The organism is Pseudomonas sp. YNh (assembly GCF_037993085.1).
GTDB classification, from domain to species: domain Bacteria; phylum Pseudomonadota; class Gammaproteobacteria; order Pseudomonadales; family Pseudomonadaceae; genus Aquipseudomonas; species Aquipseudomonas putida.
Map to the genome: position 1 here is coordinate 1 of NZ_JBBMRJ010000009.1, position 55,822 is coordinate 55,822.

The 55,822-nt window shown below is 61.5% G+C and carries 53 protein-coding genes and 2 pseudogenes (1 of these 55 cut by a window edge); 23 read left to right on the forward strand and 32 right to left on the reverse strand.

Features of this window, described 5'->3' with window-relative positions; genetic code table 11:
- Window positions 1-568: IS256 family transposase (locus tag WF331_RS11420; RefSeq protein ID WP_340622926.1), on the forward strand; the 568-nt coding region annotated here is incomplete at its 5' end.
- 59 nt (window positions 569-627) lie between these two features.
- Window positions 628-894, forward strand: a pseudogene (locus WF331_RS11425) (MerR family DNA-binding protein); the annotation flags it as partial.
- 69 nt (window positions 895-963) lie between these two features.
- On the opposite strand, the gene WF331_RS11430 reads toward WF331_RS11425, so the two are convergent.
- From WF331_RS11430 to WF331_RS11490, 13 genes are all read right to left on the reverse strand, one after another.
- Window positions 964-3,573, reverse strand: a complete 2,610-nt coding sequence (locus tag WF331_RS11430; protein WP_284360106.1) for an efflux RND transporter permease subunit — start codon at window positions 3,571-3,573, stop codon at window positions 964-966.
- Between the two features lie 33 nt (window positions 3,574-3,606).
- Window positions 3,607-4,443, reverse strand: coding sequence for an outer membrane lipoprotein-sorting protein (locus WF331_RS11435; protein WP_284360105.1), 837 nt, complete (start codon window positions 4,441-4,443; stop codon window positions 3,607-3,609).
- Window positions 4,444-4,493: 50 nt separating this feature from the next.
- On the reverse strand, window positions 4,494-5,777 hold the full coding sequence (locus WF331_RS11440) for a DUF1302 family protein (protein WP_284360103.1): 1,284 nt from the start codon (window positions 5,775-5,777) through the stop codon (window positions 4,494-4,496).
- 2 nt (window positions 5,778-5,779) lie between these two features.
- Window positions 5,780-6,544 (reverse strand): SDR family NAD(P)-dependent oxidoreductase, encoded by a 765-nt coding sequence (locus WF331_RS11445; protein WP_284360102.1) that lies wholly within the window; start codon window positions 6,542-6,544, stop codon window positions 5,780-5,782.
- Window positions 6,541-7,278 carry an SDR family NAD(P)-dependent oxidoreductase gene (locus tag WF331_RS11450; protein ID WP_284360101.1) on the reverse strand — a complete coding sequence of 246 codons (738 nt, stop codon included), beginning with the start codon at window positions 7,276-7,278 and terminating at the stop codon, window positions 6,541-6,543. The genes WF331_RS11445 and WF331_RS11450 overlap by 4 nt, the downstream gene beginning before the upstream one ends.
- Window positions 7,279-7,287: 9 nt before the next feature.
- Window positions 7,288-10,158, reverse strand: a complete 2,871-nt coding sequence (locus WF331_RS11455) for an aminotransferase class III-fold pyridoxal phosphate-dependent enzyme (RefSeq protein ID WP_340622927.1) — start codon at window positions 10,156-10,158, stop codon at window positions 7,288-7,290.
- A 39-nt stretch (window positions 10,159-10,197) separates the two neighbouring features.
- Window positions 10,198-11,409, reverse strand: a complete 1,212-nt coding sequence (locus tag WF331_RS11460; protein WP_284360096.1) for a beta-ketoacyl synthase N-terminal-like domain-containing protein — start codon at window positions 11,407-11,409, stop codon at window positions 10,198-10,200.
- On the reverse strand, window positions 11,406-12,704 hold the full coding sequence (locus WF331_RS11465; protein WP_284360094.1) for a beta-ketoacyl-[acyl-carrier-protein] synthase family protein: 1,299 nt from the start codon (window positions 12,702-12,704) through the stop codon (window positions 11,406-11,408). The genes WF331_RS11460 and WF331_RS11465 overlap by 4 nt, the downstream gene beginning before the upstream one ends.
- Window positions 12,701-13,615 (reverse strand): beta-ketoacyl synthase, encoded by a 915-nt coding sequence (locus WF331_RS11470; protein WP_284360390.1) that lies wholly within the window; start codon window positions 13,613-13,615, stop codon window positions 12,701-12,703. Before WF331_RS11470 ends, WF331_RS11465 begins: the two co-directional genes overlap by 4 nt.
- Before the next feature lie 169 nt (window positions 13,616-13,784).
- A complete protein-coding gene (locus tag WF331_RS11475) occupies window positions 13,785-15,059 on the reverse strand; it encodes a beta-ketoacyl-[acyl-carrier-protein] synthase family protein (RefSeq protein WP_340622928.1) in 1,275 nt (424 codons plus the stop codon).
- Window positions 15,060-15,070: 11 nt separating this feature from the next.
- Window positions 15,071-15,640, reverse strand: a complete 570-nt coding sequence (locus tag WF331_RS11480; RefSeq protein WP_014756385.1) for an acyl carrier protein — start codon at window positions 15,638-15,640, stop codon at window positions 15,071-15,073.
- Window positions 15,641-15,756: 116 nt separating this feature from the next.
- Window positions 15,757-16,005: a hypothetical protein gene (locus tag WF331_RS11485; RefSeq protein WP_340622962.1), complete on the reverse strand. Its 249-nt coding sequence runs from the start codon at window positions 16,003-16,005 to the stop codon at window positions 15,757-15,759.
- Window positions 16,006-16,338: 333 nt separating this feature from the next.
- Window positions 16,339-17,091, reverse strand: a complete 753-nt coding sequence (locus tag WF331_RS11490; RefSeq protein WP_016500076.1) for an SDR family NAD(P)-dependent oxidoreductase — start codon at window positions 17,089-17,091, stop codon at window positions 16,339-16,341.
- Window positions 17,092-17,200: 109 nt separating this feature from the next.
- On the opposite strand from WF331_RS11490, the gene WF331_RS11495 reads away from it, so the two are divergent.
- The 4 genes and pseudogenes from WF331_RS11495 to WF331_RS11510 all read left to right on the forward strand — a co-directional run bounded on the left by WF331_RS11495 (window position 17,201) and on the right by WF331_RS11510 (window position 19,220).
- Window positions 17,201-18,118: a LysR family transcriptional regulator gene (locus WF331_RS11495; protein WP_016500077.1), complete on the forward strand. Its 918-nt coding sequence runs from the start codon at window positions 17,201-17,203 to the stop codon at window positions 18,116-18,118.
- Between the two features lie 6 nt (window positions 18,119-18,124).
- Window positions 18,125-18,247: pseudogene (locus WF331_RS11500) on the forward strand (peptidoglycan-binding domain-containing protein); the annotation flags it as partial.
- Window positions 18,248-18,441: 194 nt separating this feature from the next.
- The gene (locus WF331_RS11505; RefSeq protein WP_016500078.1) at window positions 18,442-18,759 is read left to right on the forward strand and encodes a type II toxin-antitoxin system PrlF family antitoxin; all 318 of its coding nucleotides are present in this window, start codon (window positions 18,442-18,444) and stop codon (window positions 18,757-18,759) included.
- Window positions 18,759-19,220, forward strand: a complete 462-nt coding sequence (locus tag WF331_RS11510; protein WP_016500079.1) for a type II toxin-antitoxin system YhaV family toxin — start codon at window positions 18,759-18,761, stop codon at window positions 19,218-19,220. The genes WF331_RS11505 and WF331_RS11510 overlap by 1 nt, the downstream gene beginning before the upstream one ends.
- A 514-nt stretch (window positions 19,221-19,734) precedes the next feature.
- Here the strand turns inward: WF331_RS11510 and WF331_RS11515 are convergent.
- The gene (locus WF331_RS11515; protein WP_041168057.1) at window positions 19,735-20,259 is read right to left on the reverse strand and encodes a cupin domain-containing protein; all 525 of its coding nucleotides are present in this window, start codon (window positions 20,257-20,259) and stop codon (window positions 19,735-19,737) included.
- Window positions 20,260-20,405: 146 nt separating this feature from the next.
- Between WF331_RS11515 and WF331_RS11520 the strand changes: the two genes are divergently transcribed.
- The 3 genes from WF331_RS11520 (at window position 20,406) to WF331_RS11530 (ending at window position 24,325) form a co-directional block, all read left to right on the forward strand.
- Window positions 20,406-22,193, forward strand: a complete 1,788-nt coding sequence (locus WF331_RS11520) for a thiamine pyrophosphate-requiring protein (RefSeq protein ID WP_016500082.1) — start codon at window positions 20,406-20,408, stop codon at window positions 22,191-22,193.
- A 145-nt stretch (window positions 22,194-22,338) separates the two neighbouring features.
- Window positions 22,339-23,154, forward strand: coding sequence for an alpha/beta fold hydrolase (locus WF331_RS11525; RefSeq protein ID WP_016500083.1), 816 nt, complete (start codon window positions 22,339-22,341; stop codon window positions 23,152-23,154).
- Window positions 23,144-24,325 (forward strand): PAS domain-containing sensor histidine kinase, encoded by a 1,182-nt coding sequence (locus WF331_RS11530; RefSeq protein WP_016500084.1) that lies wholly within the window; start codon window positions 23,144-23,146, stop codon window positions 24,323-24,325. Before WF331_RS11525 ends, WF331_RS11530 begins: the two co-directional genes overlap by 11 nt.
- A 127-nt stretch (window positions 24,326-24,452) precedes the next feature.
- Here WF331_RS11530 and WF331_RS11535 read toward each other — a convergent pair whose 3' ends face one another.
- From WF331_RS11535 to WF331_RS11545, 3 genes are read right to left on the reverse strand one after another with little or no spacing between them, the layout of a single operon-like run.
- Window positions 24,453-25,259, reverse strand: coding sequence for a DUF3618 domain-containing protein (locus WF331_RS11535; RefSeq protein ID WP_016500085.1), 807 nt, complete (start codon window positions 25,257-25,259; stop codon window positions 24,453-24,455).
- A complete protein-coding gene (locus WF331_RS11540) occupies window positions 25,256-25,684 on the reverse strand; it encodes a phage holin family protein (RefSeq protein WP_197897593.1) in 429 nt (142 codons plus the stop codon). The genes WF331_RS11535 and WF331_RS11540 overlap by 4 nt, the downstream gene beginning before the upstream one ends.
- Window positions 25,684-26,280, reverse strand: a complete 597-nt coding sequence (locus tag WF331_RS11545) for a hypothetical protein (protein WP_284360079.1) — start codon at window positions 26,278-26,280, stop codon at window positions 25,684-25,686. The genes WF331_RS11540 and WF331_RS11545 overlap by 1 nt, the downstream gene beginning before the upstream one ends.
- Before the next feature lie 306 nt (window positions 26,281-26,586).
- On the opposite strand from WF331_RS11545, the gene WF331_RS11550 reads away from it, so the two are divergent.
- The 5 genes from WF331_RS11550 to WF331_RS11570 all read left to right on the forward strand — a co-directional run bounded on the left by WF331_RS11550 (window position 26,587) and on the right by WF331_RS11570 (window position 32,347).
- Complete coding sequence (locus WF331_RS11550; protein ID WP_340622929.1) at window positions 26,587-27,117, forward strand: (2Fe-2S)-binding protein; 531 nt, start codon at window positions 26,587-26,589, stop codon at window positions 27,115-27,117.
- Entirely contained in the window at window positions 27,114-28,115 is a 1,002-nt protein-coding gene (locus tag WF331_RS11555; protein ID WP_340622930.1) for an FAD binding domain-containing protein, read from the forward strand. Before WF331_RS11550 ends, WF331_RS11555 begins: the two co-directional genes overlap by 4 nt.
- Entirely contained in the window at window positions 28,112-30,310 is a 2,199-nt protein-coding gene (locus WF331_RS11560; protein ID WP_284360077.1) for a xanthine dehydrogenase family protein molybdopterin-binding subunit, read from the forward strand. Before WF331_RS11555 ends, WF331_RS11560 begins: the two co-directional genes overlap by 4 nt.
- A 157-nt stretch (window positions 30,311-30,467) precedes the next feature.
- Window positions 30,468-31,670: a zinc-dependent alcohol dehydrogenase gene (locus WF331_RS11565; protein WP_016500091.1), complete on the forward strand. Its 1,203-nt coding sequence runs from the start codon at window positions 30,468-30,470 to the stop codon at window positions 31,668-31,670.
- A gap of 137 nt (window positions 31,671-31,807) precedes the next feature.
- Window positions 31,808-32,347, forward strand: a complete 540-nt coding sequence (locus tag WF331_RS11570; RefSeq protein WP_016500092.1) for a type 1 glutamine amidotransferase domain-containing protein — start codon at window positions 31,808-31,810, stop codon at window positions 32,345-32,347.
- 55 nt (window positions 32,348-32,402) lie between these two features.
- Here WF331_RS11570 and WF331_RS11575 read toward each other — a convergent pair whose 3' ends face one another.
- On the reverse strand, window positions 32,403-32,927 hold the full coding sequence (locus tag WF331_RS11575; RefSeq protein WP_016500093.1) for a hypothetical protein: 525 nt from the start codon (window positions 32,925-32,927) through the stop codon (window positions 32,403-32,405).
- A 196-nt stretch (window positions 32,928-33,123) separates the two neighbouring features.
- Here WF331_RS11575 and WF331_RS11580 point away from each other — a divergent pair, with 196 nt between their 5' ends.
- Window positions 33,124-33,981 carry a glucose 1-dehydrogenase gene (locus WF331_RS11580; protein WP_016500094.1) on the forward strand — a complete coding sequence of 286 codons (858 nt, stop codon included), beginning with the start codon at window positions 33,124-33,126 and terminating at the stop codon, window positions 33,979-33,981.
- A gap of 139 nt (window positions 33,982-34,120) precedes the next feature.
- On the forward strand, window positions 34,121-34,585 hold the full coding sequence (locus WF331_RS11585) for a hemerythrin domain-containing protein (RefSeq protein WP_174369406.1): 465 nt from the start codon (window positions 34,121-34,123) through the stop codon (window positions 34,583-34,585).
- 68 nt (window positions 34,586-34,653) lie between these two features.
- Here the strand turns inward: WF331_RS11585 and WF331_RS11590 are convergent, their stop codons facing one another.
- Window positions 34,654-34,926, reverse strand: a complete 273-nt coding sequence (locus tag WF331_RS11590) for a PepSY domain-containing protein (RefSeq protein ID WP_340622931.1) — start codon at window positions 34,924-34,926, stop codon at window positions 34,654-34,656.
- A 186-nt stretch (window positions 34,927-35,112) separates the two neighbouring features.
- On the opposite strand from WF331_RS11590, the gene WF331_RS11595 reads away from it, so the two are divergent.
- A complete protein-coding gene (locus WF331_RS11595; RefSeq protein ID WP_016500097.1) occupies window positions 35,113-35,349 on the forward strand; it encodes a hypothetical protein in 237 nt (78 codons plus the stop codon).
- Between the two features lie 37 nt (window positions 35,350-35,386).
- Here the strand turns inward: WF331_RS11595 and WF331_RS11600 are convergent, their stop codons facing one another.
- The 7 genes from WF331_RS11600 to WF331_RS11630 form a co-directional block, all read right to left on the reverse strand.
- A complete protein-coding gene (locus tag WF331_RS11600; protein ID WP_340622932.1) occupies window positions 35,387-36,730 on the reverse strand; it encodes a cation:proton antiporter in 1,344 nt (447 codons plus the stop codon).
- Window positions 36,731-36,880: 150 nt separating this feature from the next.
- Window positions 36,881-38,827 carry a response regulator gene (locus WF331_RS11605; RefSeq protein WP_284360067.1) on the reverse strand — a complete coding sequence of 649 codons (1,947 nt, stop codon included), beginning with the start codon at window positions 38,825-38,827 and terminating at the stop codon, window positions 36,881-36,883.
- The gene (locus WF331_RS11610; protein WP_016500100.1) at window positions 38,817-39,689 is read right to left on the reverse strand and encodes a sensor histidine kinase; all 873 of its coding nucleotides are present in this window, start codon (window positions 39,687-39,689) and stop codon (window positions 38,817-38,819) included. The genes WF331_RS11605 and WF331_RS11610 overlap by 11 nt, the downstream gene beginning before the upstream one ends.
- Entirely contained in the window at window positions 39,682-40,698 is a 1,017-nt protein-coding gene (locus WF331_RS11615; protein ID WP_340622933.1) for an ATP-binding protein, read from the reverse strand. Before WF331_RS11615 ends, WF331_RS11610 begins: the two co-directional genes overlap by 8 nt.
- Window positions 40,689-41,093 (reverse strand): anti-sigma regulatory factor, encoded by a 405-nt coding sequence (locus WF331_RS11620; RefSeq protein ID WP_016500102.1) that lies wholly within the window; start codon window positions 41,091-41,093, stop codon window positions 40,689-40,691. Before WF331_RS11620 ends, WF331_RS11615 begins: the two co-directional genes overlap by 10 nt.
- Window positions 41,090-41,452: an STAS domain-containing protein gene (locus tag WF331_RS11625; protein WP_016500103.1), complete on the reverse strand. Its 363-nt coding sequence runs from the start codon at window positions 41,450-41,452 to the stop codon at window positions 41,090-41,092. Before WF331_RS11625 ends, WF331_RS11620 begins: the two co-directional genes overlap by 4 nt.
- Before the next feature lie 4 nt (window positions 41,453-41,456).
- Complete coding sequence (locus tag WF331_RS11630; protein WP_016500104.1) at window positions 41,457-42,308, reverse strand: STAS domain-containing protein; 852 nt, start codon at window positions 42,306-42,308, stop codon at window positions 41,457-41,459.
- A 233-nt stretch (window positions 42,309-42,541) separates the two neighbouring features.
- Between WF331_RS11630 and WF331_RS11635 the strand changes: the two genes are divergently transcribed.
- The 4 genes from WF331_RS11635 to WF331_RS11650 all read left to right on the forward strand — a co-directional run bounded on the left by WF331_RS11635 (window position 42,542) and on the right by WF331_RS11650 (window position 46,090).
- A complete protein-coding gene (locus WF331_RS11635) occupies window positions 42,542-42,958 on the forward strand; it encodes a low affinity iron permease family protein (RefSeq protein ID WP_016500105.1) in 417 nt (138 codons plus the stop codon).
- A 200-nt stretch (window positions 42,959-43,158) separates the two neighbouring features.
- Window positions 43,159-43,932 carry an endonuclease/exonuclease/phosphatase family protein gene (locus WF331_RS11640; protein WP_016500106.1) on the forward strand — a complete coding sequence of 258 codons (774 nt, stop codon included), beginning with the start codon at window positions 43,159-43,161 and terminating at the stop codon, window positions 43,930-43,932.
- Window positions 43,929-45,131 carry a cardiolipin synthase ClsB gene (clsB, locus tag WF331_RS11645; protein ID WP_340622934.1) on the forward strand — a complete coding sequence of 401 codons (1,203 nt, stop codon included), beginning with the start codon at window positions 43,929-43,931 and terminating at the stop codon, window positions 45,129-45,131. Before WF331_RS11640 ends, clsB begins: the two co-directional genes overlap by 4 nt.
- A complete protein-coding gene (locus tag WF331_RS11650; protein ID WP_016500108.1) occupies window positions 45,131-46,090 on the forward strand; it encodes a lysylphosphatidylglycerol synthase domain-containing protein in 960 nt (319 codons plus the stop codon). Before clsB ends, WF331_RS11650 begins: the two co-directional genes overlap by 1 nt.
- A 72-nt stretch (window positions 46,091-46,162) precedes the next feature.
- On the opposite strand, the gene WF331_RS11655 is transcribed toward WF331_RS11650, so the two are convergent.
- The 6 genes from WF331_RS11655 to WF331_RS11680 all read right to left on the reverse strand — a co-directional run bounded on the left by WF331_RS11655 (window position 46,163) and on the right by WF331_RS11680 (window position 53,129).
- A complete protein-coding gene (locus WF331_RS11655) occupies window positions 46,163-46,624 on the reverse strand; it encodes a hypothetical protein (protein WP_016500109.1) in 462 nt (153 codons plus the stop codon).
- Window positions 46,625-46,749: 125 nt separating this feature from the next.
- Window positions 46,750-47,505: an energy transducer TonB gene (locus tag WF331_RS11660; RefSeq protein WP_041167761.1), complete on the reverse strand. Its 756-nt coding sequence runs from the start codon at window positions 47,503-47,505 to the stop codon at window positions 46,750-46,752.
- Window positions 47,506-47,507: 2 nt separating this feature from the next.
- Window positions 47,508-47,951: a protein TolR gene (gene tolR, locus WF331_RS11665; protein WP_016500111.1), complete on the reverse strand. Its 444-nt coding sequence runs from the start codon at window positions 47,949-47,951 to the stop codon at window positions 47,508-47,510.
- Between the two features lie 13 nt (window positions 47,952-47,964).
- The gene (gene tolQ, locus WF331_RS11670; protein ID WP_016500112.1) at window positions 47,965-48,675 is read right to left on the reverse strand and encodes a protein TolQ; all 711 of its coding nucleotides are present in this window, start codon (window positions 48,673-48,675) and stop codon (window positions 47,965-47,967) included.
- Window positions 48,676-48,742: 67 nt separating this feature from the next.
- Complete coding sequence (locus tag WF331_RS11675) at window positions 48,743-50,635, reverse strand: phytase (RefSeq protein ID WP_016500113.1); 1,893 nt, start codon at window positions 50,633-50,635, stop codon at window positions 48,743-48,745.
- A 28-nt stretch (window positions 50,636-50,663) separates the two neighbouring features.
- Complete coding sequence (locus WF331_RS11680) at window positions 50,664-53,129, reverse strand: TonB-dependent receptor (RefSeq protein WP_284360057.1); 2,466 nt, start codon at window positions 53,127-53,129, stop codon at window positions 50,664-50,666.
- Window positions 53,130-53,499: 370 nt separating this feature from the next.
- Between WF331_RS11680 and WF331_RS11685 the strand changes: the two genes are divergently transcribed.
- Both WF331_RS11685 and WF331_RS11690 read left to right on the forward strand, forming a co-directional pair.
- Window positions 53,500-54,900, forward strand: a complete 1,401-nt coding sequence (locus tag WF331_RS11685; protein WP_340622935.1) for a metallophosphoesterase family protein — start codon at window positions 53,500-53,502, stop codon at window positions 54,898-54,900.
- Between the two features lie 93 nt (window positions 54,901-54,993).
- On the forward strand, window positions 54,994-55,822 hold the 5' portion of the coding sequence (locus WF331_RS11690) for a GGDEF domain-containing protein (protein WP_061202316.1). Its footprint extends 101 nt past the window's final position; 829 of the gene's 930 nt are visible here — the first part of the coding sequence; the start codon lies at window positions 54,994-54,996; the stop codon falls past the right edge of the window.

Sequence of the window (55,822 nt, forward strand, 5' to 3'; positions counted from 1 at the left end):
GCGCAGCCTCATGCGACGTGGCTTGCGGGGCGTGAAGCTGGTCATCTCCGACGCCCACGAAGGCCTGAAAGCAGCTGTGTCCAAGGTCTTCAATGCGACCTGGCAGCGCTGTCGCGTGCACTTCATGCGCAACGCCATGGCCCATGTCGGCAAGGGCCAGCGCACCATGGTAGCGGCGCTGCTGCGCACGGTCTTCGCCCAGGACAGCCGTGCCGAATGCCATCAGCAATGGCGTTTGGTCGCAGATCAGCTACGCGAAAAATACCCCAAGATCGCGACACTCATGGACGGCTGCGAGGATGAAGTGCTGGCTCATATGGCGTTTCCAAAAGCGCACCGACAGCAATTACACAGCACCAATCCACTGGAGCGGCTTAACGCGGAGATCAAACGCCGCACCGACGTCGTAGGCATCTTTCCCAACGATCCTGCAATCACGCGGCTGGTAGGCGCGATGCTGCTGGAGCAGAACGACGAGTGGTGCCTGCAACGGCGTTACATGCAGTTGGAGGCCTTTGAGGCAGTCAGCGATAATCCACAGGCCAAGCTGTCGGCCGTGATCAACTAAACGGCAAACTCAGTGGCCAGAGCCATGATGAGTTACACCACTTCCTGGGACACGATCGCCAGCAAAGCGTAGAACTGCTGACCTTCATCAAATGCGCTCAGCAACTCGGTTTCAAGCTCAAGGAAATGCAGGCCATTCTGCAGGATCATCGCGGCCAGGAGTTGCCCTGGGATCTGGCCATGCAGGCTATAGATAACAAAAAGCAGGAATTGATGGGGCAAATCCAGGCCTTGCAGCAAGTGCATGACGGCTTGGTTGAGTTTGAGCTGAGCCTCAAAGATGCTCAGATGCAATGCCAGTTCGAACACCTGGAAAAAGCCCGCTGAATCCGCTCCTCCGCCCCTGAACGGCCATGGCGCCCCGTGCCGTTTTCAGCACGCAGGCGCCCCGGCGATTTAGCCTGGCACAGCCCCACCCCGCGGCTGCTCGCCCTCTTGCACTGCTGGCTGCGGCACAATCGAGGCAAAGAACCACGGCGAAATCAGCGTGACCAACAAAATGGTCATGAAGCCGCTGGATGACAGCGCCAGTATCACCAACACACCCAGGTCGATGACGGGTTTGTAGGCGGAGAACAGCAGCGCGACAAAGCCCATCGAGAAGATCACGACGTTGACCACCGTCGAGCGCCCGACGCCCTGCATGGCCGCCAGGATGGCCTCGTCGATCTCGATGCCCTTCTGCACCAGCATCTTGATCCGTGACAGCAGGTGAACGGCGTAATCCACGACGCCCACCACCAGGAACGTCACCAGTGTGGTACCGATGTTCAGCTCGATATCCAACAGGTACATGCTGCCGTACACCGTCACCGACGTGGTCAGCAACGTCAGCATGCCGAGGATGCCCAGGCGGACTGACTTGAGCCAGAACATCATCATCAAGGTCACGGCCAGCAACGCCAGCGAGAAGCTCAGCACCTGACCCTGGGTGATTTCCTGCAACACCCCAGTCCATATGTACGGCGTACCGGCATGGGTAACCTGCAGGTTGGCCGGTTTGTTGATGGCCAGCCAGGCGTCCAGTTTATCGAGCATCGCCTGGTAATCGCCCGCCACAGAGGAGGTCATGGTGAACAGCGTCACCGCCTTCGAGTAATCGGCATTGAGCACGTTCTGCAAGTCAGTGCCGCCACCGTTCTCGAACATCATGATGTGTTGTTCGATGAGCGAGTTGCCATCGACATCGAAGGTCTCCGGTTTGCCGTCATCATCGACCACCGTCACCTGCTCCACCGCCTGCGGCACCCGCAGGAAAGCAGGGTTCATGTCGTTGAGCACGAGGTTCATGCGCTTGATGTAGGTCGCCACCGAATAGGTGTAACTCACGTTCGGCTGGGCCTTGATGAACTGGTCAAGACGTTCGAGGAACTGCACGGTTTCAGTGGTCAGCGCGCCACGCGGAGTCTTGGTGTCGAACGCGATCCAGCCCGGCGATGTACCCGCGACTCCAGCCCGGTTGATGAACGCGTCGGACGTCCGCACCGGGCTGTCCTTCTTGAAGTAGGCAATGCCCGAGTCTTCGATATCGACCTTGAACGTGAACACCGTCATCATCGCCAACAACGGCAGGATCACCAGCAATACAGGCTTGCGCCAGCGAATCAGCCAGGCACAGAACACCACCAGATAGTGGGAGATCAGCGACGCTTTCAGTTGCACTTTGCGCGGAACGGCATCTTTGCCCCAGATCGAAATCCACGCCGGAATCAGTAGCAACGAGATGATCAGCGCCGCCGTCAGGCCGATGGACATGAACACGCCAAAGTTACGGATGCTGACAATGTTGTTGGTGGTGGAAATCAGGAACGTCGCAATAGTCGTGACCGTTGTCAAAACTACGGGCGTGACCATCAGGCGCTGGGTTTCACGGTTGGCCTCGCGGAAAGACTTACCCGAATTGAGCTGTTCGTAGTACTCGGCCATGACGTGGATCGCGTCGGCACAACAGATGGTGAACAGGAACACCGGCAAGACACTGGTGAGCAAGTCCATGGGCACACGCAGCAGCGCCATCAGGCCAAGGGTCCAGATGGTGCAAAACAGGATATTGAACAGCGGCAGCACCACGCCCAGTGGTTTGCGAAAGAAGAAAACCAGCAGAGAGGTCACCAACAGGAAAACGATCGGGAACAGCATCGCCAGGTCGTGATCGATGATTTCCTGCTGGGCCGCAATGAAGATCGGCATGCCGGCGATGAACACCTCATCGGTGAACTCCGGGTGGGCGGCCTGGTACTTCGCGATGATCTCGCGGACCTGGTGATAGGCACGCAACTGGGCCTGAGCGTCGTCCTGTTTGGTGCCCAGTTCGGCGACGACCATGGCGACTTTCTTGTCCGCCGAGACGACGCCACCGACCATCTGCTCGTTGCCCATGATCTGCGCTTCGACCTTGATCGGGTCCATATCCAGGGCGTGCAGGGTCTTGTGGATCCATAACTCGCCATCGGCACTCAAGCTGATGTTTTCCAGGTCAGCCATCGAGGCCATTTCCTGGATCGGGTTAAGCCGCTCGGCAAGAAAGCTCAGGAACTGCAAGTCATGGCTGTCCCAGTGCCGGGCAATCCCATGGTCGCGCAGTGCTTTGGCGGCAGCGTAATCGTTCTGCGAAAAACCCTCGGCGAGGATCTGCACCAGCAAACCCTGGGCATCAGGGTCGCCACTGTGCAGGCCGACGATGCGCTGCAGTTCGACACGGTCCTCATCGTTCGCCAGCATCAACTGGCGTATGGCCTGGGACAGCTCGAACTGGGCGTTCAGCGACGTGGTGTTGAAGACACTCTCGGGGTTGTTCAGCGCTACCATGACCGAGTCATAGGTGCCGGTGAACTCGCGCTGCAGATCAATGATCGTCTTGCGCGCCGGGTGAGTGTCCTTGAGCAGATACGGATTGGTGTCCGACATCAGCGCGCCGAGGGTGTAGGTGAAGTAGGCGGTGATCGCCACCAGCACGAACACAATTGCCCGCGCATATCGCTCTACGAAGTTCAGGTATCTTTCCATGAATGAGGGTTCCAGATGAATCGAGAGCGGCGCTTAGCGGGCAGATACGGCGTATTCCGGCAAGTCGCCGGCTTTCAGCCCGCGCTTGATCGCGGTCTGCGTGAACAGGCGGTCGTCCAGCACGACGTTGTACTGCAACTGGTTGAAGCGCAGCTGAGAGCGCGTACCGGCGATGAAGTCCTCGGTTTCGCTGAGGGTAATGCTGTCGATCTGGTCGATGGTTTCAGTCTTCAGGGTCCGCATCTGCTTGAACATCACTCCTTTTACGTCGAAGAAGTCCTGGCGCAGCACCAGTGAGTTCTGCTTGTCAACCCAGACCTTGAGCTTGTTGTAGCCGGTCTTGGCCAGCACGGCAGGCGTCGCCGGCTCACGCTCGATCACGTAGCAATCGCGGCCCTGCAACTGCTCTTCGCCAACCAGCGTTTGGCGATAGTCTTCGGCGCGAATCTTGTCGAGGTCGGCATAGGAGTAGTCGCTACCCATGAACGCCCCGCGTTTGTCGGTGGTGGAAATCCTTCGGGTCTGTCGGCTGACCGGCAAATACATCCATTGGCTGTCTTCGAGGCCCAGGGCCTCGCGCGGGTTTTCGATGTGGAAGGCGACGTCACGCACATCACTCGGCGCGGAGAAATACATGGTGAATTTGTCGCTGTCCGGGTAATCCTTTTGCAGGTAGCTGAACTCGCGGATACGGCTGTTACCTTGCTTGTCGATCAGGATCAGGGACACCTGCGACATGAAGCTCTTGCCGTCGTCGCGGTCCCGGGCCTGGCGAATGATGTCGTCGGCCGTGCGTGTTTCAGCTGCCATGGCGGCAGCGGCGCTCAGCAGCAGTGCGCTTACAGTCAGGGTCTTGAAGATGGGCAACATCGCGATTTCCTTTTCATTGTTTGAGTGGTTCGCACACCGCATCGGTGTGGTCAGAACAGATAACCGGCGGACAAGCGCACCTGGTCGCGGTTGGCGTACGCACCGAACTGGCGGTCGGGCTTGCCGAAGAACACATCGACTTCGAGCCCCAACTTGAGCCAGTCCACCGGTTTGTAGGTGAAGATCCCCTGAACGAAACTGTCGTCCTGCGCTGGCGGCGACATGCCGAAAACCAGACGGGTCTTGAGGCGATCCTGGAACTGCGAGCCTTCGGCAGACACGGTGAACAGGTCGTCGCGTTTGTCCTGGACCATGCCGGGCTGCCAGTCGAGCAGCCGCTGATGCTGCCACTGCGTCGAGATCAGCCAATCCCGCAAGAGGTAATCGACGCCCAGCAGCGACTTGGTCATCGCCGTCTGGTCGCTGCCGTAAGCGCGGTAAGGATTGGTGACGCGCCAATTGTCAAAGTAGGCGACTTCACTGCGTACCACGATGCTGTGGCCGGCATCGATGGCCACACCGGCACCGCCCATGGAATAGCGCGGGAATTGCCGTTCGAGGCGAATCAGGCCCTCCTCGGTCTGGCCTTCGACGGCGTAAACCGGGTCCTGTTGGCGGGTGTTGAGGGCAACGAAGCTGACATCCACCGTGCCGATCCGGCCGTTGGCACTGGCGCCGTAACCGAAGCCACTGTGACCGTCATAACCGGGCCGCGAATCGACCACGAACATCTGCGGATCGGGTGTGGCAAAGATCGGTGCATCGAACTCGCTGCCGACGGCCGGCGCCTGGTTTTTCACAAAATCAGTGATCACCAGCGCTTCCAGCTCCCACTCGGCGACCGGCTGTACCAGGCGAATCATCGGTACGGCGATGCGGCTGTCTTCCAACAGACCGATCACACCCTCGCGATAATCCAGCGGGTTGATCTGATCGAGCACCCGTAATTCATCTGCACGCCCCCACACCACCTGCTGCCAGCCCACCGTCAGCTCGCCATCACCGACGTAGAGCCCCCAGTAAAGGTGCCGCCAATCGGCAGTCGCCCGGTAATCGTCCCGGGCTTGCGCGCTGTATGGGTTGTTGCCGTCATAACGGAAGTCGTAACGGGCTCGACCCTTGGCCTTGTAGTAGCCGCTGTCCCAGGTATCCTCCAGGCTGAACCTGAGGTACACAGCCTTTTGCGTGACCTGGTCGTCACCGTGCAGACGCACGGCCGTGGCAACGCCGATCTCCGCTTCATGATGCTCCGGCAACCACTCGGCGATCGCCACTGGCGAGCCGAGGCTGACCAGCGCGGCCAAAAGGCCGCGGTTCAATCCCAGTCGAGCCATGGCTACATTCCCAACCCGGCACCGCCGTCGATCATCAGGCTTTGCGCCGTGACACCACTCGCCTGCGGGCTCGCCAGATAACGAACCATGGCCGCCACTTCGTCGCCCTGAATGAAGCGCCGTAGCGGCAACTTCTTCTTGGCATTGCGCAGGATTTGCTCGTGGCTGATCCCGGCGATGCGCGCTTGTGCCGCCAATTCGCCTTGTAGCATCGGTGTGTCGATCCAGGCGGGCAGGATGGCATTGACGGTGATTCGCCGTGGCGCCAGGTCCAGCGCCAAGGCTTTGGTCATGCCGATGATGCCGTGCTTGGAGGCGCAGTAAGCGGTGTTGCGGACCTTGCCCGCTCGGCCGAGGATCGACGACATGTTGACGATCCGCCCACCCTCCGCCATCAGCGGCAGGCACAACGAGGTGACGTAAAAGGTGCCGTTGAGGTTGATCGAAATGACCTTGTGCCAGTTGTCGAGGTCTTCGGGTTCGTTCTCGTCGCAGACCCCGGCGCTGTTGACCAGCACATCGACAAAGCCGACCCGGTTGGCCAGGCCCTTGAACAGTAGTTGCAGGCTGGCGAGATCGGCGATGTTCGCTTGATGGGTTTCGATGCGAGCGGCAAATTCGCCCTCGGTGACCCACCTCCGCAACGTTGCCAGATCCCGATCGAGCAAGATCAAAAGGTGCTCGGCCTGGGCTGCAAAGTTTTCCGCGACGGCGCGGCCAATACCATTGGCCGCGCCAGTAATCACAATCGTGCGTGCCTGGCTCATAGCATTTTCAACCCGCCGTTGACGGACAAGACTTCGCCCGTGACGTACAGGCCGCGCTCGGCCAGATAAAGCACCGCGTCGGCAATTTCTTCAGGCCGGGCGAACCGTTTGATCAACAGCCGCGACTGGATTTCCTGCTCATGGGCGCCGACCAGGGCTTGGCTCATGTCGGTGCTGACGATGCCGGGCGCCACCGCGTTGACCCGGATGTTGCGCGGCGCCAACTCCACCGCCAGTGCGCGTGTCAATGCTTCTACACCGCCTTTGGCGGCGGCGTAGTTGCTCTGGCCCTTGCCGGGCTTTTGCGCGGCCACCGAACTGAGGTTGACGATGCAGCCGCTGCGTTGACGCATCATGCAGGGCAGCACCTGCTGACAGCACAACAGCGTGCCGACCAGGTTGGTCTGGATGACCTCGGTGATGTCACTCAACGATTGCGTGGCGAGCAAACCGTCACGGGTAACACCGGCGTTGTTGACCAACAAGTCGATACGCTCGAAACGTTGCTCGACCCGTTCAAAAAACGCCTGAATGCTCTGCGCATCCTTGACATCACACCTCACGGCCAGGCACTCCCGGCCGAGCCCTTCGACCTGCGCCTGCAAGGCAGCGGCTGACGCCTCGTCACGGACATAACTGAAGGCAACCTGATAACCCGCGCCGGCCAGGGCCAGCACGATGGACTTGCCAATGCCGCGACTGCCGCCGGTCACGACAGCTATTTTCTGAGTCATGACCGCTCCTTAAAGTGAGTTATGAGTTTTGAATTGCGCGAGGGTGAAGCCGTGTGTCGCGGCCAGTGCGCGGACCTGCTGAACTTGCTCACGGCTGATATCGCCGTAGGAGCCGTGCTGGCGCATGCCAGACAAGCCCATCAACACCGACTCGGCCATGCACGCATACAGCTGACCTTTTTTCAGGTAGGCCCGCACGTTGGGGGCCAGGCCATCGTCGAACGGCGTCTGGACGATGCCGCCGTGCATGTAGAGCACGTCTTCGCGTTGGCTCGGCAGGTCTTGATGGACGTTCAGCGGCACGGCGATATCGCAAATCACGCTGCGCTCGGCGAAATGTTCGGCACCGAGGAACGGCTGAGGCGCACTGGCAGCGCACAGGACAATCCGTGCGCGCTTGAGGGCGTCGAGATCGTTGGTGACGGTGATGAAGGCGTTCGCGCCAAGGCGCTCATCCACCAGACGGGCGATGTGCAAACCGAGGTCGGCTTTTTGACCATGTGAGTGCAACACGCCACAAAAACCATCAAGGGTCAGCAGTCGCTGCGCCAACCGGTCGTGTTCGGCCGTGCCTTTGAGGATCGAACGGGCCGCGTCGGCGTAAATCTGTTGCGCAGTTTTCTCCAGGCGCCGAACCGAGCCGTCACGACCGCTGCCTATCAGAATCAGGTGATCGACGGTGGCGGACAGCACGGAGGCATAGGTCGACGCAACGTTACCGGCGGCACCGACAACGGCAGCGGTTTGCTCGCGCAGTGCCAGACCTTGCTGTACACAGCCTTGCTCGATGGCTTCGAGGCCCATGCCGATGGTCAGGGCATTGCCGGACGTCAGCGCCATGTCGGCAATCTTCAGCGCCTGACAATTGTTGGTGACGATCGAGGTGTACATCCCGAGGCCGGCGATGCTGCAGCCATCGGCGCGGGCGTCGGTGACACGCCTGCCGACTTCTTCGCGGATGCTGTCCAGGTCACCGCTGAGGATGTACTCGGCCATGGCATCCGAATCCATGCACAGCGGGTACAACGTGAACTCTACCGCCATGCCGAGGCGCGACCGAATGATCACCGGGCCGACTGGCACAGCGCGGCGTTCAGGCTTGGTGCGATTGATGAACGTGCGTTTTTGTTCCGGACTCAGGGCTGCCAGCGAGGGATCGACGTCACCGAGGATATCGGCATCGATCAGGTGGTTGATGAACGCTACCCGAGCGACGACTTCGACCTTGGCATCGGTGTTTTCAGCGGGCTCGGCCACCCGAAAATCGTCCTGACGGGCTGGCACGGCGGGCATCGAGTCCGCGCAGATACTCGCCGCCAACGGCAACGCATCGCCACGGCGCAGCATGTCGCAGACCCGTTGCAGGGCAGCGATCAGCCCGTCGATTTCGCTCAAGGTGATACAGGCTGGCGGCTCCAGGCGAATCACGTTGGAGTTGCTGCCCGACGGTGCCACCCGCAACGCTTCGAATTGCAACAGGTAACCGGCGATCAAGTAACCCAAGGCATCGTTGTACTGGGCCGACGCCTGCACCAGCGAGCTGCTGACATTCAAGTCGTGCAATTCCAGACCCACCAGCAAGCCACGCCCGCGCACATCGGCGATCACATCCGGATAGGCCATCTTCAGTTCATTGAGCGAGGCTTTGAGGTAGGCGCCCTTGGTGCGTATGTCTTTGAGCATCGCGTCGTCATTGGCGAACAACCGGCGCAATGCCGACAGCGCGATATGGCAGGACGGATCGTCCTCGGCGAAGGTCGAGCTGTGGATGTAGCTGAACTCGCCTTCGTAGTGGCTGCTGCGGATCACCGTCGCGGCGATTTTCATCAAGCCGCCGCCAAGGGCCTTGGACAGGCAGTAATAGTCGCCTTGCAGGTTGAACTGGCTGCTGGCAAGAAGTGTCCCGGCGCGACCAAAGCCCGACTGCACTTCATCGACCACCAGCGGGCACTGTTGCTCGTTACACAGCTTGCGCAGCCCCAGATAGAACTCGGCCGTGAACTCGTTGATACCGCCTTCGCCCTGAATCGGTTCCATCAACACGGCGGTAATCGCACTGAACGGCAGTTGCAGCACGTTCAGGTGTTCGCCGTCCCATTGCAGGCTCAACCAATGGTGCGTGTGCCGGGCCGGCAATGCCTGCAACTGATGGGGCTGCTGTGGGTCGAGGAACTCGACGTTCAGCCCAAAACGGGCAAACGGCGCGCGGTACTGACGGCCATAGGTCAGTTGCACGGTATTGACCAATTTGCCGTGGAAGCTGCCGCGCAGGGCGACAAATACCGGTTCGATGTGCAACTGCGCCAAGTTGTGTTGGCGAACGGCTTCAACCACCTGACGCAAGGTCACGCTGTTCAGGGTGGCCGGCAGGACACCTGCAGGCAGGTCGAGGTCCGCCACATCCAGTTCGCGGTAAGCGTGTTCGCTGGCGGTCAGGCTGGCCAGGGTGAAATCGATGTCGTCGAACTGCTTTTGCAGGCTCTTCTGGCGACGGAACTCCGCGTGCTTGACGGCGATTTCCACCGCCTCCGCGCCACTGTTGGAGAAAGTCGAAACATAACGTTCGGTGTTCTTCAGTTCGCGATTGAAGGCGTCGCTGAGCGCTCGCCCCAATTGCCCGGCCGCACCGCGGATCGACATTTGTGCGTTGAACGGCACGTCGCTGCGCAGCAGCGCACATAGCTGATCGACAAACTGTGGGTCGTTGTGGCCGAACAGTGCCGCACCGTAACCGCCGAGAAAGTCGGTGACCGTGACCACGTCGCCCTTGGGGTTGCGGTAGAACAACTGGCTACCGAGGGCGCGCTCAAATTGACACTCCAGGCCCAGTGCCTGGAGCAGGCCGACGAATTTGGGCCGAACGAAATCGCGATAATCCATGACAGTCATATCCCTTGAAAATTAAAAAAGAGGCGGTAGTCAGCGGCAGTCCTGAGTGACCTTTGCGCTGTAGAGCACTTGATAGGCGGCGCTGAATCCGTTGTCGTCGCGGTTCAGCACCAGGCAGTGCGCAAGGCTCGCGGCGTGAGGCGCGCCCTGAATGAACGGCAGGTTCGCCACTGGTCGCTGCAAACCGGCAATCGGCGGCACGCTTTGGGCCTGCAATGCGCAACGCGCAAGCATCAGATCCACCAGGCTCGGCGCCGCGCTGAGAATGCCGTTGATCGCCAACCCGCTGGTGATGTGCGAGGCGCGTGCAAGGGCCAGCGTCTGGCACAACACGCGGTCTTTGTGCGCGTCGCCGGTGCCGCTGCACACCAAAACATCGGTTGGGCTGTCGGGCAGGCTCAAGCGACCGAGGGAGGCATGGGCCGTCATGTCGGCGAGGCACGCCTGAGGACCGGCCGGCAGGTCTTCGCGCCGGCGCAGCACCAATGCTGCCGCGCCCTCCCCGGCAATGCCGCCGGTGCCCCGAAGGTCAAACGGCAGCAGCGTGTTCGAGCCATTGGCGCTGATGACACCCGCCTGGACCAACCCGGACAGCGCCAGGGCATCCAGCTCGCTGCCCGCACCGACAACGATTGCCGCGTCAATTCGGCCATCCTGCAAAGCGGCCGTAGCCTCACGCAAGGCTGCCAGGTTGCCAGCGACACCTTGCATATAGGCGTTGCACTCACCCACCAGTTTCAGCGCCAGGCTGGTGACACCCAGCAAACAGTTGCTCAAGCCTTTGAGCACCAGAAAAGGGTCCTGGGCACGGTCTTGCAGGATCCGTTTGGCGAACGCCGCCATGTCGGCGACGCCGTCCTGCCGACAGCCGAGCAACAACTCGGCATAGGATTCCAGAGACGGATGGGTGTAGCCGCCCTGACAGCAATACAAACCGAAACGGACATCCGGCGGCTCATCGGCCAGGCCGGCTTCTTCCAACGCCTGACGTACCGCGCTGACACCCCAGATCACTGCCGGCGTGCAGTAACGCTGAAGGTTTTGCGCAAGGTCTTGTCGGCTGCGTTGGTGGTCCTGATCCTGAATTTGCCCGAACGCCACCACGCGTTCGCTGCTGAACCGTCGGGCGTTCAGCGCCGTAATTGCACTGCGCCCTTCGGTTGCGGCCGCCCAGAAAGGCTCGACACCCCAACCGCTGGGCAACACGCAACCCGCACCGGCAATCGCGACCGCCTGTTTCATCGCGGCGCCTCCCGGTACTTGCCCAGCGCCAGTGAAGTGTTGAGGCCGCCGAAACCGAAGGAGTTGCTCAGGGCAACGTCAACCTTGCGCTTGACCGCTTGAAGGGCGCAGTAGTCGAGGTCGCATTGTTCGTCGGCATCCTGCAGGTTCAGGGTCGGCGTGACCCGATCATCCCGGCAGGCCAGGGCCGTGAGCATGAACTCCGGTGCTCCGGCGGCCGCAATCAGGTGGCCGAACTGGGATTTGTTGGCCGTCACCAGCAACCGCCGATAATGTTCGCGCTCGGCGAACAGGGTCTTGATCGCCAGGGTTTCGGCGGCATCGTTGAGGGGTGTCGAGGTACCGTGGGCATTGATCAGGTCGACCTGTTGCGGCGCCAGCCCGGCATCCGTCAGGGCCGCCTGCATCGCCAGCACCGCGCCCCGGCCCTGCGGGTCGGGTGCGGTGATTTTGTAGGCATCCAGGCTGCTGCCGAAACCCAGCACTTCGGCGTACGGCGTTGCCCCTCGGGCGAGCGCCCGTTCGAGGGTTTCGAGCACTACAAAACCACCACCTTCACCCGCAATCAAGCCACTGCGATGGCGGTCGAACGGCCGACACAGTTCGGTGCCCCAACGCTGTTCGCTGCTGGCGGCGCCGAGCAAATACAGCGCGGTCATGGTGTCCAGGCTCAGCACCGAATCGGCGCCCCCGGCAATGGCCAGCTCGACCTCGCCGCGACGGATCATCTGGAATGCATTGCCGATGGCCTGGGACGCTCCCGCGCAGGCGCTGCTGATATTGATCACCGGGCCTTCACTGCCGATGCCATCGGCAATCACCCGCGCAAGGCGGTCGTTGCTCTGACACAGTGAACTGTCAGGATCGACCTGCGCCTGTCGCGCCATCAATTGAGCCCAGGACGGCGCCTGCGCCGGGTTATCCGCCAGGCTGAGCAGCATGTCCTGCAAACGATGAGCAGGTGCGCCGGACGCTGACAATACCGCCGCGCCACGCAACTGTTCGGGGCTCAGACCACTATCGGCAATGGCTTGGGTGGCCGCGACCCATCCAAAGCGGGTGCGTTTTTCCAGCGCCAATCCCCAAGCCGGATGGTCTTTCAAGTGTGCCGGCATCAAGCCCATGTCCACGGGCGCTGCGTAACGCACGGGGAACGCACCCGCCTCGACGCCTTCCGGTTGCCATGGCCGAATGCAATGCTCGCCGTCCAACATTCTTTGCCACATGGACTGCCACTCGAAACCGAAGCCGGTGACGGCGCCCATGCCCGTGATCACGATCCGTGTGAGGCTCATGGGTAACTCTCCATTGTCTCTGTGTCCGACGACGTCCTGGCCAGCAGCACCGCGCCCCAATGCCCGCCTCGGCTATGTTCCAGCAACAGCGTGTAACGGCTGCAATCCAGTGCCCAGGTCACAGCAATTTCGCTGAGCAAGGCGCTGGCGCCCAAGTCACCTAGCAACGCCTTGGAGTGTTCAAGGGTGTGCCCCGATAGGGTAAACAACGCGGCAATCTGCGGATCCTGTGCATCGGCGACGACTTGCCCGACATCGCTGAGGCACAGTTTTTCGTTGCTCAAAGCACGCTCGATGACGTCGCGACCAACCGCCAGTCCACGCTCGGATTGCGCGCTGTAACCCCGGGCAAACCCGGCGATACGCAACGCAGATCGAGCACCGCTGCCCGGGTTGGTCGTCAGCAACAGTGCCGCAGCACCTTCGCCGAAAACCCACGGGCCGGGGTTCACAGGTGGGTGAGTAGCGTCACGCAGGTACAACGCGGGGGTGATGTTCGGACTGCTGCTGACGACGACGGCAGCATCGGCACGGCCCTCGCTCAGATGGGCAGCGGCCTCCATCAAAGCATCCAGCCCCGCATTGCCCTGGGAGCAAAAACCGCCCATGGGCCCCTTGCAACGCAAGGCCTCAGCCGCGTGCGCCATGACGCTGCTATTGAGCATCATCAGCGCATGCAGCGGCGGTGTATGGGCAAAGAATTGCGCCAACAGATCTGCAGGTTGTGCACCAATGGCCTGCACCGCATCCCAGCACGAACTGGGGCCATCCACTTCCGGAATGGCAGCGATCAATGCGATCCGCTCGTCGGGCAGGTCCAGCCCACGCAAGGTCTCGGCGAGACGGCCGGCGCAATACAGCAGGCGCGCGCCCTGAGGCTCGAGGCTGCGGGACAGTTTGCGGTCGTACACACCCGCCGGCAAGGCGGGCGCTGCAACACAATGGGCCAGACGTGCCGGGTCGAAATCCAGCGGTTGCGCGGCCTGAGGTTGACTGTCACGAGGCGCACATTCAGTACCGCCGGCGTTGAGTACCGACGCACCAGTGATATAAACAGCGGTTGAATTGGATCTGGTCATGTCATGCCCTGCCCAGCACCAACGAACTGTTCACGCCACCAAACCCGAAGGAGTTGGAGAGCACGACATTGATCGGTTGCTGCAACGGTTCGCAAAGGAATTTCAACGCCGGAAATTCGGTTTTTTCCGGCTGAAAATTGAGGGTCGGCAAGGCCACGCCCAACTGAATGCTCATCAACGACAGCACCGCCTCAATGGCACCGCTGCCGGCCAACGAATGCCCTACGGCAGATTTGTTGGCGGTGAACGTCATCTGCTCCAGGGTTTCGCCGAAGACCTGCGCCAGGCCCAGGGCCTCGCAACGGTCATTGGCTTGTGTCGACGTACCGTGAACATTCACATGGTCCACAGCCGCACTGGTCAGTTCGGCATCGGCCAGGGCCGCCGCCATGCAGGCGGCATACTTGCTGCCATCGCGGCTGCTGGAGGTGATTTTCTCTGCCTCGCACAGATTCGCGTAACCCAGCACCCGGCCCAGCGAACAGGCCTGACGACGCTCGGCATGCTCGCGGGATTCCAGCACCAACAGCGCCGCCCCTTCACTCAGCACAAAACCGCAGCGGTCCGGCATGAACGGCCGGCTCTGTTCTTGTGGGGAAAAGTCCACGCGCTGGCAGAGTGCGCCCAGCCCATCAAAGCTGTAGTAGGACAATTCATGGGCCATCAACTCCACCGCGCCACACATTGCCAGGTCGATCTCACCACGGGCGATCGCTCGATAGGCGCTGCCGATGGCCATGGTGCCGGCGGCACAGGCATCGGAATGTGTGGAGATATGGTCACGGACGCCCAGCCATTCGGCGAGATGGCAGGTTTGCTGATCAACCCGCCGGGCAAACGCCCCACCGCTGAGGGTGTGGTTATCCAGGAACTGGTCGAGATCGACCCGCCCCTGATCGTCCATGTAACGGCTGGCGTCCCGCAAATCACCGCTCACGCAATGTTTGTTGGCCCCGACGAAAATACCGCTGGCGACTCGGGCAAATGCGCCGTCGGCCAACCCGGCATGGGCCAGCGCCTGACGGGCCACGTAATGCGCCAGCCATTCCTGGCGGGAGGTGGTCTGCAGGTCGCCCGGAAATGCCGCCGCGATGACCTGCCATTGTTGCTCATCGATAAATCCGGCCGCCGGGTTCGCAAACCCCAGTTCGACAAACGCCGGGTGCTGGCCGATGCAGGAACGGTTTTCGCTGATCGTCGTGAACAGCGAGGCCGCATCCAGTGCCGTGGGAGCCACCAGGCCATAGCCGGTGACCAGAACCTCTCGGGCCTGCATCAAGGCACCCCCTACGCCGAAGCCTTCAACTGGGTGGCCGCGTACTGCTCAACCAACAGACGCGAGATCGAGTCACCGTCCAGAGGGGTCAGGCGAGCACTGCAACCGCCACACACCACTTGTTGGCGTTCATTGAGTTGGGCATGAGCCGCGCCACACTCAGGGCAGGTCTCGGGGAGGTGGTTGAACACGTTATGGCATTGCTGCGCCCAGTTCCGCACGGTGGTGGCCGAGAAGACATCGCCCGGCTGCATGCCCACGTGCAACTGGCCCGGCGCATAAGCGCTGAGGCTCTGCTCCAGCAAGGCCACGCCGTCCTGCGTGATTCGGCCTTTTTCGATAAACCGGGTGGCGTCGCCAAACACCGCTACCGCGTGATCCAGCACGCTGGTTTTCGGCAAGGTGCAACCGTACTGACGGCCCAGCTGGAAGCTCAGGTCGACGATGTCCAGCGAGTCGGCGCTGAGGTCGTCAACGATACTGCTGTGCTCTGTCACGTCGCCCCTGTCCAACACCAGCAACTGCGCAAGAATCTCCTGTGTACTGCTGATAACGCTGTCCAGTTCCAACGGATTATTCATTGATTGTTTCCCTACAAAAGCCGCATTGAATGAATAAAGTCATCGGGCCAAAAAAGCTGTTTTCAGGCCAGATCTATCGAGGGCCGGGAGTCTAAAGTCTCCCCCTAAGGGGAGAGTCAACGTGCCATCAGTGCTTTTTGCGAGAAATCCCGACGCGCCCGAACCTTTGATTTATGCAGCTCAATGGGGCTTGGAGAGGAATCGTAAGAGGACAAAATCGATGGCTTGAAACAGCACGATAGTTCCAGAAACGGGATGTACGCGGCCGTGGCATTGGCCAGGATCGGCACAACGCCGAAGTAGTACGCGTCGTTGGACAGCACGAAGGTCTGGCGGTTGGACTCGAAACCACCGACGGCAAGCACACAGGTACGCGCCTCGATGCGCTCGGCAGGCAGATGTCGCCCCTGCCTTTTCCTAGCCTCCAAGAGCCATTTACTTCCAGCTAATTGCTACATAGGGGGCATGTCTGAGGGCATGCTTTGGATGGTTTGAAAAGGATGCCCCCAACTGAAGATGCTCAGCGCCTCCGGGATCCGGATAGCCTGTGACCGCATCTCTGCACACGCCGTGAAACCCCATCTGGCCTTTGCCCAGGATCAGCTATCTACAAGGCCAAGACCGTTGGTTTTGATTAGGCTTGGATGTACTTCTAAGTGGGTATGCGGACGACCAGCGCAGCCGCCCGCTTTTGGCCATCAAACCTGAGCTTGGCCGCCGTCAACGAACAATTCGATACCATTGACGAAGCTCGCGTCATCCGATGCCAGGAACAGCGCGGCACTGGCGATTTCTTCCGCCTCACCGACACGACCCATTGGAATCAGCGAAGCCAGGTAGTCGAGCAAACCTTGTTGCTGTGCAGCATCTGGCCCCGCCAGGTCTACCAGGCCTGGGGTACGTGTTGCACCTGGGCTGATGGTGTTGACCCGTACCTGACGGTCTTTCAAATCCAGAATCCAGTTGCGAGCGAAAGCACGTACGGCTGCTTTGGAAGCGGCGTAAACACTGAACGCGGCAGTGCCGGAGGTGCCCGCAGTAGAGCCGGTGAGGATCACCGAGGCTTTGGGGGCCAGCAAGGGCAGGGCTTTTTGTACGGTGAACAGGACGCCTTTGACGTTGCGGTCGAAGGTGTCATCGAAGTGCTGCTCAGTGATTTCGCCCAGGGGCAGCATCGAACCACCGCCGGCGTTAGCGAAGAGCACATCAATGCGGCCATGCGCGGAGCCAATCTGACTGTAGAGCGCGTCCAGTTGGTCGAGTTTGGTGGAGTCGACTTGCACGCCGGTGGCGTTCCCGACAGCGGCCACTGCCGCATCGAGTTCGATCTGGCGGCGACCGGTGATGTACACGTGGGCGCCTTCTTCAGCGAAGCGTTTGGCAGTGGCGAGGCCGATGCCAGTTGTGCCGCCGGTGACCAATGCGATTTTGCCTTCGAGCTTGCCAGTCATGGTGTTTCTCCCGTTACGTTAAGTAAGTTGCTGCGGTGTGGGAGAAGCTTATCGACGGCATCTATTTTTCAAAATAGAATTGCCTGAAATCTATCGTTGCAGAAATGAAATGAGCAAACTTCCGGATTTCGAAGGGTTGGCCATGTTTGCCAAGGTGGCTGAAGAGGGATCGTTCGCTGCGGCATCTCGGGTTATGGGGGTTTCCGTGCCCACGGTATCTCGAGCGGTTGCGCGCCTTGAAGAGCGGCTGGGTGGACGCTTGTTCAACCGCACCTCACGCCAGTTGGCGCTTACAGAGTTTGGCGCGAGCATGGCCGCCAAGGCCGGCGACATTTATCGGCAGGCCGAGGAAGTTGAAAGTGAGGCCCAGGAACTGTCGGTGCAGCCACGAGGCCAGGTAAGACTCGCGGTACCGATGTCGTTCGGTTTGCGCTGGGTAGCGCCACTCATTCCTCAACTGATGCGCATGTACCCAGAGCTGTCGATAGACCTGCACCTGTCCGATGCGTCCGTAGACCTGATCGCCGAGGGCTTTGATGCGGCACTGCGCATTGCCGTGCTGCCTGACTCGTCTCTAGTCGCGCGTCGACTCTGTGCCGTCACCCAATACCTTGTGGCTTCACCTGCCTATCTAAGCGCACACGGATACCCGAGCCATCCACGTGAATTAGCCGCACGACCCTGCTTGAGCTATGCGTACCGCGCGCGCAGCCAGGTGTGGCGATTCACCCACGTGGACGGTACCGAAGAAGATGTGGTGCCTACCGGCCAACTTCGTGTCACTAACTCAGATGCCTTATTGCCAGCTTTGCTCGAGGGGCTGGCCATTGCCGAGCTTCCGGAGTTTATCGCCAGCGAATACCTGGCCGACGGCCGACTGATCGCATTGTTGCCGGAGTGGAGCATGATGCGTGGTGGTCTCTATTTCGTGACACCCTCGGCGCGTACTCGCCCTGTGAAGATCAAGGCACTCTCAGACTTCTTCTTCGAGCAGCTGTCAGAACCATCATGGCGCTGGCCTCGATAACCGGCCAACGAGCAGAAAAGCAACTTGGTCACCTGTGTGCAAACCGCGCTGATAGTGCGCCACTATCAACAAGGCCCTATTGATGGAGTGATGGGCAAGGCGACACGTTGTGCCTTGATGGCCTTTCAAAGGGCACAGATGGAACATGTGCGCCAGAAAAGCGCCCGCCAACACCGCAGCCTGCGATCGTGTCCACGGAGGTGTAATTCATCCTACGGAGCTAATGAGCATTTGACCCACCTATGCGCGATCAGCCAGGAAGTCGAAATTGACCGCGTAAGGATTATTCCTTACCATTCAATCAAACATCCGGGAGAACGCTCATGCCTGCTATCCACGAAATCGCCACGTTGACCTCGAAGGGCCAGGTCACACTGCCCAAATCCGTTCGCCAGCTACTGGGCCTTGACACAGGTGGCAAGATCGCATTCGACGTGCGCGGCGGTGAAATCGTGGTCAGCCGCGTTGAAACCATCCATGAAGACCCTGCCATCGGTGCATTCCTGGGTTTGCTGGAGGCTGATATCCGTAGCGGCCGTAACCTCACGACTCTGCAGGAAGACTTGGCGCAAACCATGCTCGCCAACGCAAACCACTCCGTGAACCTGGACGAAGAGATCGATGGTGAGGTCGCGATCTGATGCTGCGACATGGCTGGACACTGTTGTTCCATGAAGGTGTGACTTTACAGCTACGCAAGTTACAAGAAGCCGCCGCCCGAGCCGAGCAGAACGACCCGCAAGGGTTTGAGAGCAATGCCAACGTAAAGCTGTTTCGGGCATTGAGCCATCTGATCATGGAGGCTGTGCCTGCCGACCCAGGCCGTGATGAGTTCCGCCAAGGCAACACGCTGGGCACCGCCTACCGACATTGGCGGCGGGCAAAGATCGGTAGGCGCTTTCGGCTGTTCTTTCGCTACGACTCAAGATCCAAGGTCATCGTCTATGCATGGGTCAACGACGAAAATACCCTCCGGTCTGCAGGCAGCAAATCCGATCCCTACGCCGTATTCGAGAAGATGCTGGGCCGCGGTAACCCTCCTGATGACTGGGATACGCTAATTTCTGCAACGCGTAGCGGCTGGGACGAGCCCAACGCATAAGCTGCGCGACGGGGTGATGGATTACACGTTTGACACCGCCTTCCGTCGCTCAGCAGGCACCCTCCCGCGAGCGGCTGGCCGAACAGTAGGTGAACAACCCTGAAAGGAGTTTCACCATGACACCCACAAAACCCTCTACGTTTGTGCTTACCCTGTGCCTGGGCTTGACTGCACCACTTGCCCTGGCTGCCACAGACCTGAACGATCAGCGCGCCCCGGGCGTGCAACCGCACGACAATGGTCAAATGAACGGCCAAGGCGGTGCCACGGGCTCAGGTACACCAGGCGATGGCATGGGTACGGGTAATGGCGGTACTGATGATAATGGGACGGACAACACGGGCGGAGACGGTACCAACAGTGGTTCGGGCACCGGGGGTAATGGCTCTGGTGGCAGCGGTACAGGCTCGGGCAGTGGTAGCGGAGGCTCATCGGGTAGTGGATCCGGCGCAGGTTCCGGCAGTTAGGTGAAATGGCCGATGGCAATGGACCACTCGGCCTGACTGCAGCGCACTCAGCGCCAATGCGTCATCAACGCACCCCGCATGCCGCCGACCGGATCTTGCTGAGGTAGCGGTACTTTGGCGATGCGCGCGACGGCACGCGGGTGCGCTGCGCTGTCGGGACGCTGGATGTCGTAGTTTTCCTGCCCGTAGGGATAGGCGCCGACCACCAGAAACTCATCGCTGCACTCGATGCAGCGATGGCCCGTACCAGCTGGCAGCACCAGCACATCGCCCCGCTCCACGCTAACGCTCTGCCCTGATTCCCCGCCAAGCGTCAACCGCGCCTGCCCACAGGCAATGCCCAGCGCCTCATGAGCGTTAGGGTGAAAGTGGTGATAATCGAAGATTCCGTCGCGCCACAGCGGGGTCCATTGGTGGGCCGCAAACAGCGCTTCGAATGCGCTGGCATTGTCCCCCGACGGATCGAGCTTCAACCGGTAGAACAGTACGGGAAAACGGCTGTTCGGCGTGGCGCCGTCGTCTTCGAAATACAAGGCCTGCACGCTGGCATCTTCGGTATTCATGAGCGTCATGATGCGCACCCTGGCGGTCATCGGTTCACCTTCGAACCCGTCGGCTGTTGCGAGGTTCCAGCCGGCAGACGGGTGAACATACCGTTGAAACTTTCCCGACACCTGCCAAGTCCAGACACCTATCGATGACAGAACGGGAGCAGGCAATGACCGGCACGGTAGGCGACTTTCTGGTGGAACGTTTGTATCAATGGGGAGTACGGCGCATCTTCGGTTACCCCGGCGACGGCATCAACGGGGTGTTCGGCGCGCTGAGCCGGGCCAAGGGCAAGATTGAATTCATCCAGGCCCGCCATGAGGAAATGGCCGCCTTCATGGCCAGCGCACATGCCAAGTTTACCGGCGAACTCGGTGTTTGCATGGCCACCTCCGGCCCGGGCGCCTCGCACCTGCTCACTGGCCTGTACGACGCACGCATGGACCACCAGCCGGTACTGGCCATTGTCGGTCAACAGGCCCGTGCGGCACTGGGCGGGCACTACCAGCAGGAGCTGGACCTGCTGTCGATGTTCAAGGACGTGGCCGGTGCGTTCGTCCAGCAGGCATCGACACCGGAGCAGGTGCGCCACCTGCTCGACCGTGCGGTGCGCACGGCCGTCGGCGAGCGCCGCGTTACCGCCATCATCCTGCCCAATGATCTGCAGGACCTGCCCTACAACGAACCGCCGAGGGCTCACGGTACGGTGCATTCCGGCATCGGCTACAGCAAGCCCAGGGTGTTGCCGTTCGACGAAGACCTGCAGCGCGCCGCCGATGTACTCAACGCCGGGCAAAAGGTGGCGGTACTGGTAGGTGCCGGCGCACTGCAGGCAACAGAGCAGGTGATAGCAATTGCCGAAATACTCGGCGCCGGGGTGGCCAAAGCGCTGTTGGGCAAGGCTGTGTTGCCGGACGACCTCCCGTGGGTCACCGGGTCGATCGGCCTGCTTGGCACCGAACCCAGTTATCAGCTGATGACCGAGTGCGACACCTTGCTGATGATTGGCTCCGGCTTTCCCTATTCCGAGTTTCTGCCCAAGGAAGGCCAGGCGCGCGGCGTGCAGATAGACCTGCAACCCGACATGCTCAGCCTGCGATACCCGATGGAGGTCAACCTGGTCGGCGACGCCAGCGAAACACTGCGCACATTGTTGCCATTGCTTGAGCACAAGACAGACCGGCGCTGGCGCGACAAGGTGGAGACCTGGCGTGCGCAGTGGGACAAGACCGTGGCCAAGCGCGCACTGGTCAAGGCTGACCCGATCAACCCGCAACGCGTGGTCCATGAGCTGTCCCCTCGCCTGCCCGACCACGCCATCATCACCAGCGATTCCGGCTCCTGTGCCAACTGGTTTGCCCGCGACCTGCAGATTCGCCAGGGTATGCAGTGTTCACTGTCCGGCGGCCTGGCTTGCATGGGCGCAGCCGTGCCCTATGCCATTGCAGCCAAATTCGCCCACCCGCAACGGGCAGTGGTTGCTTTGGTGGGCGATGGGGCGATGCAGATGAACAACCTCGCCGAACTGATCACCGTGGCCAAGTACTGGCAGCAGTGGGACAACCCACAATGGATCTGTGCCGTGTTCAACAATGAAGACCTCAACCAGGTCACTTGGGAGCAACGGGTGATGGAGGGCGACCCCAAGTTCGAAGCTTCGCAGTCGATCCCTGACGTGCCCTACCATTTGTTCGCCATTTCCATTGGCCTGCAAGGTATCTACGTAGATCGCGAAGAGGACGTTGCCGCTGCGTGGGAGCGCGCGCTGGCTGCTGATCGGCCAGTCCTCATCGAGTTCAAGACCGACCCGAACGTGCCGCCCCTGCCACCCCACATCAAGCTGGAGCAGGCGAAGAAGTTTGCCACTACCTTGCTCAAGGGCGACCCCGACCAGGCGGGCATCATCGTGCAGACAGCCAAGCAGGTGCTCAGCTCGGTGCTGCCTGGCAAGAAGTGATAGCCACCTCTGCTGTTCGCCTGCAACGGGCTCCTGCCCTGCCAGGCGTGTCAGCAGAGGCACTCGACATCTTGCCCTTTCGATAGTCCGAGCGGCACTATTCTCCCCTGCGCCAAAACGTCTTGGCTGATCGGAGAAGTGATACATGGACATTCAGCGCCGGAACAACGTTCAAGTCCATGGCGAAGGCACTTCGACACTGGTGTTCTCTCATGGCTTCGGCTGCGATCAGACCATGTGGCACTATCTGTTCCAGCACTTCACCAGCCGTTTCCGCGTAGTGCTATATGACCTGGTCGGCGCAGGCGGATCGGATCTGGATGCATATGAGAGCGCAAAATACGGTTCGCTGGCTGGGTACGCACGAGACCTTAACGATGTCATAGATCACTTCGGGCGCGGCCCGGTGATTGTTGTCGGTCACTCGGTGAGTGCAATGATCGGCGCACTGGCCGACCGTCTTCACCCGGACCGCATCGCCGCGCACGTCATGGTAGGGCCCTCTCCTTGCTATATCGATTGCGAGGGTTACGTGGGAGGTTTCACGCTCGAAGACATCCACTCGCTGCTCCACACCCTGGACAGCAACTACCTGGGATGGTCCAGTGCAATGGCACCTGCCATCATGGGTTCACCAGGGCAGCCAGCACTAGGCGATGAACTTACCAACAGCTTCTGCCGCACAGAACCGGAGATCGCCAAGCAATTTGCACGCGTGACCTTTTTATCCGATAACCGCGAAGACATCGCCGGCCTGGATACTCCAACGCTCATTCTGCAATCTTCCGATGACCTGATCGCTCCTCTGGAAGTGGGCCGGTACATGCATGCGACCTTGCCCAACAGTGTTTTCCATCTCGTAGACAACGTGGGCCATTGCCCGCACATGAGCGCACCAGCAGCCTGTGCCGAAGCAATGGACGATTTCCTCAAGCCCTGGGTAGGCGAAAATGTCGATTGATCAGCCTCTGCTGCCCGAATTCGAAGATCTTTTCGACAGTGCCCCCTGTGGCCTGGTTGTCACCGACGAAGACGGCACCATTCTGCGCAGTAACCGGATTTTCAGCATCTGGATCGGCATCAGCCAGGAGGATCTTGCCCAGCGGCGGTTTCAGGATCTGCTGACTATGGGTGGAAGGATCTTTCATCAGACCCACTGGGCTCCCCTGATGCGCATGCAGGGTTCGGTCGCGGAGGTGAAACTTGAGCTCAAAAACGCCAGTGGGCACACCGTCACCACGCTGCTCAATGGCGTGAGGCGCGAGCATGTCAATGGCGTTTATTACGAACTGGCGCTGTTCGGGACAACTGATCGGGACAAGTATGAGCGCGAGATTCTGGAAGCGCGCCGGCGTGCCGAACAGCTGTTATGGGAAAAAACAACCACAGAGGCCGCTTTGCAGCAGGCAAAAGTGGAGCTTGATCTGGCCTATGAAAAATCCCTGCAGCGGGCTTTTTTTGCGGAACAAATGGTCGCTATCGCAAGCCATGACCTCAAGAACCCCCTCACCGCCATCAAGATGGCGGCAGACTTGCTGGCCCGAGGCGAACGTACACCCAGAGATACAGAATTACTTGGCCACATCAGTCAATCCTCCGAGCGCGCTCAACGTATGATCGCGGATCTCCTGGATTTTGCATTGGCCAGGGTAGGCCGTGGAATCGGCATTACCCGAAGGCAGGTTGATCTGCACCTGGTCATTGAGCGAAGCGTGAAGGAGCTACGCGTTGCCTTCCCGCAGGCAAAACTGATCCACAAGCAGGAAGGCGCAGGTATGGCAGAGGTCGACGCTGACAGGATGCATCAGATCATCGGGAACCTGGTGGCCAACAGCGTGGCTTACGGGGATCCTGGCCACCCCATCACGGTCACTTCTACCGTGCAGGGTGAGACGGCCATGCTCTCGGTGCATAACGAGGGTACAGCCATACCCGAATCTTCGTTAGGTAACCTCTTTGAGCCAATGACCAGAGTGAGCGAGCTGGACACTGACCTGAGAAGCGTAGGTCTTGGCCTTTTCATTGTTCGGGAAATAGCCAGGGCCCATGGCGGCGATGTGGCAGTGAGTTCCACGAACGAAACGGGTACATCATTCTGTGTGAGTTTCACCCGTACCGGTACCGCCGGGTGATAGCGCTGGCGGCGCCCGAGCCCAATTGCTGCCAGCGGCAAGCCGGTCCTGCCCCTGCTTGGCGGTGAGGGCCATCCTCGTGAGGGACGGCCCCACCCATGGAGCTGCCTGTGAACATCCATCAGGCTCAAGGCGTGAAGCCAAGCCCTTCAGAAAGGTCGGTGCCTTCCGGTTTGCCCCCTGCCCGCGCCGATGCGTTGCCACCCGCCTGATCCATCGATTCTTCGACCGACGTCTTCAACTCGCTACCCTTGGTCTTGAGCGCGTCGGTCAACCGGTCACTACTGGCGCCCATCAGTTCATCTTCCTTGCGGGTACTGGGCAACGCCGCCCCCAATGCCGCGCCCAGCGCTATCCCCAAGGCGGCCAATACCAGCGGTTGCTCGTGGAGCATCTGATCGAACTGCCCTTTCAGCGCCGTGGTCTGGTCTGCGACCTTGTGCGCTGAGTGACGTAGGTTATCCGCGGAAGCACCCATCGAGTCCCGCACATTGCTGCCAAGCTCACCTGCCCGGTCACGCACATCATGGGCTTTCATGTGCACCGCGTGGCTGGCATCGTGCACCGCCTCCCCTGCATGGGCAAAGGCATCCTTCACCGTGTCCACTGCGTCTGCAATCTTCTCACCCAACCCAGGCCCCTGATGCGCGGGCCCGGGGTTGAAGGGGCGGTTCTGGTTCAAGCCCAGCCAGGCCAGGCCCAGTACGGTGAGGGTAGCGGGTACGGGGTTGTTCTTGAGCGTGGTGCCAAGGTTCTGGAAGAATTCACCGCCATTGCCCTTTGCATAGGCCAATAGCCGATCGACCATCTGGCCAGGGCTCAGGCGCTGTTCGAGGGCATCCACCAGATCGCTGATGTGCTCGCGCCTGGCGTTGATTTCCTGCTCGAGCAGGTCCGGGTCTGTGTGCGCGTCATGTTCGAAGGAAGTGGTCATGGCAGTTTCCTCTTCAACGTGTCCTTGTCCTGTTGCATGGCATGCAAGGTGCGATCAGGTGCCAGATGCGCGGGCTCGAACTGTTTCTTGCCCGACTGCAGCATGATGAAACCGATCACCACGGTAATTGCGCCGACGATCAACGCAGCCAACCAGGGCTCGACCACCATTGCCAGGGCATAGACTGCCGCCAGCAAGAGGATGATGAAACCCGCCAGAATCACCACAGCACCCGCTGCAACGGCCGCCGTCCCGGCTTTCAGGGTAGCCAGGTTGTGCTGTAGCTCGGCCTTTGCCAACGCCAGTTCCTTGGTGAACAGCTCCGGTACTTCCCGCATCAGCTGACGCAGCAGGCCACCGACACCGACCGCATCTTCGTCCGCCGAGCGTAATCCCGGGGTGGTTTGCAAGGGGTCCTTGTTCATCATTCACCTCCTTTGAGTGGATCACGCTCGAACGGGCTACCACTGACCGGCGTACCGGCGCCTGCCCCGATCGGGTCGATGGGGGTGTAAGGTTTGCGGGTGGATACGTCGCTACCGCGATCCGGCGTCACAGGCTGCGCAGGCCGCGGGTGGCGCCAATCGTCCGATGACGCGGCGGGAGCCTGACCATGAGTGGCGCTGGCCCGCATGAACCGCGACACGGCAAAGCCAAGTGCGACGCTACCTGCCAAAAACAGCGCCGGGTTGCTCCGTGCCAGCTGGGCACCGCGTTGCAGCAGGCTCTCGGCGTTTTCATGGCGCAGCTGCGCGGCCAAGTCGCCCACGCACCCTGCTGCATGGCTCAGGTACTGCGATAACCCGAAGGTGTCGTTTTCTTGCAGTGCTTGCGCGGCTGAGCGTGCGCCCTGCTCCAGCGAATCAAGCTGATCGGCTGCGGTATCGCGGTAGTGCTCGAATTGCTCGCTGCCCTTCTGCCTGGCTTCACCTAGCAGCGCACCGGCCTCTTCGGTGATGGCCTGCGCGTGCTCCTGAGTGCTGCCAGGTGAAGACGTCGAGCCTTGATCGGTCTTGTCCATCGTTACGCCCTCGTAACTGAGTAATGAGCGAATGCCGTCATTACCGGGCATTCATTCGGAGGACGCAGGCGGGACGGCGGTAGTTCAGCGTGTGTGATCTATGACGTTTACCTGGCGGTCAAGATGAAACGGCACGATCAACCGCAGGCACTGAACCCGGGGCCGAGGCTTGGACCGCAATGGTAATCAGCGTGAGAGAGGGTGCTGCCCTGCAGCCTGGCAAGTAGGTTGAACGTTTTTCCGGCCCGGCCGGTCGCACGACAGAGACACAGCCAACTGTGCGAACCCTGACCGTGAGGAGCTTCCATGAGCGCAACCGCCCCCGTGGGTGCCGAAGAGCACCGCATTGGCCTGACCATCAATGGTCAGCCCCGATCACTGCTGGTCCTTCCCTGGACAACGTTGCTCGACCTGCTGCGTGAGCAGTTGGACCTGATAGGCACCAAGAAAGGCTGCGATCACGGCCAGTGTGGGGCCTGCACGGTATTGCGTGATGGCAAGCGCATCAATGCATGCCTCACCCTCGCCGTCATGTGCGAAGGCGCCCACCTGGTAACTATCGAAGGGCTGGCCAGCGGCGGCGAACTGCACCCCCTGCAACGCGCCTTCATCCGCCATGATGCCTTCCAGTGCGGCTACTGCACCCCGGGCCAGATCTGCTCCGCAGTGGGGCTGGCGAACGAAGGTCATGCCAACACCCCACAGGCCATTCGCGAACAGATGAGCGGCAACCTGTGCCGCTGCGGTGCCTACAGCAACATCGTCGCTGCAGTGGAGGAAGCCCTGCCGTCAATGAACGACCGGGCCCAAGCCACACAGCGAGGGACGAGCCCATGACGCCTTTCAGCTACCACAAGCCTGCATCGGTCAGCGAGGCAATCAGCCTGGCAGACCCCAGCTCGCGCTTTATTGCCGGTGGTACCAACCTCGTCGACCTGATGAAGGAAAACGTGGTTCGGCCCGAACGGCTGATCGACATCTCAGGCCTTGGGCTGAACGGTATCCACGCCACCGCCAACGCGGGCGTGCTGATCGGCGCATTGGTCAGCAACGCCGACCTGGCCTGGCATCCGATGATCCAGCAGCTCTATCCACTGCTGTCAGAAGCCATCCTGGCAGGGGCATCCCCGCAGTTGAGAAACATGGCAAGCACCGGTGGCAACCTGCTGCAACGTACCCGGTGCTACTACTTCTATGACACCGGCACCCCCTGCAACAAACGTGAACCCGGCAGCGGATGCCCCGCGCGTGATGGCCTGAACCGTATCCATGCCATTCTTGGCGCCAGCGCTGCCTGCGTCGCGACCCACCCCTCGGACATGTGCGTGGCATTGGCAGCGCTCGAAGCCGTGGTGCATGTAAAGGGGCCGTCCGGTGAACGCCAGATACCCTTCGCAGATTTCCATCGCCTGCCCGAGGACACCCCCGAGCGCGACAATCAACTGGCAGTCGATGAACTGGTGACAGGCATCGAGCTGCCGCCCCCGCTATTTGAGCACCACTACCGATACCTGAAAATTCGGGACCGGGCATCCTATGCATTCGCGCTGGTGTCCGTTGCCGCTGCCCTGCGCTTCGATGGCGAGGTGATACAGCAGGCTCGCCTGGCCCTGGGCGGTGTTGCCCACAAGCCCTGGCGAGTTCCGGATGTGGAGCGCATGCTGATCGGCCAGGTGCCTTGTGAAGCGCTTTTCACCCAAGCCGCGCAAATGCTGCTGCAAGGTGCACAGCCCCTGAGCCACAACGGTTTCAAGGTAACGCTCGCGCAGCGGGCATGCGTGCGGGCATTGAGCGAGGCGGCGCTGGGCGCTGCAGGCAGGGGGGTACGACCATGAACAGAACCACACCGTTGGTCGGCATGCCCATGGACCGGGTGGACGGCGTGGCCAAGGTCACCGGGCAGGCACGCTATGCGGGTGAGTACCCCGAGGCCGGGCTGCTTCATGGCAGTGTCGTGTCCAGTACCATCGCCCGAGGCCGGGTACTCAAGATCGACAGTGCCCTGGCAACCCGCGTGCCCGGGGTGATCGCTGTGCTCGACCATCGCCACCGGCCGCACATTTCCGGTTACGACGACGACTACAGTGACGCCGACTCGGCCGAGGGGTCGCCGTTTCGGCCGCTGTTCAACGACCGCGTGCTCTACAGCGGGCAACCGTTGGCCCTGGTGGTGGCTGACACCTTGCAACTGGCGCGGTATGCAGGGTCGCTGATCAATATCGAGTATGAAGAAGAGGCCCACCAGACAGACCTGGGTGCCAGCCCGCAATCGCATGAAGCACCGGCCGAGACACCGGCACCGCGTGGCGACTTTGTCGCGCAGTTCGCCGGTGCACCGCTGCAGGTAGATGCCACTTACCTGACCGCTAATGAGCATCACAACCCGATGGAGCCACATGCGTCGACCGTGCTCTACAAAATGGACGGCACCCTGGAAATCCACGACAAGACCCAGGGTACGCAAAACTGCCAGGACTATCTGCACAAGGTGTTCGGCCTGCCAAAGGCCGACATCAGGGTGCGTGCCGCATTTGTCGGTGGCGCCTTCGGCTCGGGCTTGCGCCCGCAGTACCAGCTGCCGTTGGCAGTGATGGCGGCATTGCACCTGCAACGCTCGGTGCGCGTCACGCTGACGCGCCAGCAGATGTTCACCTTCGGCTACCGGCCCCGCACCGAACAGCGGCTGCGCCTGGGCGCAGACGCGCACGGCCGGCTGCTGGCGATTGCCCACGATGCACTTGGCCAGACATCCCGCTTCGAGGACTTCACCGAGCATCTGGTGGAATGGAGCGGCATGCTCTACCAGTGTGACAACGTTGCGCTCAGCTATCGCTTGGCCCCACTGGATGTGTACACCCCGCTGGACATGCGCGCGCCCGGCGCTGCCTCCGGGATGATAGCGCTGGAATGCGCCATGGATGAACTCGCCTGCGCAGCGCAGATCGACCCGCTCGAATTGCGCCGGCGCAACTTCGCCGCCAACAATGCCAACGAGGGCAAGCCCTATTCCAGCAAGGAGTTGCTGGCGTGTTACCAGCAAGGCGCCGACCGTTTCGGCTGGGTAAACCGCAACCCGCTGCCTCGCAGCATGCGCAATGGCCATCAGTTGGTGGGTTGGGGCATGGCTGGCGGCGTCTGGGAAGCGATGCAGATGAAAGCCAGCGCCAAGGCCCGCATCGATGCACAGGGCCAGCTCACTGTCAGCAGCGCCACCACCGACATCGGAACCGGCACCTACACCGTCATGACTCAGATCGCCGCCGACGCTGCCGGGGTCAGGGTGCAGGATATCACCTTCGTGCTGGGCGACTCCTCGCTGCCCACTGCGCCACTTCAGGGCGGATCGTTCACCGTGTCGTCAGTGGGTTCGGCCGTGCGTCAAGCCTGCCTTGTGCTACGTAGCAAAGTGCTGGAACACGCGCGCAACACATACCCAGAGCTCGCCAATACCCCCACGGAGCAGATCGTTTTTGCTGATGGCTACCTGTACGCTGGCAGCCTTTGCCTGGCCTTGGGGGACATCGTGGCCAGCGCCGCGGGTGCTGGTTTCGAAGTACAGATCGATGCCGAGCCAGGCGCCAGGCGCCAACTGTTCTCCACCGCCACTCATTCGGCGGTGTTCGTGGAAGTCCACGTTGACGAGGACCTTGGCACCATCAGGGTGACCCGGGTGGTCAGCGCAGTGGCGGCAGGACGGGTGGTCAACCCAAAGACTGCAGCCAGCCAGATCCTGGGAGGCGTGGTGTGGGGTGTGGGCATGGCCCTTCACGAAGAGGCGTTGACCGACCATCGGCTGGGCCGCATCGTCAACCACGACCTGGCGCAATACCACATCCCGGTCAACGCAGACATTGGGGATATCGAGGTGATCTTCGTTGAAGAGAACGATGACATCGTCAATGAACTAGGCTCCAAGGGCGTGGGTGAAATCGGCGTGGTCGGGGTGGCTGCGGCGGTGGCCAACGCTGTCTACCATGCTACGGGCAAGCGTGTAAGGGCGTTACCGATCACACTCGACAAAGTGCTGTGATCCGGCGGGGGCTCGCAGCCAGGCGTCCTGGCGGCCAGGATCGAACCCAACCCCTCAGCTTTCATGCCGTCGGACTTGTTGGTGTGAACTTTGATGCCCCACATGGCTTCCCTTGCATACCCGCCCAGAAACCTTACGGCTGCAGGAGCTGACGTCTATGAGAGCGTTGACCTACCACGGAGCAAACGACGTCAGGGTCGATAACGTCCCTGATCCCATTATCAAGGAAGCAGACGACATCATCCTCAGGGTCACCGCCACGGCGATCTGCGGTTCTGACCTGCATCTGTATCGAGGAAAGATTCCAGAAACCGAGGCCGGGGATATTTTCGGCCATGAGTTCATGGGAATCGTCGAGGACACCGGAAGTGCAGTCACTAACCTGCAGATTGGCGACCGGGTAGTCATTCCTTTTGTTATCGCCTGCGGCAGTTGTTTCTTCTGTCAGCGCGATCTGTTTGCCGCCTGCGAAACCACCAACACCGGGCGCGGCTCAATGATCAACAAGAAGGCCATTCCTCCGGGCGCGGCACTGTTTGGATACAGCCATCTGTATGGCGGCATCCCTGGCGGTCAAGCTGACTACGTCAGGGTACCCAAAGGTAACGTCGGCCCGTTCAAGGTCCCCACCGACCTGGCCGATGACAAGGTCCTTTTCCTGTCCGATATTCTGCCGACCGCGTGGCAGGCGGTCATCAATGCCGAGATTGGCCAGGGTTCATCGGTTGCCATCTACGGCGCGGGGCCAGTGGGGTTGCTGAGTGCCGCCTGTGCACGAATGCTCGGTGCCCAGATCATCTTCATGGTCGATGACAACGATTACCGCCTGGCGTATGCCCAGAAAGCCTACGGTGTTGTCCCCATCAACTTCGAGCAGGACGACGATCCCGCTGACAGCATCATCCGTCACACGCCAGGCATGCGTGGCGTTGATGCGGTAATCGATGCGGTCGGCTTTGAAGCCAAGGGCAGCACTGCCGAAACAGTAATGACGGCACTGAAGCTCGAAGGCAGCAGCGGCAAGGCGTTGCGCCAGAGCATTGCTGCCGTGCGTCGTGGCGGCGTTGTCAGCGTCCCAGGTGTTTACGCCGGCTTCATCCATGCCTTCATGTTCGGCGACGCCTTCGACAAAGGTCTCACTTTCAAGATGGGCCAGACCCATGTCCAGAAATACCTACCGGAGCTGCTGGAGCACATCCAGGCAGGACGCCTGCAACCGGAACTGATCGTCACCCACCGCTTGGCACTCGAAGAAGCGGCCATGGGCTACAAGATGTTCGATCAGAAGCAGGACGACTGCCGCAAGGTCATCCTCGTACCAGGCGCTGCGCCGGGCACCCTGGGCCCTGACCACATATGAAGGGTACATGGCCTCGAAGTTTTTTCATCACCCGCTCGCAACGCCTACACCGGATGTGAGCCGCTGAGCGCCGCGCTGGAGCTTTGCCTCGCCATGCCGGCCCCTATCTGAGGTCTATCGGTAAAAGGAGATAAACGATGAGTGCACTACTGAACGGCAAACGCGTGGCGTTTCTGGTCACTGATGGCTTCGAGCAGGTGGAACTGACCGGCCCGCGCGAGGCACTGGAAAACAACGGTGCGGTGGTCGATATTCTGGGCGAAAAAGAAGGTACGGTCATGGGCTGGAACCATGACAAGCCCGCCGACGCCTTCACCGTAGATGCGACGTTCGAGGGCGCCGACCTCGACCTCTACGACGCCTTGGTGCTGCCTGGCGGCGTGCAGAACTCCGACACCATCCGCATTATTTCTGCCGCGCAGAATCTGGTAAAAAGCCATGACGCGGCTGGCAAGCCGCTGGCCGTCATCTGCCACGGTGCCTGGTTGCTGGTGTCCAGTGGCTTGGCCAAAGGCAAGCGCATGACCAGCTACAAGACACTGCAGGACGACATCCGCAACGCGGGTGGTACTTGGGTAGATGAACAGGTAGTGGTGGACGGCAACCTGATCACCAGCCGCCAGCCAGATGATATCCCCGCCTTCAATGAGCAATTGATCAAGGCGCTGGCAGGCTGAGTGTGCTTCTTTCCAGCGCCCCCTGGTCGCATTTGACGCCGACCAGAGGCGCTGGTCATGCCAGCTGGATATAAACCGAATAGCTGCCCAGCAAAATCCAGAAGCACAGGAAGATCCAAGGCGTGCGCAAGGAAAACAGCAGTGATTTGCGGTGCCCCGCCTGAGAGGTTTCTGCCTCGCAGAACAACGGCGACTCGTCATAGGCCAGGCCCATCATCGGCTCGCTGCGCAGCAAGTGACTCTGTTTCATCTGCCAGTGTTCGATGATCCGGAAGGCGGCACGGATGCCTGGCCAGGCATTCAACGTACTCAGCACGCCAAGCAGTGCGAGAAAAGCCGGCACCATCAAGGTGAACATTTCGCCCCAGCTCTGGTTCAGGTTGCTCATCGACGATACGTACGCGATCACCAGGAACGACTGGGCAGCGAGGTAAGCGTCAGTGCGGTTGGCCAGAATGGTGGTTTCATACTGGATTTCGCGCCGATAGAAATCCAGCCGCTCTTTCGGCGTACCGAACAGCTTCGCATTCCTTTGGTCGATTTCGTGTTCCGGCGTGGTGGGCGTGATGATTCGAGGCACCTGGATACTCCTGGATATCGTATGCCTCGCCCATTACAGCGCAAGACCCGTCAGTGATAGAGCCCTCTGCTTGCTGAAAATTCATTGGGAATGCGCTTGCCAACCGCTCGTCGCGCAGACCGAAGATCCACCTCAACACTCGCTTCGCGCACGCTTCGAACGGTAATGAACGTTCCCAACTGCAGGAGCATCTTCCATGATCGACTACCCTACCCCTCCATTCCCGTCCCAACCGCAAAGCGTGCCAGGCTCACAACGCAAAATGGAACCGTATCCGGATTGTGGTGAGCAAACCTACACCGGCCACAACCGCCTCGAAGGCAAAATCGCCTTGATCACCGGCGCCGACAGCGGCATCGGGCGTGCAGTAGCGATTGCCTACGCTCGCGAAGGGGCTGACGTTGCCATTGCCTATCTGAATGAGCACGAAGATGCGCAGGAGACGGCGCGCTGGGTCGAAGCCGCTGGCCGCCAATGCCTGCTGCTGCCAGGCGACCTTGCGCAGAAACAGCACTGCTACGACATCGTCGACAAGACCGTGGCGCAGTTCGGTCGTATCGATATTCTGGTCAACAACGCCGCGTTCCAGATGGCTCATGAGGGCTTGGACGAGATTGACGATGATGAATGGGTGAAGACCTTCGATACCAACATCACCGCCATTTTCCGCATCTGCCAGCGCGCGTTGCCCTCGATGCCAAAAGGCGGTTCGATCATCAACACCAGCTCGGTCAACTCTGACGACCCGTCACCCAGCCTGCTGGCGTATGCCGCCACCAAAGGGGCCATTGCCAACTTCACCGCAGGCCTTGCCCAACTGCTGGGCAAGAAAGGCATTCGGGTCAACAGCGTCGCACCCGGCCCGATCTGGACGCCGCTGATTCCTGCCACCATGCCCGATGAAGCGGTCAGAAACTTCGGTTCGGGCTACCCGATGGGGCGGCCTGGGCAACCGGTGGAAGTAGCCCCGATCTACGTCTTGTTGGGCTCTGATGAGGCGAGTTACATCTCGGGCTCACGGTACGGAGTAACCGGGGGGAAACCCATCCTCTGATGACATTACCGAGGCCAGCTGTGGCTGGCCTCAAAACAGATCGGCCCTACGCCAATCATCATCATCGTTGAACCCTGCCGTTGTCGGCCACTCAACTCCTGGGAAGCCAGTATTTATCCGCCCGTGACGAGGTACCTCCATGAATGCCATCGATCTGCTGATTCAAGATCATAAAGTGGTCAAGAAACTGCTGGAAGAACTCTCATCGACCACTGAACGTGCTGTAAAAAAACGCGCTGACTTGCTGCACCGCATTGAGCGGGAACTGCAAGTCCACACTGCGTTGGAGGAGGACATTCTCTATCCAGCGATCAAGCAAGCCGGTGGCAAAGAGGAGGCCAAGATGTATTACGAGGCCAAAGAAGAACACCGGACAGTTGACTCACTGGTACTCCCTGACCTGCTTCACACGGAGACCGGCACGCTCGAATTCGCAGGTCGAGTGAAGGTGATGAAAGAGCTGCTTGAGCATCACATCGAGGAAGAGGAAGGCGAGCTCTTCCCCACCGCGAAGAAGCTGCTCGGTAAAGATCAATTAGAGGCGCTGGGGCGCGCCATGGAGACCCAGAAAAAAGTGCTCAAGAGCGAGCGGCCCGCCGCTTGAATCCAACACGCCTAGCCGGATCAGCGATCTGGCTAGGCGAGCGCGGGCAACCCTTGACTACCAGGCGATCAGTTATCCAGTTCATCCTTGATGATCTTGCCGTCGTGCGGATCAACCTGGAATTCGTACTGCTTGCCGTCAGCCTTCATGCCCTCACCTTCCCAGTGGCCGTCGTCGGCTTCGATCTTGGTAATTTGCGTGTAGCCGGCGCCTTTCAGCGTGGCTTCAGCCTGATCCTTGCTGACCTTCCAGTCAGCACCGGGCGTATCAGCCCATGCGCAAGAAGCCCCCATGGCACCTACCAATGCCAAGCCAGTGAACAATCGAGTTATCGCTTTCATCGCCAACTTCCTTTTGCTGTGAATGTGAACATGCGACCCGGCCGACACGATGCAGGTTCAGTCGGAGCGCTATTCCAAGGCAGTTCTGTTCCAGCGCTAGTAGATAATTACGGGGCCACTGAACCTTACTGTCAGAACAACACTCTGTTCTTGTCAGGTACCGCTTGAATCCAGGGAGCGACTTTCATGACTGATCCGATCCTGCAACTGGACGCAGAGCTCGAATGGCTCGGCGAGATCGCCGATGAGCTCGAACGCCAGGTGGCGCCCTGCCCCGTTACCCGGGTATTGCTGGTCGCATGGTTGACGGAGTGGGTACCCACCCCTCAAGGGCGGACAGCGATGAGGCGGGAACTGCCTCACCTCCCACAAGCATTGAAGTCGGCATATGCAGTGTGGATTCACGCCGGTGGCGCTCGCTGATATTACGGCCAGCAACCACCCGGCACTGTCCATGTGCTCATGACGCCCGCTTCTTCCATGCTTCGTATCGGGCAAGCAGCGGCTGAACGCTCAACCCGTGCAGCAGGATGCTCAACGCCACCACTGACAACACCAGGTTGGTGCTTAGTACCGCATGGCCTGGGAGAAGCCCATGGTTAAGGGCATGGAAAAGGTAGTAGAAACTGCCGATACCGCGGATGCCAAACCATCCAAGCAGCCCACGTTGCCGAGTATCCACCAGTCCCCGAATGGGGAACAGGGCAATGCTGAAGGGACGAATCAGCAGGAACAACGCACCGGCGACCAGTAACGCCCGCCAGTCCCAATGCTCTATCAGCACCACCCCCAGCAAGGTCACGAGGAACACCTCCATTGCCCGCTCGATCAGGCTTCCGAAGGCCAGCATGTCCCCCAGCATGATCCCCGCTGCAACCTGAGAATCGTCCAGCCCTTTCACATCACCTGTCACGGCCAGCTCCGGCGCTACATGCTGGTGGCCTACCACCGGCTGCACAAGGTGTTCGGCGGCCGGCTGTTGTGGGCCGCTGGACGTGTGAACCTCCGCCTGGCGCAAGCCCAGCCCGGCAGCAAACACCGCGAGAAACCCGTAGGCCTGAATCGATTCGGCGAGCACATAGGCCAGCGCGATCAATGCCAAGGCCAGGTAATCATTGGGCGATACGGTACTGTCGTCGTTGCGCAGCCGCAGGAACAGCGTAAGTTTGCCCAGCCCGCGCCCCATCCAGTAGCCAAGAAGCAAACCAGCAGTTACTGCCCATAGCATGTCCTTCATCAACCAGTCAGCGAGCCAGGCCTGCCCGGTGTTCTGTTGCAGGAACAACCCAAGGATGACAAAGGGAAAGGCCACTCCATCGTTCAGGCCAGCCTCCCCGGACAAACTGAAACGCACAGGGTCTTCGTCCTGGGCATCGGCCACCTGCACCAGTGTCGCAAGCACTGGGTCTGTGGGTGCAAGGATCGCCCCGATCAGCACCGAAACACCCCATTCGAGGTGCAGCCCGTAGTGCAACACCAGCGTTACGCCACCGATGCACATCATCATCACAGGCCCTGCCAGGTAAAACGCGGCCAACCATCGGCGGTCATGCAAGGGCAGGCGCAGCTTCAAACCGCTGAAGAACAGCGAAAAAAGCACTGCGACCTCGGTCAGGTGCTCCATCCACTCACTGGACTTGCTGACATCCAGATGAAGAAAGCCCAGCCCGGACGATCCGAGCCCGATGCCCAGCGCAAGGCACACCACAGAGGATGTCACCGGCATCCAGCGTAGATAGGAGGATGAAAGCGCGAGCAGCAGCAAGACCATGCCCAGCATGGCGAACCAGACGATGAAGGTCATCTGCGCAGGTGGCCTGGTAGAGTTGTCGATCAGCTTTTGACTTTCCGTTACGACGCGTCGTTCCACTGCGATAACCCGACTCGGGCTGGCCGGTATTCGCAGCTTGCGCTCACACAGTCGAAGCAACGCCGAAACAATCAGCCATGCCCTTCATGTCGCCTGATCAAGTGCCCGGCGTACCTTGGCGAGCAGTTCGCTGACCTGGAACGGCTTGATCAGCATGTCCATTCCACTGCCCAGAAACGCCTGGCGGTCCAGGGCCGTCTCCGCATAGCCGGTCATGAACAGCACCGGTAACCCTGGGCGGTAGGCCCGCGCCATATCGGCAAGCTCGCGCCCACTGATCCCAGGCAGACCGACATCGGTGAGCAGCAACTGGATGCCGGCCTCTTCACGCAGATGATCAAGTGCCTGCTCGATGGTTTCGGCCAAGGTGCACCGGTACCCGGCATCGGTCAGCACTTCTGCCACTGACAGGCGTACCGAGGCCATGTCCTCCACCACCAGCACATGTTCACCGGCCCCTCGCTGATCGACTTGCGGCATGCGCTGCTCGCAGGATTCCTGCTGGTTGCTGGCGGGCAGCATCAGGATGACTTCCGTGCCCCGCCCCGGCACGCTGTGGATCGCCACGTGTCCGCCCGACTGGCGGGCAAAACCGTAGATGGTCGATAGCCCAAGCCCGGTACCCTGCCCTAACGGCTTGGTGGTGAAAAACGGGTCGAATACCTTTTCCAGCAGCTCTGGCGCGATGCCACAGCCATCATCGCGTACCGTCACCGCAACATAAGGGCCGTCCTGCAGGTTGGGGTCGCCGAGTGAGAAGCTCGCCGCCGTATTCACCCAGATATGCCCGCCCTTGGCCAAGGCATCGCGGGCATTGATCACCAGGTTGAGCACCGCGCTTTCCAGCTGGATCGGGTCTACCAGTGCGATCGTCGGCTCACGGGACAGCTCCAGTTTCAGCACGATTCTCTCACCGATGGTGCGGTTGATCAGTTCTTCCAGCGAGCGTACCCGCTCGTTGATGTCCACCGGCCGCGTGTCCAGAGGCTGCTGCCGTGCGAAGGCGAGCAGCCGATGGGTCAGCGAGGCAGCGCTCATGGCAGAGCTCAGGGCCGCGTCGGCGTATGCAGGGACCTTTTCGATACGGCTCTCTGCCACCCGTTTGCGAATCAGCTCAAGGCTGGTGATGATGCCGGTCAACAGGTTGTTGAAGTCATGGGCGATGCCACCAGTAAGACTGCCCAGGGCATCCATCTTCTGCAGTTGCAGCAGCTGCGCCTCGGTCTGTTCGCGCTGGGCCGTTTCCCGGGCCAACTGGGTGTTGGCGTCCTCAAGGCGCGCCAGGTGTGAGCGCTCGCGGTGGCGATGCTCGGTGACGTCTTCGACGAACACCAGGCACAACCCAGGCGCCCGGTAGGGCGATAGCTGCCATTCGGTATCCCTGGGCATGCCGCCCACGTGCATGGCCAACGTACCACGCCAGCGCTGCCCCGCAAGCAGGTGCTGACGCAACTCGGCGATGACGGTTTGCTGGTCTTCGGCAAAGCATTCCTGCAGCGCCTCGGGGTTGTGATTGTCCTGGGTCAGCTGCTCGAAGGCATGGTTGCATTCATGCACCTTCAGCCTGTCGTCGATTACGGCGATCGGGGCTGACACATTGGTGAAGATTTCCCGAAAACTGGCCTCGCTGTCCCGCAAGGCCCGCTCGGTGTCGCGCACCCGCAGCAAAGTACGCAGCGTGGCCACCAGCACATCGGCGTCCACGGGGTGAACCAGGTAGGCATCGGCGCCTGCGTCGAGCCCGGTAATGATGTCCCCCGTCTGGATCGACGCCGCCGACACGTGGATCACCGGCAGCAAGGCGGTCTCGGGCTTGGCACGCAGCAGACGGACGATATCGAAGCCGCTCATGTCTGGCAGGTTGACGTCCAGGATCAGGGCATCGAAATGCTCGCTACCGATCAGCGCCAGCCCCTCGCCACCGGTGCCTGCCTCCGTCACGGTGTATCCATGCAATGCCAGGCGACGGCGCAGCGCATAGCGTGTGGCGACATTGTCGTCAACGATCAGCAGGCGGATGTCAGCGTTCATCAGCGCTCTCCTGGGCCAGCGCCATAGGCAGGATGACAAAGAACGATGATCCGCTGCCGGGCGTACTTTCAACCCCCACCTCGCCGCCCAGCAGCGCCGCAAAACGCTTGCACAGCGACAGCCCTAGCCCCGTGCCACGCAAGCGTTTCTGTAGCGGCGAGTCAATCTGGGCGAAATCTTCGAACAAACCACCGAGCAGCTCGGGGGCAATCCCGATACCCGTGTCGCTCACGGCAAAACGCACCTGGTCGCTACCCAACAGCTGCGCCGAAACACGCACCTCGCCACGGGTGGTGAATTTCAGGGCGTTGGAAATGAAGTTGCGCAGGATCTGCGCCAGCTTCTTGTCATCTGTATACATCTTCGGCAGGCCTTGCGGCTCTTCGAAGATCAGGTCCACCGCGCCGGTGTCGACGATCGGGCGGAACATGCCGCGCAAAGCCGCGAACAGGTCGAGCATATCGAACCAGGCAGGCGATATGGTAATGCGGCCCGCTTCGATCTTGGCAAGGTCGAGCAGGTCGTCGACCATGTCGCCCAGCTCTCGCGTTGCCGTGCTGATAAACGCCACCTGCAACTGCTGCTCCTTGCTCAACGGCCCGTCCACCTCGTCGGCGAGCAGGCTGGTGATGCTCAGGATCGAACCCAGCGGCGTGCGGAACTCGTGGCTCATGTAGGAAAGGAAGCGGCTTTTCAGGTCCGAAGCCTGGCGCAGTTGCTCAGCCTGGGTGTCCAGCTCGGCATACAGCGCCAGCACCCCCTGGTTGGTGTCCTCCAGTTCGGCGCGCAAGGCCTGGTTTTCCGCCTGCAGGCGGGCGATGAGGTCGGCCTGCTCGACGCTATTGCTGGATGATTCAGCCATGCACGGTCTCCAGGTCGATGACCAACACCGTCACGTCGTCCCGCCCACGGCAGAAATCGCGATGCAACACGGCAGCGATGACCGCCGGGTGGCGGTGCACAAGGCCGGGGTAGGTTTGCAGGCTCCAACGCGACTGCAGGCCGTCACTGAACATGATCAACAGATTTCCTTTCACGTGAGCGTAGTCGAACACCTGGCCCTTGCGGTATTGCCCGCCGAGGATGCCCGGGTGCGAGGCCAGGCCGCGCGGCCGTTCGGTGCCGACCAGGGTTGCGCCGATATTGCCGATGCCGATGAACGACAGGTGGTCAGCAGCACCTTCGTACCGGGCGATGGCAACCGCACCGCCGCGGGTGCCGGCCATTGCATGATGCATCTCGCCAAGCAAGTGCTCCGGCGCGCTGAAGGGCGCCAGGGTAAAGGCCTGGATACCCGCGTTGGCCGCACGCTCGGCCTCCTCGCCATGGCCAAGCCCATCGATCAGTACGGCGCTGATACGTTGTTCGGCCAGCGTCACATGCCAGCTATCACCGCAGGCCGGGTCATCGTGCAGCGAATGCTGGGTCACGCCGATGCGTATGTCCCTGCCCGTATGGCCCTGCCGGTAGAGGCGCGCCAGTACCACAGCGCCCTTCGCGTCCGCATGCACATCGAATACCTGCGCCAGGCGGCTGACCGCCCCCAGCCCGATGCCTTGGGTGCCGCCGGTGGAGTAGCCATCGGCCAGGCAGTTGGCCAGGTCGAACCCTTGTGCACGGTCCACCGCCACCAGTTCCATACCCGGGTGGGCGTCATGCGCAAGAACGCGAAGATGCAATTCACCATGCTCGGCGTGTTTGAGCACATTGCTGGCAAGCTCGGTGGCGACAATGGCCGCCCGGCCGGCGTCGGCAGCATTGAAACCAAGCTGCTCGGCCAGCCTCTGTGCAACACGCCGGGCATGGCCGACCTGGCTGGGGTCATCAAGGCGCAGCACCTGGGTCAAACTCGCTGCCAGGTTCAGGCCCATCGTGTGATCGTTACCCGGGTACCTTGCCCGGGGGTGGTGTCCAGTTCGAATTCGTCTACCAGTCGGCGCGCGCCGGTCAACCCCAGGCCCAGCCCGCCGCCGGACGTCCAGCCATCGGTGAGGGCCAGTTTGACGTCGGCGATACCCGGCCCCTCGTCACGAAACACCAGGCGCAGGCCAACCCGCCCGGCTTCCTCGATGACTTCCCAGTCCATATCACCGCCGCCACCGTATACCACGGTGTTACGTGCCAGCTCACTGACAGCCGTGACCAGTTTGGTGAGGTCGACCAACCGCATGCCGCAGTCGCTGGCAATCTTGCGGGTCAGCTGACGGGCCAGTACCACGTCCTGCTCCAGGCGAACCGGCTGGCTGCCGCTTTGGCGGATGCTCATGAGTGGCCTACTCGCTGGCGCAACAGATGCATGCCGCGGTCGACATTCAGTGCCGTGCTTACCCCAGGCAAGGTCAGGCCAAGTTCCACCAAGGTGATGGCCACCGCAGGTTGCATGCCGACCAGCACCGTCTCGGCATCCATTATTCGTGAAAGGCCGGAAATACTGGCGATCATGCGGCCAATGAACGAGTCGACCATATCCAGCGCGGAAATATCGATCAGCACGCCGCGGGCAGACGTCTGGTCGATTCGGTCGGTAAGATCGTCCTGCAGGCGCAGCGCCAGTTGGTCGTGCATGTCGACCTGAATGGTTACCAGCAGGAATTCACCCATTTGCAGAATGGGAATACGCTCCATCGCCTCACACCTTCTCGCCAGTGCTGGTACCCAGACGCGACAGCGCCAGCTTCAAGGCGTCCGCAAGGTTGGACTTGGTGGTCAGCGTGCCCAGGTCAAGGCCCAAGTGCACGATGGTCTGGGCAATCTGCGGGCGAACACCGCTGATGATGCAATCGGCGCCCATCAGGCGGATGGCCGTCACGGTCTTGAGCAGGTGCTGGGCGACCAGGGTATCTACAGTCGGCACACCGGTTATATCGATGATGGCAATTTCGGAGCCGGTATCGACGATGCGCTGCAGCAGCGATTCCATCACTGTCTGGCTGCGTTGCGAGTCGAGTGTGCCGATCAACGGCAGGGCCAGTACGCCCTCCCAGAGTTTGACGACCGGGGTGGACAGCTCAAGCAGTTCTTCCTGCTGGCGCTTGATGACGGCTTCGCGGTTTTTCTGATAAGTACGGATGGTGTGCAGGCCGAATGCGTCGAGCAGTTGGGAGATTTCCCACAGCTGTTCGGCCAACAACGCGGGCTGTTCGCGGTAATGGGCCTGCAGCAGTGTAAATAGCGGGCCTTTGAGGGCGAAGATGAAATTGGCTGTCTGGTGCGATTCCTGCCCAACCTGCGCACGGCTGGCAGAGAGTTTTTCGAGGAAATGGCGCGTTTCTTCCCATTCTTCTACGCCAATCTGCGTACCTGCCTCCTTGCGCAGCGCGTCGATCACCAGCTGCAGGAAGTCTCGGGTTTCCTGGCGCAAGTCATGCTCACGGATATTGCGGGTCGCCCCGTTGGCTTCCAGTGCGCTGAGCCATTGCGCCAACAACTGCGGCTGATTACCGACGATTGCTTCCAACGAGCTGTTCTGCAGTGCTGCCATGTACGGTTTGCTCCTGAAAAAAAGGCCTGGCCGGCTCATCGATGTTTTTGCCAGCTTGGAAAATGACACCTACCGATGAAAATAGTTGTGGCACTTAGCGATAATTGATTGCGCCATCTTTTGTGCCGTTAACTGTAGGCCAAGTTCATGGGGTATGTGGGCTGCACACCCTCATCTACAGAGCTTTCAGCACTCCACTGTGGTCACACGCTATAGATCACTGGAGAAAAGTCATGAAATTCGCGCAATTCTGCCAATGGCTCGCCAAGCACGCCGGTAAACCGAGCACCTTCCTCATCGCTGTAGTGCTGATTGCCATGTGGGCTGCATCCGGCCCTTGGTTTCACTACAACGACACCTGGCAGCTCATCGTCAATACGTCGACGACCATTATCACTTTCCTGATGGTTTTTCTTATTCAGAACACCCAGAACCGGGACAACGACATGATCCACGTGAAGCTCGACGAACTCATCCGCGCTACAAAATCTGCGGAGCAGTCGGTGCTGGATCTCGAAGCGCTCGACAGCCGCCAGATTCATCAGCTTCGCAAGGCGTATGAGGCGATGGGCAGCCGCTGTGAACCGGCCGCACAACCGGTTGTTGAAGAGGATGAGGGCTCTGCCGCCCGGGATAACCTGCAGCGCTAGGGTGGTTTGGCAGGTCGAAGCGCTTTCATCACGCTTCCACTCGTCAACCCTGCTGAACCCTGTCGCCACTGCGCGGGTCGCTAATGATGAGTGCACGAAAGAAAGGGAGCCCTCGTGAGCGAAATCTGCATTGGTATTTCCGGTTGGCGCCATGGCCCACCCCGCAACAAGCCCTACCGCAAGGTGCTGGGGGCGCAGCCATGAACGGGACTCTGCCCACCCCCAACTGCATTATCGACAAGGTCACCGCCGTGCACCGCCTGACGGTGCTCACACTCAACGTTCACAAGGGATTCACGCCGCTCAACCGCCGCTTCATCCTGCCAGAGCTGCGCGAGGCGGTGCGTGCCACCGGCGCCGATCTGGTGTTCCTGCAAGAGGTGCATGGCAGCCACCAACACCATGCCGAGCGCCACTCCGCCTGGCCGCAAACCCCGCAATACGAATTTCTCGCCGACAGCATGTGGCCACAGTTCGCCTACGGGCTCAACGCGGCCTACCCCCATGGCGACCATGGCAATGCGCTGCTGTCCAAATTCCCGATCCGCACCTACGACAACCTGGACGTCTCGGTCCATGGCGACGAGGAGCGCGGCCTGCTGCACTGTCAGCTCGAAGTGCCGGGCCATGAACAGCTCCATGCCATTTGCGTACACCTGGGCCTGCGCGAAAACCATCGCCAGCGTCAGGTCAGCCTGCTCATGGCATTGCTCGAGAGCCTGCCGCCAGAGGAGCCGGTCATCGTCGCCGGCGACTTCAACGACTGGCGCCTGAAAGCCGATGCGCGGCTTTCGGGGCACTTGATCGAAGCATTCGGCAAACCGGCGCGCAGCTTTCCGGCCCGCCTGCCCCTGCTGCGCCTGGACCGTATTTACCTGCGCAATGCGCAAACCTGCAAGGCGCGGGTGTTGTCCAGCTACCCCTGGTCGCACCTCTCCGACCATGCCCCACTGGTAGCCGAGGTGACGCTATGAAGCAGACCTGGAGCGACGGCAACCACGTCGAACTGCTGATCAATGGCGAGCAGTACTATCCCCGCGTGTTCGAGGCCATGGCCGAGGCTCGCGAAGAAATCCTCCTGGAAACCTTCATCATCTTCGACGACAAGGTCGGCCAGGCCTTGCGCCAGTCACTGATCGAAGCCGCCCAGCGTGGCGTGCGGGTCGAGGTGGCGGTTGACGGCTACGGCACTGCAGACCTTCCCGACGATTTCACTTCATCCATGACCGCAGCCGGCGTGCGCTTTCACGCGTTCGATCCGCAGCCACGGCTGGCGGGCATGCGCACCAACCTGTTCCGACGCCTGCACCGCAAGATCGTGGTGATCGACGGGCAGCGCGCGTTCATCGGCGGTATCAACTACAGCGCCGACCACCTTGGCGACTTCGGGCCCCAGGCCAAGCAGGACTATGCGGTGGAAGTCGTCGGCCCGGTGGTGGCCCAGGTGCACGCCTCCTGCTGCAGAATGCTTGCGCCGGTTCTGGAAAGCGTGGCCCCAGTGGAGCCGACCAACGCCGCTGCCGGCCCGTCCAGCGCCGTGCTGGTGGAGCGCGACAATGGTCGCCATCGCAACGATATCGAGGTCTGTTACCTGCAAGCCATCCGCCAGGCCCAGCGGCGCATCGTGGTTGCCAACGCCTACTTCTTTCCCGGCTATCGCCTGCTGCGCGAACTGCGCAACGCTGCCCGGCGCGGGGTCGAGGTGACCTTGATCCTTCAGGGGCAACCGGACATGCGCTGGGTCCGCGCGCTCTCGCGCCTGCTCTACAACTACCTGCTGCGTGACGACGTGCGCATCCACGAGTACTGCAAGCGCCCGCTGCACGGCAAGGTGGCGCTTGTGGACGACGACTGGTCCACCGTGGGCTCAAGCAACCTCGACCCGCTGAGCCTGTCGTTCAACCTCGAGGCCAACCTGGTAATCCGTGACCGCGCTTTCAACCATGGCCTTTACACCCACTTGAGCGAGCTGAGCCAGGAGCATTGCAAGGCCGTAACCCTGGAACGTGCGGTGCGTGGCTACTGGTGGCGTGCACCCTTGATCTTCCTGGGTTTCCACCTAACCCGTTATTTTCCGCGCATCGCCGGCTGGTTCCCTGCACACAGGCAACACCTGCAGTCGCTGCAGGCAGACAGCGAAATCCCGGCCGACTACCACGAGGGCCAAACCTGATGGCCAATCCACATTGGAAGACCTGGGGCAAACGCCTTCTGACCGTGCTGTTCCTGATACTGATCCCGGTGCTGCTGTTCACCCTGGCGCGCAATCTGGACTGGAACGAGGTGCGCCAGTCGCTGCTGGCATACCGGCCCTCAACCCTGGCCCTCGGCCTGTTGCTGGCGCTGTGCAGCTACCTGGTGTTCGCCAGCTACGACTTGCTCGCCCGTGCCTACACCGGCCACCGCCTGCCTGCCCGTCAGGTGCTGCCAGTGGCATTTGTCTGCTACGCATTCAACCTCAGCTTCACCACCTGGGTCGGTGGCGTGGCCCTGCGCTACCGCCTGTACGGCAGGCTGGGGCTGGATACCGCGACCATCACCCGCATCCTCACCTTGGGCCTGTTGACCAACTGGATGGGCTATTTGCTGCTGGCCGGCACGGTGTTCGCCTTGGGCCTGGTCAAGCTGCCCGAAAGCTGGGCGGTGGGTTCTGGCGGCTTGCGCCTGATTGGCATGTTGATGGTGGCGGTCGCGGTGGCTTACCTGCTCGCATGCGCCTTCGCCAAGCGGCGCACGTGGAGCCTGCGCGGCCATGATGTAACCCTGCCGAGCCTGCGCCTTGCGCTGTGCCAGGTGACGCTGGGCGCAAGCAACTGGGCGCTGATGGCTGCACTGATCCACCTGCTGCTGCCGCCGGAGCTGATGTATCCCTCCGTGCTGGGCGTATTGCTGATCAGTTGCGTGGCTGGCGTAGTGGCGCATATTCCCGCCGGCCTCGGCGTGCTAGAGACCGTGTTCCTTGCCCTGCTCCACGGCCAGATCGGCCAGGGGACCCTGGTCGCGGCACTGCTAGGCTATCGGACCTTGTACTACCTGATCCCGCTGCTGTTGGCGGTGGTCACCTACCTGATCCTCGAAAAGCGTGCCAAGGCGTTGCGCCAGCAGGCCGGGCTGGCTGCCGAGAAACGCTGATGGACGTGGGTGCCCGTGCCGGACAACGGCACGAGCACCCACGGTGCAAGCAGAAACAGCGTTGCTCGTGTATCAGGGCTCTCTGCGGTCGTCTTCAGAGGCCACATCATCGGTCCAGGGTTCGCCATCCAATGGCGCGGAGCGAGCCAGTTCAGCCTCGTCCAGGCCGATGCCGCCACCGATCTCGTTGGCCCCTACCTCGCGCAAGGTCTTGTCCGCCGGGCCATCATCCGTTCCCGGCTCGTAGGGATCACGGGCGCCGCTCTCATCTAACAACGTATCCGGGCTCATGTCGTCGAGGGTGACATTGTCTTCGTGCAAACTGTCGCTGAGGGCCTCGCCACCGGTCATGCCACTTTCAGCGACACGCCGGGGCGGGAATTCCTCGTTTACCTCGCGAGCCGGACGCTCGTCGCCAATACGGCCCTGGCGCTCATCGCGGCGCTCGCTGAAATCCAGCTCGTGGACTGAGCCCATGCGGTCTTCGGTGTCGTCGATCTCGCCTTGGGGTCTTGGGTCATCGGGTTTGGACATGAACGTTCTCCGTCTGTGGGCTTCACTCGGTCGACTCCCGCCAGGGGAAAATGATTCAGAGTTTCTTGAACAAAGCCCACCGCGCACTTCATGAACGCCACGCACCTGCCCCGTCCCGCCGGGATTCATCGAATCTTGTAGGTGAAGGTATTTTTCACGTTGGCCACCGCCACCGCCTGCCCGTTCACCACCCGGGGCTGGTAACGGAAGCGCTTCGCCGCTGCCAGCGACGGTTTGACGAACAACGGATGGCACTGGCCGACCACCTGCGGGTCACTGACCTGGCCTTGCGGCGTGACTGTGTAGGCGACCGTGCATTCCCCCTCGATATTGCGATCCAGCGCCCGTTGCGGGTAATCCGGGGCCTCCTTGGCGATGGGCAGGTACTGCCGGCTGGCCGCCTCGGCTGCCGCACGGGCCTGGGCAGCAGCCTCTCGCGCCTGCTGCTGGCGTGCCTGCTCTTGCTGCGCCAGTTGCTGCTCGCGCCGCTCAGCCTCTTCGCGCTGCTTGCGGGCCTGCTCCTGTTCCTGGCGCTGTTGTTGATCGCGCTTGTGTTGCAGGTCGCGCTTTTGCTGCTGCACACGCCTGAGGGCCAACGCTGCCTCATCCACGACCGGTGCCTGGGCTTTTGGTGGCGGCGACGAAGGTTTCTCGACAACAGGCTGGATCTCGGGCTCAGGCGCTGGCAGCTCAGGCACCACTACGGGTGCCGGCAAGCTCACCAGCTGGGTGTGGATCACGGCCGCTGGTACAGCCGCAAGCTCTGGCGTATGCGACAGGTTGAACAGCAGGTAGGCCAACCCCGCGTGCAAGGCGCACGCCACGCCAAACGCCACACCGTGGTCGCGCCAGCTGGCAGGGTCAAAAGTCAGGTTGCTCATGGTCACGGCGCCTCGGTGATCAGGCCCAGGCGGCTGACCCCGCCGCGTTGCAACTCGGCGATACCGGCCACCACTGCGGCGTATTCGGTGTTGCGGTCGGCGCGCAGGTACACCTGGGTCTGCGGGTCCTGGGCGACGATAGCTGCAATCTTGTCGCGCATCTGTGCGGTGTCGACGGCGCTGTCGGTCTGGCTACGGGTGTCGACCTCGCTGCCCAGGTTCCAGTAGAAGCTGCCATCGGCCTTCACCGAGAGCGTGACGATGCGCTGCTGGCCGGGTGCCGGCAGCGCCTCGGCGGCCACCTTGGGCAGCTCGATCTGCACGCCTTGCACCAGCATCGGTGCAGTGATCATGAAGATCACCAGCAGCACCAGCATCACATCGATGTACGGCACCACGTTCATTTCGGCCTTCAGGCCATGCTTACGGACGGGTCTGGCGAGCATCGCGTGTTCCTCCTCAGGCCGCTGCCGCCAGGTTGCTGGCGTGGCCCTGCAAACGCCGTTGCAGGCGGCCTTGCAGTTCGTTGCCAAAGGCGTAGTAGCGGCTGATCAAGGTCTGGCTGCGCGCCGAGTAACGGTTGTAGGCCATCACTGCCGGAATCGCCGCAAACAGGCCTATGGCGGTGGCGATCAGCGCTTCGGCAATACCGGGGGCCACGGTCGACAGGGTCGCCTGCTGCACCTGGGACAAACCCAGGAACGAATTCATGATGCCCCACACGGTTCCGAACAGGCCGATGTAGGGGCTGACCGAGCCGACCGTGGCCAGGAACGGCAAGCCCTGCTCCAGGCGCTCTTCCTGCTCGGCGATGGTCACCAGCAGGCTGCGTTCGACGCCTTCCAGCACGCTGTCGGGCTGCTGGCCAGATTGCAGCTGCTGGAACGCCTGGTAGCCGGAAACGAAAAGCTGCTGCAGCCCGGCATCGGGGTGAGGCTGTTGCGCCTTGATGCCCTGATACAGCTGGCCGACTTCGCTTTCGCGGAACTGCTTGAGAAATGCCCGGCTGTGCGCTTCGCTACGCCGCAGACGGCTGCCACGCTGGATGATCAGGTACCAGCTGAGCAGCGAGGCCAAGGCCAGGCACAGCATGACGGCCTGGACCACCAGGCTGGCTTCGCTGACCAGGCCCCAGACGGTGGTGTGTTCGAGCGGAGTTGGGGTTTGCATGGGGGTGTCCTTTCAATGTGAGTCTTAGTCAAAGGCAATCACGTTGCGGTGGCATGACAGGCGGCCGTTACTCCAGGCCCAAGGCTTCGGCCACTGCCGCCCACGGCACGTACTTGTAGTTCTGGTTACCTTCGGGCATGCGCTTGCGACCGTCCTGCACGACCAGCAGGCCCTTTGCCCAGGGCCCACCGAGGTTGGCCGAGGTCACGTCGAGGCCGTCGGTCTCCGAGGCGCCATCGATACCGCGCTGGGCGTCCAGGCTTACCTGGAAGCTGCCACGCACCCGGTACGGTGGTTTGGCGTCGACCACCACATAGCTGTCGTTGCCCTGGCTGGAGATCACCAGGTAATCGCCCCCCTTGCCGTGGTACAGCGCCAGGCCTTCGATGTCGTCCTTGACCAGGCCGCCCACGCCGATCACGTTGTCCAGATGGGTCGGGCCATCGCCACGGGCGTCCAGGGCCCAGACCGCAAGGTCTTCTTCGCCGATGAACAGGCGCTGGTTGCGGTCGTCGGCCACGCAACCTTCCGACTGGGTCGCGGTGCTGAAACTGCGCACCAAGGTGCCACCTGCCTGGCCGCTACTGCCGTCGAGGCGGTATTGAACGAAGCGGCCATCCTTGTCATTGGCGATGGCGTAAATGGCCGCATCGGCATCCTTGAAAAGGCAAAGGCCGTAGATTTCCTTGAGCTCCGTCGGCACCTGGCCGATGTCGCTCAACTGGCCGCTGGCCGGGTCGATGGCAAACAGGTGCAGGCTGTTGCGGTCACGGTTGCTGGCCACAGCCAGGTCGACCTTACGTTCGCCAAGCTGGAACCCCTTGCGCACGTCCACATTGTTCAGGCGGCCCACACGCAAGTCCTGCAGCTGCTTGCCGTGCAGGTCGTAGGCCAGCAGCCCGCCTTTCTTGTCGGTACCCAGTACCCGACTCAGTTCGGGCTGGCGCGTGTTGACCCAGATCGCCGGGTCGTCCGCCGCATCGCCAAGGCTGGGCACGCCATCGGTCTGCACCTGCGCCTTGATCTGTACCACCGCAGGCGCAATCGGCGCTGGCGTTGGCTTCCAGCCCAGCGTCGCCAGGTGTGTACCCTGGTCGTCGGCCAGCAGCAGTTCCAGGCCCTTGTCGTTCACACGGGCGCTGATCTGCGCCGGCTCTTTCAGCCCTTGCAAGCTCAGGGCTCCATCACGCAGCCATTGCCCGGCGCGGTGCTGGTACAGGTGCAAGGCGTTGGCGACCGGGTCCAGCAGCATCAGGCCCCCGGGCACCAGGGCCACGCCCGCGGCAGCTTTGGCCAGGCCTCCGAACGGTGCCACCAGGTCCACCGGCTCGCGCACCAGGGGTGCTTCGGCAGCAGCTTCGTAGCGCCACAGGCCGACGTTTTCTTCGTTTACGTACAGGCTATGGCTTGCATCATCCGCCTGGCAGAACGCGCTCTGCGGCGGCAGGCTCAGGGCGCGCACCTGGCGTGCCTCGGCCAGCGGCTGGCCATGCTCGGCGACCAGCCACTGCTCACCGATGCCCTCCTCGCCAACCAGGAACAGGAAGTCGTTGGCGGCGCTGTCGCGGTACAGGCACAGGCCCTCGATGGCATAGCGGGTATTGGGCAGGTAGCGCGGGGCGCCCCAACCGCTTTGTGCATCGAAGCGGGCCAGCAACGCCTGTTGGCGCTTCTTGTCGACGGTGGCGACCATCAGGCCGGTGCCATCCGTGCGGTGGTCAAGGGTTTCGAAGCGCCCCGGCAACTCGCCAAGTACGCGGCCCTGGCGGTCAACCAGCTGCAGCGCCCTGGCGGTCAGTTGCAGGCGTTCGGCCTGCTTGAGCGCCGGCGTTGGAGCAAGCCACTGGCTGGTTTCGCTGTCGATGACGTTGCGGTCGAGTGTTAAGCTCGGCGCCGCGCTGGCACCGGCGTGGGCCAAGGCGACGTATAGCCCCAGCATGGACAAAGTGAACTTACGCATGAGCAGGCAATATCCCTGAAGGGTGCGGTCAGAAGTGGGTGAGCGTCAGGCCGACCTTGTAGGTCGGGCCGTATTCTTCGTACTGGGCGTTGTAGCGACGGTGGCCGCTGTACACGTAATAGGACTCGTCAGTGATGTTCTGCGCCTCGAAGGTCAACTGCAGCTCGGGGGTCAGGAAGTAGCCTGCCTTGAAGTCCACGTGCAGCTGGTCATCGGCATACTGGTCGTGGGCCTTGTCGTCGATGGCCCCCAGCTCCAGCAAGTAGCCCGACTTGTAGTTGGCGGCCAGGCGCATGTTGAAGCGGTCGTTTTCCCAGCCGACCATGAAGTTGCCCACTGTGTCGGACTGATTGGGCAGGTCGATGCTGCGCCTGCCGGTGGCCCCTTGCAGGGTTGCATCAGACTTGCTGAGGGTGAGGTTGGCGCCCAGCAGCAAACCGTTCCAGGGTGCCGGCAGCCAGTCGAACTTCTGCGAGTAGGCCAGCTCCAGGCCATACAGCTTGGCGCCCCCGCCGTTCTCGAAGGTGAGCGCTTCGTCGAAGTCCACCCAGGCGCCAGTGCCCGCCAGGTCGGTGCTGTAGATGAAGTGGTCGATGTCTTTGTAGAACAGGAACGCCGAGGCGGTGCCGGCGCGGCCCATGTAGTGCTCGATGCCCAGGTCGAAGTTCATCGACTCCAGCGGTTTGAGTTCGGGGTTGCCGAACGACGCATCGTTCTCATCGATGACAAAACCCGGCGCCAGCTGGCCAAAGGTTGGCCGTACCACGGTGTTGGTCCAGGCGGCCCGAATGGCCGTGGCCGACGACAACTGGTAGCGCGCGTGCAGGCCTGGCAACCAGTGGTCATAGCGATTGTTGCTGCTGACGTTCTCGTACACACCGTCGCGCAGCCCAGTACCTTTGGCCTCGAACCTGGTACCTTCGTAACGCACACCGGCAATCAGGCGCCAGTCGCCGATATCCACCGTGTTCATCAGGTACGCCGCGTTGATGTCCTCGCTCATGTCGAAGTCATTGATGCGCGAGGCTTCCTCATCGTAGTAGGCCGCACGGTCGAGGTTACCGATCAGGCCCTTGATTGCGCTGGCGCTGATGCCGTTGCCGAAGTTGCCCAGGGCGTAGTCGACATTGCTGCCCTGATAATCGGCAAGGCTGATGTCATCGAACCCGTCATAGGCCCAGGTTTCGGTGTCGCTGGTCTTGTCGCGGCGGCTGAGCTTGCCGCCAAACTTGACCTGCGAGGCGTCGGCGAATTCGTAGTCGCGGGCAAGGTCCAGGCGGATGTTCTTTTCCTGGTCCTTGCCGTCAACCTTCTCCCACTCCACTTCGTCGAGGGTGAACCGGGCCGGGTCGTAGAAGTCGTTGCCCACGCTTAGCCGTGGCTTGCGCGTGCCGTCGAAGCCGACCTCGTCGAAATCGCCGACGAACCTGGCGCCGGCAATGCCACCCGGATCGTGCTCGGTGGCCTGGCTGTAGCCGGCCTGGGCACTGATGGTCCACTGGTCGAGGATGCGCTCGCCACCAAGTACGTAGGACTGGATTTCCTGGGTGTCCTCGCGCGATTTCAAGTCGCGCCAGCCTTCGGCCTCGCCACGCTGGCCGGAACCCTGCGGGTCGGCGAACTCCAGGCCCTGGGCGTTGCGCGTCTCGGTGTCCTTGAACTTGCTGTAGAGGGTGCGCAGGTAGTAGCTGGAGAAGTCATCCGGCTGGTAATCGAAGTTCAGGCCCAGGCCGGTGCGCTCACGGGTAATCTGGTAGTCGCGGGCCTCGACCTCTTCCAGCCGGGCGCCGTCCTCGAAATCCCAGTTACCCCCGGTTTCGACGTTGTCCGAGCCAAACTTGCGCTTCTGCCAGCTAAACGCCGCAGCCACGCCAAAGTTGTTGATGCCGTCTCCCAGGCTGAAGCGGTCGCTGACCGCGCCGGAAAACTTCGGGCTGTCGCGGCTGACGTTGGTGTCGTGGCTGGCTTCGCCGGTAAGGGTGTAGAACAGCCCGTCATGGTCGAACGCCGACAGGCTCTCGACCTCGATGGTGCCGCCGAGGGAGTTTGCGTCCATGTCCGGGGTCAGGGTCTTGACCACCGACAGCGATTGCACCAGCTCGGCGGGCAGCACATCCAGCGCCACGGCACGGCGGTCGCCCTCGGGGGCCGGTACCAGGGTGCCGTTGATGGTCACACTGTTAAGATCTGGGGCGATACCGCGGACGCTGACGAAGCGGCCCTCGCCCTGGTCGCGCTCCACCGACAACCCGGGGATGCGCTGCAAGGCTTCGGCGGCATTGTCGTCGGGCAGTTGGCCAACACCATCGGCATGCACCACGCTCTTGATGCTATCGGCGCTTTTCTGCTCGCGCAGCGCTTTGTCGATGCTCGCCGCCTGGCCGATCACCTCGACCCGCTCGACCGCATCTTCCGCCCAGGCTGGGGCGGTGGTAATGGCAACGGCCAGCAGGCTGACCCGGAATCCGGCGTTGCGGATGTGACGAAACGGCATTGCCACCTTGGAACCCTCGCTTGCAGTGACCCGATGAACCCGGGAATGGCTGCGAAAGCTAGAAAGTGTGTGTGGCACTTGCGTGACAGCGCTGGGCTGGGCGGCTTGAAAACGCGGCTTTCACGTCGTTTTCGGCGCAATTTGAGCTGATATGACCTGAGGCCTGCTGCGGCCCTGGCGATGCCCTGCAAACCTGTGGCGCAGCTGTGGGGCCGGTCTGGGGGCGTTGGGCCGTTACCGACCACTTGAAATTGCGTTTTTTCCTGACGATCAGCTGAGCCAAAACGACCCCCCGCCCGGTAACAGAACCGTCATCCGCCTTTGTTTCCTTTGCGCCCATCACGCCTTCCGGGCTCATCGAGGAAACCCCATGCACCGCCCCCTGCTACTGGCCGCCCTGCTCTGCGCCGCACAGGCTCATGCCCAGGCCAATGAACCTGCTCCGATCCCTCGCTCCGCAGGCCTGCCCTACGCCGCCGGCAAGCTGGCCGACCGTATCGTGCTCACCCCCGGCCAGAACGCCGCCACGCAGATGGCCATCAGTTACCGCACCGACCTGGCCCAGGCCGACGCGGTGCTGGAGCTCGGCCCGGCCCTCGCCGGCCCTGCGCTGGCAGCCAAGGCCAGCCCATTGAGTGGCAGCACCCAGCGCCTGGACAGCGACAACGGCCCAGCCAACTACCACCAGGTGCGCCTGGAACACCTGCAACCAGACACCGCCTACGTCTACCGGCTCAAGGGCAGCGCGGGCTGGAGCGAATGGCACCAGTTCCGCACGGCCAAGGCCACGTTCGCGCCGTTCTCGTTCATCTACCTGGGCGACACCCAGAACGACATCCTCGCCATCGCCTCGCGCACCATTCGCCAGGCGCTGCGCAGCGTGGCGCACCCTGCCCTGGTGGTGCACGCTGGCGACCTGGTGGCATCGCGCGACGATCTCGCCCACGACGATGAATGGGGTGAATGGAACCAGGCCGGCGGCTGGTCGTACGCTGCCATCCCACAGCTCACCGCGTTCGGCAACCACGAGTACCTGGAAACCCTCAACCCCGATGGCAGCGAAAGCCGCAGCCTCAGCCCCCATGTAACGGCGCAGTTCGCCCTGCCGCGCAACGGCGCCCCCGGTGTGGCGGCAACCAGCTACTTCAGCGATTACCAGAATGTGCGCTTCGTGGTGCTGGACGGCACCTCGGCGCTCGATCTGGGCACCCTGCAAGCGCAGACCGACTGGCTGGAGCAAACCCTGAAAAGCAGCAAGGCACAGTGGAACATCGTGGTCATGCACCAGCCGGTCTACACCTGTGCCCGCCCCGACGATACCGAGCCGCTCAAGGCCGCCTGGCAACCGCTACTGGAGCGCTACAAGGTCGACCTGGTACTGCAAGGTCACGACCACTGCTACAGCCGCCTGACCCACGCCGAAGGGCGCCAGGCCACGCGTGCCGCACAGCAGGCCAGACAGCCGATCGGCCCGGTGTACATGGTCTCGGTGACCGGCTCGAAGATGTATGGCCTGAACGACCGCGCCCGCCACCAGCCGGACCGCACGGCCGAAGACACCCAGCTGTACCAGACCATCACGGTCGAGCAGAACCGCCTGCAGGTGCGCACCTATTCGGCTGACGAACAGCTTTACGACGCGTTCGATATCACGCGTGATGCCAAAGGGCGCAAGTTCCTGCAGGAACCCAAGCTGGCGCTGGCCAACGAACGTTACTGCAAGGCCAGCGTAGGGCCGGACGGGCTGCCGTGCACGGCGCGCGGCAAATGAGCGTCATCGTATTGAGATAAACGCCTTGCATGCTGCTCTGCCTGTGCCGGCGACAGTGCCGGCACAGGCAATGACACACTTACAGGACACCCCATGCGCCTCAACCCCCTGTTCAAACAGCACGCCCTTACGCTGGTCGGCCTGGTACTGGCCGCCAACGCCGGCCTGCTCGTCTACCTCGCCGCCGGCACGCTTAAAGCCTGGGCCGAGATCAACTGGACGGACGTCGCCGGCGAGGGCGGCACTTGCCTGATCCTCTGCGGCTGGCTGGTGATGCTGCTACGCGGGCGCCCTGCTGGCCGGGTCACCCGCCTGCTTTCGCTGGGCCTGTGCTTCATCGCCTTCTCGATGTGGATGGACACCCTCGACGAATTCATCCGCCTGCCCGATGACGCGGTCTGGGACAACTGGCTGGAGACTGCGCCCATGCCGCTGGGCATGCTGCTGCTGACCCTGGGCATGTACCACCTGCAGCAAGAACAGCACGCCATCACCGCACAGATGCGCAAGCGTGAGCAACTGTTCCGCGAGCACCGCCTGTTCGACAAGCTTACCCCGCTGTCCGGTGCCCGGTACCTGCGCCAGCACCTGCAGCAGGCCATTGCCCAAGCCGCCCGCGAACAGCAAGCCTTGTCGCTGATCGTCGTCGACCTGGACGATTTCAACCAGATCAACCAGCGCTATGGCCAGGAAGAAGGCGATCTGGTGCTGCAAGTGGTCGCCCAACTGTTGCTGCTCAACCTGCGCCAGCACGACATACTCTGCCGCCTGGCCGGCGACCGCTTCGTCGCGGCGCTGCCCAACACCGGCGAACGCCAGGCCCAGGCCATGGCCGAGGCGCTGCGCCAGAGCATCGCCCACCTCGCCCATCACACCGGCCGGCATGGGGAACGCCTGCACCTGACCGCCACGGTGGCCAGCG

What these genes read in the sequence shown, in the direction of transcription:
- WF331_RS11430 (WP_284360106.1), bottom strand. Translation starts at nt 3,573, where the DNA reads ATGGAAAGATACCTGAACTTCGTAGAGCGATATGCGCGGGCAATTGTG.
- WF331_RS11435 (WP_284360105.1), bottom strand. Translation starts at nt 4,443, where the DNA reads ATGTTGCCCATCTTCAAGACCCTGACTGTAAGCGCACTGCTGCTGAGC.
- WF331_RS11440 (WP_284360103.1), bottom strand. Translation starts at nt 5,777, where the DNA reads ATGGCTCGACTGGGATTGAACCGCGGCCTTTTGGCCGCGCTGGTCAGC.
- WF331_RS11445 (WP_284360102.1), bottom strand. Translation starts at nt 6,544, where the DNA reads ATGAGCCAGGCACGCACGATTGTGATTACTGGCGCGGCCAATGGTATT.
- WF331_RS11450 (WP_284360101.1), bottom strand. Translation starts at nt 7,278, where the DNA reads ATGACTCAGAAAATAGCTGTCGTGACCGGCGGCAGTCGCGGCATTGGC.
- WF331_RS11455 (WP_340622927.1), bottom strand. Translation starts at nt 10,158, where the DNA reads ATGGATTATCGCGATTTCGTTCGGCCCAAATTCGTCGGCCTGCTCCAG.
- WF331_RS11460 (WP_284360096.1), bottom strand. Translation starts at nt 11,409, where the DNA reads ATGAAACAGGCGGTCGCGATTGCCGGTGCGGGTTGCGTGTTGCCCAGC.
- WF331_RS11465 (WP_284360094.1), bottom strand. Translation starts at nt 12,704, where the DNA reads ATGAGCCTCACACGGATCGTGATCACGGGCATGGGCGCCGTCACCGGC.
- WF331_RS11475 (WP_340622928.1), bottom strand. Translation starts at nt 15,059, where the DNA reads ATGCAGGCCCGAGAGGTTCTGGTCACCGGCTATGGCCTGGTGGCTCCC.
- WF331_RS11480 (WP_014756385.1), bottom strand. Translation starts at nt 15,640, where the DNA reads ATGAATAATCCGTTGGAACTGGACAGCGTTATCAGCAGTACACAGGAG.
- WF331_RS11490 (WP_016500076.1), bottom strand. Translation starts at nt 17,091, where the DNA reads ATGACTGGCAAGCTCGAAGGCAAAATCGCATTGGTCACCGGCGGCACA.
- WF331_RS11495 (WP_016500077.1), top strand. Translation starts at nt 17,201, where the DNA reads ATGAGCAAACTTCCGGATTTCGAAGGGTTGGCCATGTTTGCCAAGGTG.
- WF331_RS11505 (WP_016500078.1), top strand. Translation starts at nt 18,442, where the DNA reads ATGCCTGCTATCCACGAAATCGCCACGTTGACCTCGAAGGGCCAGGTC.
- WF331_RS11510 (WP_016500079.1), top strand. Translation starts at nt 18,759, where the DNA reads ATGCTGCGACATGGCTGGACACTGTTGTTCCATGAAGGTGTGACTTTA.
- WF331_RS11515 (WP_041168057.1), bottom strand. Translation starts at nt 20,259, where the DNA reads ATGACGCTCATGAATACCGAAGATGCCAGCGTGCAGGCCTTGTATTTC.
- WF331_RS11520 (WP_016500082.1), top strand. Translation starts at nt 20,406, where the DNA reads ATGACCGGCACGGTAGGCGACTTTCTGGTGGAACGTTTGTATCAATGG.
- WF331_RS11525 (WP_016500083.1), top strand. Translation starts at nt 22,339, where the DNA reads ATGGACATTCAGCGCCGGAACAACGTTCAAGTCCATGGCGAAGGCACT.
- WF331_RS11530 (WP_016500084.1), top strand. Translation starts at nt 23,144, where the DNA reads ATGTCGATTGATCAGCCTCTGCTGCCCGAATTCGAAGATCTTTTCGAC.
- WF331_RS11535 (WP_016500085.1), bottom strand. Translation starts at nt 25,259, where the DNA reads ATGACCACTTCCTTCGAACATGACGCGCACACAGACCCGGACCTGCTC.
- WF331_RS11540 (WP_197897593.1), bottom strand. Translation starts at nt 25,684, where the DNA reads ATGAACAAGGACCCCTTGCAAACCACCCCGGGATTACGCTCGGCGGAC.
- WF331_RS11545 (WP_284360079.1), bottom strand. Translation starts at nt 26,280, where the DNA reads ATGGACAAGACCGATCAAGGCTCGACGTCTTCACCTGGCAGCACTCAG.
- WF331_RS11550 (WP_340622929.1), top strand. Translation starts at nt 26,587, where the DNA reads ATGAGCGCAACCGCCCCCGTGGGTGCCGAAGAGCACCGCATTGGCCTG.
- WF331_RS11555 (WP_340622930.1), top strand. Translation starts at nt 27,114, where the DNA reads ATGACGCCTTTCAGCTACCACAAGCCTGCATCGGTCAGCGAGGCAATC.
- WF331_RS11560 (WP_284360077.1), top strand. Translation starts at nt 28,112, where the DNA reads ATGAACAGAACCACACCGTTGGTCGGCATGCCCATGGACCGGGTGGAC.
- WF331_RS11565 (WP_016500091.1), top strand. Translation starts at nt 30,468, where the DNA reads ATGAGAGCGTTGACCTACCACGGAGCAAACGACGTCAGGGTCGATAAC.
- WF331_RS11570 (WP_016500092.1), top strand. Translation starts at nt 31,808, where the DNA reads ATGAGTGCACTACTGAACGGCAAACGCGTGGCGTTTCTGGTCACTGAT.
- WF331_RS11580 (WP_016500094.1), top strand. Translation starts at nt 33,124, where the DNA reads ATGATCGACTACCCTACCCCTCCATTCCCGTCCCAACCGCAAAGCGTG.
- WF331_RS11585 (WP_174369406.1), top strand. Translation starts at nt 34,121, where the DNA reads ATGAATGCCATCGATCTGCTGATTCAAGATCATAAAGTGGTCAAGAAA.
- WF331_RS11590 (WP_340622931.1), bottom strand. Translation starts at nt 34,926, where the DNA reads ATGAAAGCGATAACTCGATTGTTCACTGGCTTGGCATTGGTAGGTGCC.
- WF331_RS11595 (WP_016500097.1), top strand. Translation starts at nt 35,113, where the DNA reads ATGACTGATCCGATCCTGCAACTGGACGCAGAGCTCGAATGGCTCGGC.
- WF331_RS11600 (WP_340622932.1), bottom strand. Translation starts at nt 36,730, where the DNA reads ATGACCTTCATCGTCTGGTTCGCCATGCTGGGCATGGTCTTGCTGCTG.
- WF331_RS11605 (WP_284360067.1), bottom strand. Translation starts at nt 38,827, where the DNA reads ATGAACGCTGACATCCGCCTGCTGATCGTTGACGACAATGTCGCCACA.
- WF331_RS11610 (WP_016500100.1), bottom strand. Translation starts at nt 39,689, where the DNA reads ATGGCTGAATCATCCAGCAATAGCGTCGAGCAGGCCGACCTCATCGCC.
- WF331_RS11615 (WP_340622933.1), bottom strand. Translation starts at nt 40,698, where the DNA reads ATGGGCCTGAACCTGGCAGCGAGTTTGACCCAGGTGCTGCGCCTTGAT.
- WF331_RS11620 (WP_016500102.1), bottom strand. Translation starts at nt 41,093, where the DNA reads ATGAGCATCCGCCAAAGCGGCAGCCAGCCGGTTCGCCTGGAGCAGGAC.
- WF331_RS11625 (WP_016500103.1), bottom strand. Translation starts at nt 41,452, where the DNA reads ATGGAGCGTATTCCCATTCTGCAAATGGGTGAATTCCTGCTGGTAACC.
- WF331_RS11630 (WP_016500104.1), bottom strand. Translation starts at nt 42,308, where the DNA reads ATGGCAGCACTGCAGAACAGCTCGTTGGAAGCAATCGTCGGTAATCAG.
- WF331_RS11635 (WP_016500105.1), top strand. Translation starts at nt 42,542, where the DNA reads ATGAAATTCGCGCAATTCTGCCAATGGCTCGCCAAGCACGCCGGTAAA.
- WF331_RS11640 (WP_016500106.1), top strand. Translation starts at nt 43,159, where the DNA reads ATGAACGGGACTCTGCCCACCCCCAACTGCATTATCGACAAGGTCACC.
- clsB (WP_340622934.1), top strand. Translation starts at nt 43,929, where the DNA reads ATGAAGCAGACCTGGAGCGACGGCAACCACGTCGAACTGCTGATCAAT.
- WF331_RS11650 (WP_016500108.1), top strand. Translation starts at nt 45,131, where the DNA reads ATGGCCAATCCACATTGGAAGACCTGGGGCAAACGCCTTCTGACCGTG.
- WF331_RS11655 (WP_016500109.1), bottom strand. Translation starts at nt 46,624, where the DNA reads ATGTCCAAACCCGATGACCCAAGACCCCAAGGCGAGATCGACGACACC.
- WF331_RS11660 (WP_041167761.1), bottom strand. Translation starts at nt 47,505, where the DNA reads ATGAGCAACCTGACTTTTGACCCTGCCAGCTGGCGCGACCACGGTGTG.
- tolR (WP_016500111.1), bottom strand. Translation starts at nt 47,951, where the DNA reads ATGCTCGCCAGACCCGTCCGTAAGCATGGCCTGAAGGCCGAAATGAAC.
- tolQ (WP_016500112.1), bottom strand. Translation starts at nt 48,675, where the DNA reads ATGCAAACCCCAACTCCGCTCGAACACACCACCGTCTGGGGCCTGGTC.
- WF331_RS11675 (WP_016500113.1), bottom strand. Translation starts at nt 50,635, where the DNA reads ATGCGTAAGTTCACTTTGTCCATGCTGGGGCTATACGTCGCCTTGGCC.
- WF331_RS11680 (WP_284360057.1), bottom strand. Translation starts at nt 53,129, where the DNA reads ATGCCGTTTCGTCACATCCGCAACGCCGGATTCCGGGTCAGCCTGCTG.
- WF331_RS11685 (WP_340622935.1), top strand. Translation starts at nt 53,500, where the DNA reads ATGCACCGCCCCCTGCTACTGGCCGCCCTGCTCTGCGCCGCACAGGCT.